This window comes from Negativicutes bacterium, assembly GCA_018052945.1.
Lineage (GTDB): Bacteria > Bacillota > Negativicutes > JAGPMH01 > JAGPMH01 > JAGPMH01.
The window spans coordinates 1-57,671 of sequence record JAGPMH010000003.1; the positions used below are offsets into that span (position 1 = coordinate 1).

Below are 57,671 nucleotides of genomic sequence, written 5' to 3' on the forward strand. Positions count from 1 at the left end.
TCAAAGGTTCCGCCCATTATCCCTATTCTTCTTTGCTGTGCTGACATCTGTTTTCTCCTAGTTAAATTTACTTAGTATCTTTAGCATAATGTTAACTATAACCAAGACTGTAGCAATAGTTAACATTATAATGACACTGGCTTTAAAATAATCCCAAAAATCGTGATTTCCCTTAGGACTATTATAATATTTATAAAGATTATTGAAAAATTTTATTAATTTCATATTTAACGATAAATGCCCATACCAAGTATGAGCATTTACACCTTTATCTTATTTGACCGGAGCCTAAAATAACATATTTTGTGCTTGTTAATTCCGTTAAGCCCATTGGCCCTCTGGCATGAAGTTTTTGAGTACTAATGCCAATTTCCGCACCATAGCCGAATTCAAAACCATCAGTAAACCGTGTTGAAGCATTTACATACACCGCCGCGGCATCAACTTCATTTTGAAATTTTCGAGAATTATTATAGTCATTAGTGATAATTGCTTCAGAATGTCTCGTACTATATTGTCCGATATGAGCAATTGCTTCATTAATGTCAGTCAAAATCTTAATATTTAAGATTAAATCACCATATTCTTTAGCCCAATCTTCCGGACTGGCCATTTTAATATTAGAATCTAGAGCACAAGTTTTTTCACAACCACGAACTTCCACTTTATGTTCTGCTAAACTTTTTAACACTGCTGGCATAAAAGTTTTTGCAACAGCTTCATGTATCAATAAAGTTTCCATTGAGTTGCAAACTGCCGGTCTTGAAACTTTTGCATTAATCGCAATGGCCAATGCCATATTTAAATCAGCACTCTCATCAATAAAAGTATGACATACCCCAGTTCCGGTTTCAATAACTGGCACTGTACTATTTTCTACTACAGTTTTAATCAATCCAGCACCGCCACGAGGAATTATAACATCTAAATATTGATTCAGTTTCAACATCTCGTTAACAACTTGACGATCAGTATTTTCAATAAAGGCAATCGCCCCCGCTGGAATTCCAGCTTTCTCTGCAGCAGTCGTTAAAACTTTGATAATTGCAATATTGGAATTAATAGCTTCAGACCCACCACGCAAAATTACAGCGTTGCCGGATTTTAAGCACAATCCTACAGCATCAGCTGTTACATTTGGTCTTGCTTCATAAATAATACCAATAACACCCAACGGCACTCTTACTTTGCGGATTTCTAAGCCGTTTGGTCTAACGGTAGCACCAAGACCTTCCCCTACCGGATCAGGTAATGATACCGTTTGTCGTAAGCCTTCTGCCATCGCTGTGATACGTTCTTTGGTTAATAACAATCGATCTAGCAACGATGCCCGCAAACCTTTTTGTGTGCCATTTTCAATGTCCTTATGGTTTTCTGTTAAAATAAACTCAGCTTCAAATTCCAACGCATCAGCCATTTTTAATAAAGCTTCATTTTTTATATTAGTTGGCAAAACAGCCAAGCTAGTAGCCGCTTGCTTTGCTTGTTGAGCTTTTTTCTCAAGTTCTATATTATTACTTAGCATTTTAACTCCCCCTATTAGAATTTATACCATTATTACCATATTATCACGGTGAATAACTTCATCATATAGTTTTGAGCCTAAAATTTTCGAGATATTATTAGTATTTTTACCACAGATTTTTTTTATTTCTTCGGAGTTGTAATTTGCTAAGCCGCGTGCAATTTCACGACCTTGCTTTGATAAAATCCTCACACTATTACCTTGATCAAAAGTTCCTTTGACCTCTACAATGCCAACTGATAATAGACTTGACCCTTCAGTAATAAGTGCTTTTTCACACCCCTCATCAACAACCAATTCACCTTTAATCATTGCCCCAAATGCCAACCAGCTTTTTCGAACTTGCAGATGTTGCTCTTTCGCTGGGAAAATAGTGCCGATTTTTTCACCACTTAAAATATTTCTTACCACACCTTCAAGGGCACCAGAAGCAATGACCATCGTAACACCAGCATTAACAGCAATTTTGGCAGCTTGAATTTTAGTGTACATACCACCTGTACCAAGTTTAGACCCTGCACCACCAGCTAATTCTTCAATTTCCGGGGTAATATCAGTGATTTCCTCAATCAACTGTGCGGTAGGATCATTTTGCGGGTTAGCAGTAAATACACCTTCAATATCAGATAAGATAATTAGTAAATCAGCATCAACAATTGTCGCAACAGTCGCCGACAAAGTATCATTATCACCAATTTTAAGTTCGTCAATCGCAATCGCATCATTTTCATTGATTACCGGAATAACACCCATCTTTAACAATGTTAATAAGGTATTGCGTGAATTTATATATAGTTTATGTTTTACTGAATTTTCTCTGGTTAATAATACTTGAGCAACGATTTGTCCATATTCAGCAAACAATTTTTCATACATATGCATTAAAATTCCTTGACCGATGGCTGCTACTGCTTGCTTTTCTGGAATTGTTTTAGGTCGTTCGGTACTACCTAACCGATCTAAGCCAGCTCCCACCGCGCCACTGGTAACAAGAATTATCTCTTTACCCTGATTAGCTAAGTCAGCTAGCTCACGAACTAATTTTTCAATACGAAATAAATTAAGTTTTCCATTATTATAAGTCAAGGTACTTGTACCAATTTTTACAACTACTCTTACTGCATTTTTTATTTCATTTCGCTTAAACATATTTTCACTCCCTAGTTTATTTTACGGAAGCTCAATTTTAGGTTCATCAGGGTTTTCTTTATAAAGCAACCCATTTCTACCAATAACCTGTACCAGGTGAGAGTTAGATTTTTCCGCTAACTCTGCAATAACATCTTTAGGATGTTCTAAGCAATTTTGCAATACTTTAATTTTAATTAATTCTCGACTTTTAATAGCTTGTTCCAAGCTTTCTACTAAGGTCTCGCTTACGCCACCTTTACCTACTTGCACTATCGGATCCATAGTTGACCCCATCGCCCTTAAAAATCTTTTTTGTTTACCAGTTAAACTTTCTAACAAATATCTCGCCTCTATTCTTTGAATTCAAATTCCATTTCACCGACATGCACTGTGTCGCCTTCTTTTATTCCTCTAGCTTTAAGAGCTTCATCCACACCTTTTAAGCGCCAAATATTTTGGAACCTTCTTAAAGCTTCATCATTTTCAAATTTAGTCATTGCCACTAATTTTTCTAGTGATTTACTTACAACAACAAAATCTCCGACTTCATCACGTTTAATGACAAAATCTGCTTCAGCTGAATCTTCATATACCTTAACTTCAGCAACAGCTTCCGGTTCTTCCACATAATCATCTAAGGCTTTAGAAACTCTAATCATTAATTCTTTTAAGCCTTCATTAGTAGCTGCAGAGATTGGGAAAATTTCTTTGCCTTCACTCTCAATAAACTCCTTGAAGCGTTGATAATTTTCTTGTGCTTCTGGTAAATCCATTTTATTAGCCGCCACAATTTGCGGTCGATTAGCTAAACGCTCATTGTAAAGTTTCAACTCTTTATTAATTCTTTGATAATCTTCAATTGGATCACGACCTTCAATGCCCGATACATCTACTACATGTACAATGATTTTTGTTCTTTCTACATGACGTAAGAAATCATGGCCAAGTCCAACCCCTTCGTGAGCACCTTCAATTAACCCTGGTATATCAGCAATAACAAAACTATGTTCCGGTCCTAAACTTACTACTCCCAATACTGGTACTAATGTTGTAAAGTGATATTCGGCAATTTCCGGTCTTGCTGCTGAAACCATTGAAACCAAGCTTGATTTACCAACACTTGGATAACCAACTAAGCCAACATCAGCCAGTAATTTAAGTTCCAAAACCAAACTTCTGCCCTCGCCCGGCTCACCTTTTTCCGAAAAAGTAGGCGAACGATTTATACTACTAACAAATCTCGCATTGCCTCTGCCACCGCGACCACCTCTAACAATAACTGTTTCTTGGCCTACTTCTGTAAGATCTGCTAAAACTTCGCCACTTTCTTCATCTTTAATAATTGTTCCTGGTGGAACCTTAATATATAATGGTTCAGCTTTTTGTCCATAACAATTTTTAGTCTGACCATTATCACCATTTTTAGCAACGAATTTTCTTTTATAACGAAAATCTAGTAAAGTATTAACATTATTATCAACAATAAATACTACATCTCCACCGCGGCCACCATCACCGCCACTTGGTCCACCTTTAGGTACAAATTTTTCGCGACGAAAACTGGACATACCATCTCCACCATCACCGGCTTTTACTTGTATCCTTGCTCTATCTATAAACATTTTTTTCTCCTTATTTATAAGTCTTTTGCTTTAGCTAACAGCTTTTCAATATCCCTAACATCTTCTATAATATCTTCCATATAACGAAAAGCCCTATCTGTTTTACCCAACTGTAAAAAACCCTGAATCACTTGAAGATGATTTAAAAAATCATGTCGTTGTAACTTGAGTAAGGTTTTACATTCTTCTGAGATATTGTTTAGCGCAAAATTATCACCATTAGACATAAGCTCATCACCCTTCTATCCATTTATTAATAGAAGGTTCGGGATTTTTTGTTAAAATCCTGTTACATTTTTAAAAAGCTAGTATTAGATTTCTAAAATTTCTAGTAAAAATCTAATACTAGCTTTTTATTAATAATACTGCCATATAAAAACAATACCTGCGGTTAGATACCGCAGGTAATTAGTTTTAGATAGCTTCTTCAGTGTATACGCTAACTTGTCTGTTAACACGGCCTTTACGTTCAAAAGCTACGCGTCCTGCAACTTTAGCATATAAGGTATCATCTTTACCAATACCTACATTGTTTCCTGGATGGAAGTGAGTACCTCTTTGGCGAACTAATATACTGCCAGCAGTAACAACTTCACCTGCATGACGTTTTACGCCTAGACGTTTTGATTCGCTATCACGTCCATTACGAGTACTACCAACACCCTTTTTATGTGCGAACAATTGTAAATTAAAATTAAACATACTCATTTCACCTCCCGTGCTCTGAGATTTTTATGTTTTTAGAATTTATTTTTTCGATTTCAACCAAGCCTAATAGCATGGTTTCAAAAATAGCATCTGTTAATTCATCAGGTTCACTCAATAAATTTAGTATTAAATTACCACTCTTTACAACATACTCTACTTCTCGTCGCAAATGCTTTGCTACGCCCAGTATCGCCGTCTGCGTTAACGCTGAAACTCCAGCACAAACGATATCTTGTCCGTGCGGTGCCATGTCAGCATGACCGGTAACCTTAAAGCCATTGATTTTTCCTGTTGAATTACGAAAAATTTTAACCTTAATCATTATTAAGCTTCAATTTTTTCGATTACTACTTTAGTAAATGGTTGACGATGACCTTGACGTTTACGATAGTTTGATTTAGCTTTGTATTTGAAAACTAAAATCTTTTTCGCTTTGCCTTGAGCCTCAACTTTTGCAGTTACTTTTGCACCTGCAACAAGTGGTTTACCAAAAACAGCATTGCCTTCTTTTACAACACTAAGAACTTTGTCAAATTCAACAGTGTCACCTTCGTTAGCATTAAGTTTTTCGATAACTACTACATCGCCTTCGCTTACACGGTATTGTTTACCGCCTGTTTCGATAATTGCGTACATCATTACACCTCCCTATTAATTCCTCGCCAAATACGGTACAGCTAGGCTGTTTTAAAAAACCTCTTCGTGCGGTGGGGAAAGCAACTTAGTTGCTTACATCGTAAAATTTTATCATACTTATTTTTTTTTGTCAATTAACTGTTTTATCCTTGTAATAAATAATAAGATTGCGGATTTAAACCCTTAATGATTTCAATAACAAACTTACCTTTAAGCTCCGCCCCTAAAGTATTTAGTAACTCATCACCCTTTAAAATAGCAGCAACCTCAGCACTGACTTGAATGATAATTTTATCAGCCACAAATCCTTTTTTTAAAATTTTTCCGATATCCCTCAAAATATTAATACAAATTGATTCTGCTGATAAAATTCTACCACTACCACTACAATGTTGGCACTCTGTATATAAAACACTTTCAATACTTTTGCGCGATTTTTTTCGGGTTATTTCAACCAGACCTAATCCTGTAATACCAACAATATTAGTTTTAACTTTATCTTGTTTAAACTTTTCTTCCAGTAACTTTAATAAATACTCTTTTTCCGCAGTGCTTTCCATATCAATAAAGTCAATAATAATAATGCCACTTATATCTCGTAGTCTAATCTGTTTTACAATTTCAGCAGCAGCTTCTTTATTGGTATAAAACACCGTATCGGCAAGATTAGTTTTGCCGACAAACTTACCAGTATTTACATCAATCACAGTCAAAGCTTCTGCTTTATCAATAACAATATGTCCCCCCGATTTTAACTCAACCTTACGCTTACAGAGTTTTTCAATTTCCCCTTCAATCTTATAAAAACTAAAGATCGGTTCATGACCTCGATAGTATTCAACTTCAGTCTTAATATCAGGCATATATTTTAGTAATTCTACTACTCTATTATAAGCATCATAATCATCAATAATCAATTTATCAATAGTACCATCCAAATAGTCCCTTACTATTCTAATAACTAAATCGGCATCACGATATAATAGCGTTGGTGGCTTTGAGACCTTAGCTCTTGCATTGACAGCATTCCAAGTATTTAGTAAATATTTTATATCCTTTTTTAATAAATCTTCACTTTTACCTTCAGCGACAGTTCTAATAATAAGCCCCATATTACCTGGACAAACATTTTGTGCAATATTTTTCAAACGCTCTCGTTCGGTCTCATCTTCAATTCTTCGCGAGATGCCAATATATTCAGCATTAGGCATTAAAACCACATATCGTCCCGGTATTGTCAAGTTAGTAGTAGCCCTTGGACCTTTGGTATCAGTAGTATCTTTAACAATTTGCGTCAATACTTGTTGCCCCACAAAAAACCCCTGATGCGCTGAAATATATTGAGCAATATTATTTTGAAAAACATCACCAATATATAAAAATGCATTTTTCTTATAGCCAATATCAACAAAGGCCGCTTGCATTCCCGGTAAAACATTTTTAACTTGTCCTTGATAAATATTACCCACTATTGTTGTCGCTTTATTTCGTTCAATTGCTAACTCCATTAATTCGTTTTCTTCAAGTATTGCCATTCTTGTTTCTGCTGAAATAACATTAACCACAATTGTTTTCACAAACATCTCTCCAAAATTAAATTAAATCAATTGGGCTTTTACCATTAGCATATAACCCCGTTCGATGGATCAAGGCATCGTCAGATTTAATGTTTAATGCAAAATTTTCAGTAATAGCAGTTAAAACATCCGTCGGTTTAACACTGCCTCCCGGTGTTATAATAATTGCCATTGTAATCTTCATAATACTGTTATGAAACTCAGCTTTAATCGATTCTTTAAGATATTGCTTAATTTCAATTTCCTTACTTTGTTTTGGTGTAATCTTTAAATATTTAAGCTCTGCTACTTTATTAAAGTTTTCAAGAGCCTCGATAGCAGCTTCAACACTGCCCAATAACGGCACTTCAATGCAATATGTTGCTAAATCAACAATAGCCATTAAAGCTTTTTCTTTCTTCATTAAATATTTAGCTTGAAGAACCTTAATTCCTCTTGGCAGCTGTTTTTCAAACTTGGCAATAAATTCTTTTATATCAATTTGCTCTTTTAATTCTAGTTCCATATATTCAGTAGCACTTGTTAACCCCACTGCTAATGCTGAAGCAAAAGCAAGTTTCATGTGCGGATTAAAACCTTCAGAATATGCCACTGGTATTTCGGCACGCTTTAAAGCTTTTTCAATTGCCCCTGCATAGTCTAAATGTGATATATAACGAATTTCTTCATCTTTACTTATTTCAACACGCAATTTAATCACGGGCATTTCTCCAATCTATAACTTTAACATCAAGGTTCTGACAAACACCACAAATGCTACAAGTATCTCTCCGGCAATCTACCGTATATTGTTCATTAACAGCCTGTTCATATTCTGTTATTAAAAACTTTTTAGTTGCCCCTGTCCCGATATGATCCCACGGTAAAACTTCAGTCATATTTCGTTCTCTAGTAACATAGAAATCAGGCTCAAGATTACATTTAGCTAATGCTTCTAGCCAATTGTCATAATTGAAAAAGTCTGACCATCCATCAAATTTAGCACCTTGTTTCCAAGCTTCCATTATAACTTTTGATAAGCGACGATCACCTCTAGCAAAAACGCCTTCCATATAGCTTGTTCTGGCATCATGGTATTTAAAGGAAATAGACTTGTCTTTTATGTTTTCTTTTAACAGTTGTTGCTTACGATTAATTTCTGCCGTTGTATTTTGAGCATACCACTGAAATGGAGTATGTGGCTTTGGCACAAAGGAAGAAACACTAACTGTAACTCTTGCTCCTCTTTTACCAGTAACTTCTTTATAACAATTAACAACTTTTTGTGCTAATGTGGCAATACCAATAATATCTTCATCACTCTCAGTCGGCAACCCAATCATAAAGTAAAGTTTCACACCACTCCAACCTTTAGCAAAGGCTGCACTAACCGCAGTTATTAAATGTTCTTCCGTTACACCTTTATTTATCACATCGCGTAGTCGTTGCGTCCCTGCTTCTGGAGCAAAAGTTAAGCCACTTTTTCTTACTTCTTGTACTTTTTGTGCTAAGTCAACCGAAAAGCTATCAATTCGCAATGATGGCAAAGAAATACTGACCTTGTCTTTTTTGAATTTATCCATTAAACAATCTACTAATTCACTAAGTTTAGAATAATCAGCTGAACTTAGTGATGTTAACGAAATCTCATCATAACCCGTATTTTTTATCAAATCTTCCGCCAATTTAATTAAGGTTTCCATTTTTCTCTCACGAACCGGTCGATAAATCACTCCGGCTTGACAAAAACGGCAACCTCTAGTGCAACCTCTAAATAATTCTAACATAATACGATCGTGCACAATGTCAATAAATGGAATGACCGGTTTCGTTGGAAACTTAGCATTATCAAGATCGGCAACGATTCTTTTATTAATAATACTTGGAGCTGTTTGTTCTAAAGCAATTATTTCTTTAATGGTATTATCAGAATTGTAGTTTACAGCGTAAAAGCTCGGAACATAAATACCTTGAATTTGTGCTACTCTTCTTAATAAACCCTTTCGTCCGTCTGTTTTGTTACTATGTTTCCATGAAATAATAACATCCATTACTTCTAATATTATTTCTTCACCTTCACCAATAATGAAAAAATCAAAAAAATCGGCAACCGGTTCCGGATTAAACGCACAGGGACCACCGCCAATAACAAATGGGTCTTCCAGATTCCGTTCACTTGATAGCAACGGAATATTAGATAAATGAAGCATATTAATAACATTGCTATAAATAAGCTCATATTGTAATGAAAAACCTAAAACATCAAAGTTTTTAAGAGGGGTATATGTTTCTAATGAATATAGACTAATTTTATTGCAAGAAAGCTCATTTTCCATATCAACCCATGGTGCATAAACACGCTCTGCCGCAAGGTCAGCTCTATCATTTAAAACTTCATATAAAATCTTTAATCCTAAGTTGGACATTCCAACTTCATAAACATCAGGTAATGCTAAGGCAATAGTAGCTTCAACTTTATTATGATCCTTTATAACACTATTAAGTTCTCCACCGGTATATCTGGCCGGTTTTAGAACTGAATTAAGTATCGATGGGGAAATTTTAATCATGATAATCCTCCAAAAACTAAACTTTCTCTACTGACTATTTAATAAAAGTCTACACCAGATTGTGTAGACTTTTATTAAAATAATATCTTTTGTCTGCGCATATGAATATTAAGTAAAATACCAATTGCTAATAAATTAGTGGTTAATGCACTAACCCCATAACTCATAAATGGTAGTGGTATGCCTGTTACCGGCATAATGCCAGCAGTCATTCCAACATTAACTAAAACATGAAAAGTTAACATTGAAGTTATTCCTGCGGCTAATAATGTCCCAAAATCATCCTTGGAATCATTAGCTATTTTCGCTCCGCGATATAAAATCACTAAATATAGTAATAAAATTACCAAGGCTCCAATAAATCCTGTTTCTTCACCAATAACTGCAAAAATAAAATCAGTATGATTTTCCGGTAAAAAATTCAATTGGCTTTGCGTTCCACCAAACAACCCTTTGCCAAATAGCATCCCTGAGCCAATAGCAATTTTAGATTGTATTATATGATAGCCTGAACCTAAGGGATCTACATTCGGATTTATAAAAACTGTAATTCTCATTTTTTGATAATCTTTTAAGAAATGCCAAAAGATTGGCAATAAAGCCAGTCCTGCACCAAATAAAATCATTAATATCCTTAAACTAATTCCGGCAACAAAAGTCATGCCTAACAAAATTGCCAAAAATACTAGCGACGTTCCTAAGTCAGGTTGCTTCATTACTAAGAGGAACGGGAAACCAACATATAAAAATACAGGTAAAATATCTTTAAAAGTATTAAGTTTACCAATTCTTTTTTCTAGCAACGCTGCTAACGATATAATCATAATTATTTTCGAAAATTCTGACGGCTGTAAAGTAATCGGTCCAATTTGAATCCAACGTTGTGCTCCTAACGCACTATGTCCAAACACCATTACAGCAATTAACATAATAATATTAAAAGCGTATAAATGATTACCATATTTTTGTAGGCTTTTATAATCAAAAGTCAGCATAAAATAAACTAAGCAACAGTTCAACACCGCAAAAATACCTTGCCGTTGTACATACCAATAGCGATCGTCAGAAGGAGTATTAATATGCGTTGCACTGCCGATAATTATCAAACTAATTCCAATTAAACCCAAAACAACAGTAATCAAAGTAAAATCAAGTTTTTTTAACATTCTGTTATTTAACATTTTTTTACCTTTCTTACATAACCAGAAATTCCTTAACACTAAGGACAACCCTAGGTATTTTTAATTATACCCTAGAAGATAAAGAAAAGCACACTTTCGTGTGCTAACTTATTTATTATACTACATTAGCTAACTTATTTGTAAAGATTATTCCTCAAACCCAGTTCCACGTTTCATCCTATGGACTGGTATATTGGCAACCAACGCCACTGATGAATTATTACTGGTAAGGGTAACTTCCATCTCACGTTCATTTATTTCCATATAGTTAGAGATAACTCTGAACATATCATCCTTTAAAATTTCCATGAATTGTGGAGAGACATTGGCACGATCGTGTACTAACACCAAACGTAATCGTTCTCTTGCTATATCTTTAGATGCTGTAGTCTCTTTTCCAAACATCTTCATTATCATACCTAGCATAACTTACTCTCCTCCTAAATTTTTAGTAGCTTTTTAATTTTCCCAAAAAAGCCTTGATTTATTTCAATTTTCATTAACGGCACATCTTCGCCCATCAAACGTTTAATAATATTGCGATAAGCCGTACTTGCTAAGGACAAATTATTAGTTATTGCCGGCTCACCTCTATTGGTAGAAATTACAATATACTCATCTTCTGGAATAATTCCTAATAATTTAATTGATAAAATCTCAATAATATCATCAATATCCATCATATCGCCTTTTTTAACCATATGTGGTCTAATACGATTTATGACAAGCTGCGGATTATTCTTACCTTCAGCTTCAAGTAAACCAATAATTCGATCCGCATCTCGCACCGCTGATACTTCAGGAGTTGTAACAATTATCGCTTTGTCTGCTCCTGCAATAGCATTTTTAAAACCTTGCTCAATGCCGGCCGGACAATCAATAATAACATAATCAAAATCTTTTACAAGTTCAGCACAAACTTCTTTCATTTGCTCAGGATTTACGGCATTTTTATCTCTAGTCTGAGCTGCTGGCAACAGGTATAAATTTTCATATCTTTTATCTCTGATTAAAGCTTGCTTTAATCGACAAACCCCTTCAGTCACATCAACTAAATCATAAACGATACGATTTTCTAACCCCATTACTACATCTAGATTTCTCAATCCTATATCGGCATCAATTAAAACAACCTTTTTGCCTTCTAATGCAAATCCCGTCCCTAAATTAGCACTTGTTGTAGTTTTACCTACGCCACCTTTTCCGGATGTTACAACTATAACCTCACCCATCAAAGTCCTCCTAACTATTAATTACATTAATAACGATATTTCCATCTTTTATGCTTGCCATTTCCGCACCCTGTACTTGTTCTAAAACATCCGGTGCTCGTGCAATAAGATCCGATATTCTAATTTGACTAGCTAACAGTTTTTCTGCAATTATTGTTGCTGAACTGTCACCAAAAGCTCCCGCATGAACAATACCTCGGCAAGCTCCTTTTATTTCAATATTACCACCGGCAATTATTTTTGCACCAGGGTTAACATCACCATTTATTAAAATTGAACCAAAATTAACAATTTCCTGACCACCACGCACTGTTTTATCAACAACTAATAACTCATGCTGAACTGTCGCATCTTCAATATCATCATTCAGTATGTGGTTTTCGGGAATTTGTTCTTCTTCAACAATTTTTAAACTTAAACCATGATTATCAAAAATATTGTTCAGTTCCATCAGTTGTTCATTGGTAATACCTTTAGGTAAAAAATTAACCACTGTTCCTTTACCAAAAAACTCAATGGAAGCATCCAATTTTGCAATAAGTTTATCAGTTAAACTTTTGAAATCATTATCTTCATTTAAAAATAATTGCAAGCCAATTTTGCTACCTTTAAATACAACATCTTCTCGCATAATTTCTCCTAAACCTTGCTTTCATTGTATCATTAGTTACAATTCGCGATATTTTATAATAATCCTGCTTTAAAATATAGTTAATTTGTCTTAACTATATTATTTACAGGTTTAGTAGTCGCTGGTGGATTGGTGTTGATATTAAAAACAGCTTCTAATATTTTTTTACCAATTGGGACTGCTGAACTGGCACCAAAACCACCCTGCTCAACAATTACAACAACTACAACTTCCGGCTTTTCATAAGGAGCATAAGCAACAAACCATCCATGGTCACTACCATGCGGATTTTCTGAGGTTCCAGTTTTTCCGGCAATATTTACTGGAAAATCTTTAAATAACAATCCAGCCGTTCCACCTTCTAGTGCTACATTACGTAGCGACTCCCTAATAATATCCATCGTCTTTTTTGATATTGGCAGTTCGCCCAGCTTTTCAGGTTTAAAATCCTGAACCAAACTTCCATTACTATCAACAATTTTATTCACTAAATATGGTCGATAAGAAATACCACCATTAGCAACCTGACTTAAAACCATCGCCATTTGTAGTGGCGTAGTCAATTGAAATCCTTGTCCAATCGCTGCATCAAAAGTTTCCGATAAATACCAGTCATCATCATAAACTTTCTTTTTATATTGTTTGTTTGCAACTAACCCTTCCATTTCATAAGGTAAGTTAATCCCAGTAGTTTTACCCAAGCCAAATAACCGTGCATACTTCTCCAGTAAATCGATCCCTAAACGATTTCCCATTTCATAAAAATATACGTTGTCAGATTTTGCTAACGCTTCTCGAAAATCAAGCCAACCTAAAGCTTCTCCCATTGCATTACCTTTAGGAATAATCCAATGTTTACCTGTATCAAGAATTTTTTCCTCCGGTGTAACTTTTTTTTCTTCTAAGGCTGCGGCACCGGTAATAATTTTAAAAGTAGAGCCCGGTGGATATTCTCCAGAAATAGCTTTATTATCTAACGGGTGATTAGGGTTATCATTTATTTCTTTCCAATCTTTTGAAGAAATCCCTCCCGCAAATAAATTCGGATTAAAAGCCGGTCTACTAGCCATCGCTAAAACTTGTCCTGTTTGCGGATTGACCGCTACTGCAGCTGCAGCTTTGGCATTAGGATAACCACCTTTACTTTGCAAATATTGTAATTGTTCATCAACAGCTTGTTCTAATGCTTTTTGAACTTTATCGTCGATTGTCAGGTATAAGTTATGTCCAGGAATCGGTTCTTTTTTTCCAAGAATTTGCACTGGCTTACCAGTAACGTCAACCTCAACTTGACCGCCACCATCAACACCGCGTAATTCTTTATCATAAACCTTCTCTAAGCCAAATTTTCCGACTATATCACCAGATTTATACCCTTCAGCTTTTTTCTTTTCTAATTCTGCATCATTTATTTCACTAACATAGCCAAAGATATGCGAAGCCAAATTATTATTAACATAATTTCTAATAGGCTGAGTTTCTACCACTACTCCAGGAAAATCATCTTTACGCTCTTCCAATATCGTTATAATATCAGGACCAACATCATTTTTTAAATGAATAGGATCAAATCCCGTATGTTTCTTTATTTTTTCATATATTTCATCTTTATTCATCTTTAACACATCAGCTAACCTGACAATTACACTGTCATCAATCGGTCCACTTAATGTTAATAAAGATACTGTAAACCCGGGCCGATTAGATACCATAATAACGCCATTACGATCATAAAAAATGCCCCGCGGAGCCATCGCCGGAATTAACCTTATTCTATTACCATCAGCTAATTTACTATAATAATCACCATCAATAATTTGCAAGTATACTAATCTTGTAATTAAAGCTAAGATAACTAAAAAAGCGATTAGAATTAAAACTTCAATTCTTTTTTTATAAGGTTTATCATTCACAACATTATCTCCTTAAAAGACTTTAAGGCATCTTAACAGATGCCTAATTTTACAAATATCAGTTAATACACACATAAAATATAACAAAAAAATCAAACTGACTCAAGTACTATTTCTTTTTTAAATTCAAACTTAATTTGTATAATAACTTATGCACAAAGAGGGCAATAACGACATTGTAAGCTAATACCAACAATAAATTATAAAGCATGGCAATATTAACATTAATGTTTACACCTAATAACAACAAAAACAACAAGCTCAAAATATAATTAAGGACTGTCGCTATCGACATTGCAATCAATGGCAACAATTTATGTTCCTTAAAAACCTGCTGCTCAATGCTCCCAAAGATAAAACCAATAAACATTTTGACCAAGGTATTTAGTCCAAAAAATGTTCCTGATAATAAGTCTTCCAATAACCCTGAAAAAAAACCAATGGTTACACCATGATGCTTGCCTAAAATAATACTAGTTAAAACTACAATAATCAATAATAAATCTGGCTTTAAGCCATTAACAAAAAAATCAACTAAAATTGTAGTTTGAATTATTATCGCACTAATAACTAGGGCAGACCAAACAAAGATTGGATTCATTATTTAGCTACTCCTTTGTTAGCACTCGGTGGTATTACTGCATTAAGTGGAGCCGGTGCGGTCTCCCTTGAGTTAACAATAACTAGGACTTCTTCAATGCGATAAAAATCAACGGCCGTTTTTACGGTTGCATATTTCAACAATCCACCAGCCTCATTAGTTACTTCAACAACCTCCCCAATAACAATCCCTTTCGGATATAAACCACCATATCCCGAAGTTAAGACATTGTCGCCCACAACAACATCAGCATCACGAGGAATATTAAGCATTTTTGCTAGCGTTTGTACACCGACACTACCTTGCATAATACCAATAACTCTCGATTCAGGGCGTTGAATAATTGCGCCAACCGCCGAACGGGGATCTAATATTAATTGAACCTTGGCAGAATGCTCATAAACAGCAACAATAGTCCCTACTAACCCTTGTGGAGTAATTACCGGCATATTTTTTTGCATACCATCTTTAGCACCCAAATTAATAGTAATACTATTAGTTAAGTTACTAGAATCATAGCTGATAATTTTAGCCACCGCAGTATCAAACTGTTTCACTGCATTTTTATAATTTAAGATGTTAGTAAGTCGGGTATTTTCCGCCATAATTTCATTAACATTTACATCACGCTGCCGTAATTGTTCAACTTCTGACCTTAACATTTTATTTTGTTCATATACCGTAACCATTTCCCAAGAAATAACGCCAATCTTTTTAGTTACATTGCTAATACTAGTTATTGCCGATTGAAAAGGCGATAATATCGTATTAACTACATTTTCACTTATTTTTAAATCATATTTTCCTTTGACTGTAGTAAACGCCAATAATCCAACAATAAAAACCGCCACCCAGAGTATTATTGTTCTTCTATTGGAGGCATCAACTCTTACTCTTCGTCTCATGTTCTTCTAGATGACATCGCTATTTTTTTCAAAAATTCAATACTTTCGAGTGACTTTCCGGTGCCTTCTCCAACACAACTTAATGCATCTTCGGCAATATAAACCGGCATACCTGTTTCTTTGCTGATTAAGGTATCAAGATCACGTAATAATGATCCACCACCAGCCATAACAATTCCTCGGTCCATAATATCAGCCGCTAATTCCGGCGGTGTTTTCTCTAACGTAATTTTTACAGCCTCAATAATGCTGGAAATAGGTTCGCTCAACGCAACTTGGACTTCACTTGCTTTTAATGAAAGTGTTTTTGGTAAACCTGACACCAAATCGCGCCCTCTAATATCCATCGTTTCATTATAAGTTGGCTCAATCGCAGTCCCAATTGTCATTTTAATTTCTTCGGCTGTTCTCTCACCAATCATTAAATTATAGGTTTTTTTAACATATTGAATAATTGCTTCATCCATTTCGTCACCACCAACTCTAATGGAGCGACTTGTTACAATACCGCCAAGCGATATTACCGCAACTTCCGTTGTCCCACCACCAATATCAACAATCATATTGCCAGTTGGCTCATGAACCGGTAACCCAGCACCAATAGCCGCCGCCATCGGCTCTTCAATTAAATAAGCTTCTCTGGCTCCAGCTTGAATAGCAGCATCAATTACTGCTCTTTTTTCAACTTCTGTTACACCTGATGGAACACCAATAACAACTCTTGGTCTAATAAACGATTTTTTATCTAAAGCTTTACTGATAAAATGTTTTAACATCGCTTGCGTAACATCATAATCAGCAATAACACCATCTTTTAATGGTCTTATTGCAATAACATTTCCTGGTGTCCGGCCGATCATTTGCTTCGCTTCTTCACCTACTGCTAAAACTTCATTAGTATCTCTTTGAATTGCAACAACAGAGGGCTCACTTAAAACTATTCCTCTACCCTTTACATGCACTAATGTATTTGCAGTACCTAAATCGATACCCATATCTCTATTCCCAAAAAAATTAAACATTATTTTCCCCTCTCAATTTCCCTAAGTCAAAAAAATCCTTGTTCCTTTAAACTTATATATTTATCATTGCCAATAATTAGATGATCTAAAACTTTAATATCAAGAATATTACCAGCTTCAGCAATTTTATTGGTTACATTTATATCTTCTGTACTAGGCGTTGGATCACCACTAGGATGATTATGCACCATAATCAATGCTGCCGCTGAATAATTTATTGCTACTTTGAAAATTTCTCTAGCATCAACAATAGCAGAATTTAAGCTCCCTACTGATATTACCGGATTAGCAATAATATGATTTTTCATATTAAGTAATACTACCATAAACTGCTCTTTTTGCTCAAAGCGTAATCTTGGCATTAAAAATTCTGCTAATGTTGCTGGCGAATTTATAATTTTTTCATTTTCTACAGTTTGTTGAAGCATTCTTTTGCCTAATTCCAAGGCTGCACAAATCGTTACTGCTTTAACAATACCAATCCCTTTAACTTTACTCATTTCCTGAGGGCTAAGATTAACCAACGAACAGACCCCATTATACATCTTCTGTTGAGTCAAAAGTTTTTCTGCCACTCTTAACACTGAATCTTCTTTCGTGCCGGTTCGCAATAAAATAGCTAACAATTCAGCATTGCTCAAATTATTAGCTCCAGCACTCAGTAATTTTTCTCGAGGACGCTCACCCGTTGGTAAATCTCTAACCATTAAAGGTTTATCTTTGTTCATAGCAATTTAATCCCTGCCTCATGACAAATTTTATACAACTTGCTTAATGGCAATCCTACTACATTACTATAACAACCACATATTTTTTCTACAAAAATCGCACCAATTCCTTGTATCCCATAAGCTCCAGCTTTGTCAAGCGGTTCTTCTGTTTCAACATATTTTATAATTTCATCTTCTGTCAATGTTCTAAATGTAACAATAGTTTCTTCATAATCAACAATACATTCATCCGCTGTGATAATGGCTATTCCTGTTATCACTTTATGTTCTTTACCTGATAAAATTTTTAAAAATTCTATTGCTTCAAGTTTGTTTTTCGGTTTTCCATAAATATTATCTGATACTACCACTACGGTATCAGCACCAATAATAGTACTTTCAACTTCATTTTCAGTTGAGGCAATTTCCTTTGCCTTTAGTGAAGCGTTAAGCATTGCAATTTCATAAGGATTTAAATCTGCAGAAATTACTTCTGCCGTCGAACTTACTTTAACAATAAACTCACAACCGATTTGTTGTAATAATTCACTTCTCCGAGGCGAAGCCGAAGCTAAAATAATCATAAAAACACCTCAATTAAAACCTTTTAAATAAAAATATTGCAAGTATTATTCCAAAAATACTTATTAAATTAGGTTGCAGTGTAAATCCTAATGCTATCTTTATAACATATAAATTTATACTAACCGGAGCTAAATCAATTATTGGATAAGTTTGCACTAAATAATGTGCTATTCCGGAAAACGCAGCTGTGCTAGATATTATTTCACCTAAAATACCACCTAATATCGCTCCAGTAATAACAAATAAAGCTAAAATACCATAACCTCTACCAGTATTTCCCCGCAAAATAACACCTCCACTACTAAGTTAAATAATACACATTACTTTTGCTATTATATCACATTTTATATCTTACTAGAAGAGTAAAAAAAGATAAGAATTATTTTAAAATAATTCTTATCTTTTTGAAGTTTAATTTAAAAATCTAAGATAAACATAGCTTGTTGATATTAAAATTGTTAATAACATTACAGGAAACCCAACTTTTAAGTATTTTACAAAAGAAATATTATGTCCTTTTTCTGCCGCCATTGCCGCTACAATTAAATTAGCACTAGCACCAATAATTGTACCATTACCACCTAAGCAGGCTCCTAAGGCTAAACTCCACCAGATTGGCTCTAAATTAACAATTCCCATATTCCCCATATCAAAAATTAACGGAATCATTGTTGCTACAAATGGTATATTATCAAGAAAGGCAGAAATTATTGCACTCAGCCACAATACTAATAATGAGGTTTCTAAAACTTCACCTTTTGTTATTTCAAAACAATATAAAGCAATTTGCTTAATAATACCTGTTTCAATCAAAGCACCCACTGCAATAAATAAACCGATGAAAAAAAAGATCGTTCCCCACTCAATTTTTTCTAAAACACTTTCAATAAAATTATGTTTTTTTCCGACAGTAGCTAATAATAAAAAACCACCAGTTAAAGCAATAGTCGAAGACTCTAAGTTCAAGCTTTGATGCATAAAAAATCCTAATAATGTTAACATTAAGATTCCTAGTGATTTTTTTAATAATCTTCGATCTTTTATTTCTGCTTCAGGCTCTAACTTCATTATTTCAGCTTTCAAAGAATCTTGTGCCATTAATTTTTTACGATAAAGAAAACTTAAAATACCCACCACCACAATTAAATTAATGACCGCAATTGGTGCTAAGTTTTGGATAAATGCCAAAAATGTCAACTCTTTAACTGCACTACCGATCATAATATTGGGCGGATCACCAATTAAAGTGGCGGTTCCCCCAATATTAGAAGCAATAATTTGAGTTATCAAGAAAGGAATCGGATCTACTTTCAGTTTTTTAGTAATACTAATAGTTACAGGTACAATCAACAAAACTGTTGTTACATTATCAAGAAAAGCTGAACAAACTGCAGTTATCAAGGCTAATATAATTAAAATTCTTTTAGGCTCACCTTTTGCTACCTTGGCAGCATAAATTGCAATATAATTAAAAACTCCGGTTTGTCCTGTTATTGCAACAATAATCATCATACCAATCAATAATCCTAAAGTATTAAAATCAATATGGTGGATAGCTTTTTCTTGTGTTATTATACCTGTTAAAACCATTAAGAGTGACCCTAACATTGCCACTACAGTTCTATTAATTTTTTCACTAGCAATAAAAACATACATTATAATAAAAATTATACCTGCTAATAAACCAGAATTAATCAAATTTTTCACCTCAAAAAAAAATAGAAGAAGCCTGTGTGAACAGACTCCTCCTATTTTGATATCACTATCATCAAATATTTTATTAACCGATAACTGCTAACACGTCACCAGGTTTAACACTTTGACCAGCTGCAACATTAACTGATTTTAATTTACCATCAGCAGGTGCAGTGATTTCATTTTGCATTTTCATAGCTTCAAGAATTAATACAACATCACCTTTTTTAACTGCTTTACCAGCTTCAGCTACGATTTTAACGATTTTACCAGGCATTGGTGCATTAACAGGAGTATCACCATCAGCAACAACTGCTGGAGCAGGTGCAGCAGCCGGTGCCGGTGCAGCAGCTGGTTTCGCAGCCGGTGCCGGTGCAGCAGCAGCTTTAACAACCGGAGCAGCTTTTACTTCTTCAACTTCAACTTCAAATGCAGTACCATTTACTTTAATGTTAAATTTTTTCACGTTAGATTCCTCCATAAAATTAAATTATTTTTAGTGTGAGTTCATTAATTTTTGACGACCAGCAGCAGCCCAAACTTCGCTTGTTTTAATGCGAATTGCCACAATTTTATTACCAGTCATTTCAGCTACCGCAGCAGCTATTGCAGCCACAATTTCAGGGCTAACATTTTTTGCATCTATTTTCATAATAATCACCTTTCCTCTTATAATGGTATATTACCATGTTTTTTAGCCGGACGAGCTTCGCGTTTGCTCGCTAGCATATTCAAGGCAGTGATAATACGAGGTCTTGTTTCTCTTGGTTCAATAACCATGTCTACAACACCGCGTTCAGCAGCTTTGTAAGGAGTTGCAAATTCTTCGATATATTTATCAGTTTTTTCTGCAACGTTAGGATCTTTACGGAAAATAATATTAGCCGCACCAGCAGGTCCCATAACCGCAATCTCAGCCGTTGGCCAAGCCATAACTTGGTCAGCACCTAAATCTTGTGAACACATTGCTAAATAAGATCCACCGTATGCTTTACGAGTAATAACTGTAATTTTTGGTACAGTTGCTTCCGAATATGCATAAAGCATTTTAGCACCATGACGAATAATACCGCCATATTCTTGATCTGTTCCAGGTAAGAAACCAGGCACGTCAACAAGATTTACAATTGGAATATTGAAAGCATCACAGAAACGAATAAATCTTGATGATTTATCAGAAGCATTTACATCTAAGCAACCTGCCATAACTGAAGGTTGGTTAGCAATAATACCAACAGATCTACCATCAAAACGAGCAAAGCAAGTGATGATGTTTTTTGCATAATGTTCATGAACTTCATAGAATTCACCGTTATCAACGATAGTTGTAATAACATCTTTCATGTCATAAGGCATGTTAGGGTTATCCGGTAATAATGTATTTAAGCTTTCATCAGCACGGCTAGGATCATCTCCGGTTTCAACAACTGGAGCTTCTTCTAAGTTATTGCTTGGTAAATAGCTTAATAAATAACGGATTTGTTCAATACAATCCACTTCGTTTTCAGCTGCAAAATGTGCTACACCGGAAACGCTATTATGAGTCATTGCTCCACCAAGTTCTTCTGCTGTAACTTCTTCTGCTGTAACAGATTTAATAACGGCAGGACCAGTGATAAACATTTGACTTGTATTTTTAACCATGTAAATAAAATCAGTTATTGCTGGGGAGTACACTGCACCACCGGCACAAGGACCCATTATTACTGAAATTTGTGGTACCACGCCAGAAGCTAATGTATTGCGGAAGAATATTTTACCATATCCACCTAATGCATCAATTGCTTCTTGAATACGAGCTCCACCTGAATCATTAATACCAATTACAGGCGCACCCATTTTAATTGATAAGTCTAAAACTTTGCAAATTTTGGCAGCATGCATTTCACCAAGAGAACCACCTTCAACAGTGAAATCTTGTGCAAAAGCATACACTAAACGACCATTAACTGTACCATAACCGGTTACAACACCTTCTGCCGGTAAAGTTTTCTTTTCCATGCCGAAGTTTGTGCAACGATGTGTAACAAACTGGTCAAGTTCTACAAACGTTCCTTCGTCAAAGAATAACTCGATACGCTCGCGCGCAGTCATTTTACCTTGGGCGTGTTGCTTTGCAATTCTAGCTTCGCCGCCACCAAGCATAATTTTTTCGCGCTTAGCTTTCATAATTTCAATTCTTTCTTGAACAGTAGCCATTTTCTACCTCCTACCAGATTCATCTACAGATATTATTGACGTTCTGAAATTTCTAATAAAATACCACCAGTTGATTTTGGATGTACGAAAGCAATTTTCGCTCCGCCGGCACCGTAACGTGGTTTTTCATCAATCATACGAACGCCTTTTGCCATTAAATCAGCAATAGCTGCTTCAATGTTATCCACTCTTAATGCAATGTGTTGAATTCCTTCGCCTTTTTTCTCGATGTGTTTAGCAATTGGACCATCTGGAGAAGTTGACTCCAATAATTCAATTTCACTATCGCCACAAGGTATGAAACAAACTTTTACTTTTTGTTCTTCAACAACTTCTTCACCTAAAGCTTTCATCCCTAAAAACTCAGTATAAAACTTTTTAGCTTGTTCTATATCTTTTACCGCAATACCGATATGATCAACTCTACCTACATTAAACATATCTATACCCCCTTAAAATTTTTAAATTTTGTAGAGAAGTTCTCTACATTTCATTTTAACATACTTTGTAATGTTTTTTCTACTATTGTATAAGGATCGTTACGACGAGCTTGTATATCAGCTACAAATTTGTCTAACTCACCATTTTCGTCAATTTTACGCAAAACATAATTTCCAAGTTCAGTTTTTAATATCGATAATAACTCATTTCTCGTTCTTTCATTACGACGAGTAACAAGTTTCCCAGATTCTTTTAAATAATTAAAATGTTCTTCTAAAGCCTCAAAAAGTTCTTTTACCCCTTTATCTTGGCTAGCAATTGTTTGTTTTATTGTTGGTCGCCAATCCATCTTTTCAGTATTGAGATCCAACATCATATTCAATTCAATATTGAGTTTATCTGCGCCATCGCGATCAGCTTTATTAATGGCAAAAACATCACCGATTTCTAAAATACCGGCTTTGATAGCTTGAATATCATCACCCAAGCCCGGAACCAATACTACCAAAGTAGTATCCGCCGCACTAACAATATCAACCTCTGATTGGCCTACGCCAACTGTTTCAACTAAGATAACATCTTTTCCTGAGGCGTCCATTATCTTAACTGCTTCTGCAGTTTTTCTTGATAATCCACCTAAGCGACCTCTAGTACCCATACTACGAATAAACACGCCTTCATCTAAGGTTAACTCATTCATTCTAATACGGTCACCTAAAATTGCCCCACCAGAAAAAGGACTAGTTGGATCTACAGCAATAATTCCAACAGTTTTACCTTGACGGCGACATTCTTTGGCAAGTTTATCAGTCAAAGTACTTTTACCTGCTCCAGGAGGACCAGTTATGCCAATTACAAGAGCTCTACCGGTATGCGGATACAAATCACGCATAATGCTAATAGCTTCATCATATTCGTTTTCAACAGCTGTAATAGCTCTTGAAAGTGCCAGCCTATTTCCTTCTAATACTTTTTTTGCTATATCCATCTAGTCACACCACCTTATTAAACGTGTTGCTCTCTGCTATAAGTTAGAGAGCAACACGCAAATCAATCAATTATTTTACGTTAGTATTTATAAAATCAACGATTGCACTTGTAGGTGTACCTGGTGTAAATACTTCTGCTACACCAGCTTCTTTTAATGCAGGAATGTCAGCATCAGGAATAACTCCACCACCAACAACTAATACATCTTCCATGCCTTTTTCTTTAAGTAACCCTACAACTTTAGGGAATAAATGGCCATGAGCACCAGATAAAATACTCATTGCAACTACATTAACGTCTTCTTGAAGTGCAGCCTCAGCAATTTGCTCAGGTGTTTGACGAAGACCTGTATATACTACTTCAAAACCAGCATCACGAAGAGCACGTGCTACAACTTTAGCACCACGGTCATGACCATCAAGACCTGGTTTTGCTACTAATACTCTAATACGTTTTTCCATATGTCGTCCCTCCAACTCTTGCTATTATAGATTTACATGCGATTCGTATTCACCGAATACTTTACGCATAACTCCACAAATTTCACCTAATGTAGCATATGTTTTTACTGCATTTAAAATTAGTGGCATTAAGTTTACAGACTCATCGTTACAGCCTGCTTCAAGTGCTGTAAGACTAGCAGTAACTGCTGCATTGTCACGTTCAGCTCTTAATTTAGCAAGTTTTTGTTTTTGAAGTTCGCCAACGGAAGCATCTACACGTAATAAACCTTCAACCGGTTTTTCTTCAACTTGGAATTTATTAACCCCAACAATAACTTTATTGCCTTTTTCAACATCCATTTGCCATTTATAAGCACTGTCTTGAATTTCTTTTTGGATGTAACCTTTTTCAATTGCAGTAACAGCGCCACCAATTTCATCAATTTTCTTGATGTATTCCCAAGCTTCTGCTTCGATTTGATTAGTAAGTGCTTCTACATAGTAAGAACCTGCTAATGGATCGATTACATCAGCTAAACCACTTTCATACGCAACGATTTGTTGTGTACGAAGTGCAATCATTACTGACTCTTCAGTTGGTAATGCTAATGCTTCATCTTTGGAATTAGTGTGAAGTGATTGTGTACCACCCATAACAGCAGCTGCAGTTTGAAGCGCAACACGGATGATATTGTTGTTAGGTTGTTGAGCTGTAAGCATTGAACCAGCAGTTTGAGTATGAACACGAAGCATCCATGATTTAGGATTTTTCGCACCAAAACGCTCTTTCATTACTTTTGCCCATACACGACGTGATGCACGGAATTTAGCAACCTCTTCTAATACATTGTTATGTGCATTCCAGAAGAATGATAAACGACCTGCAAACGCGTCAACGTCTAAACCAGCTTTAATCGCTGCTTCTGCATAAGCAATACCATCAGCAATTGTAAATGCGATTTCTTGTGATGCAGTTGAACCAGCTTCACGAATATGGTAACCGGAAATAGAAATTGTATTCCAGTTAGGCACATTTTTTGAGCAATATTCAAAGATATTAGTAATTAAACGCATTGAAGGTTTTGGAGGGAAAATATAAGTTCCACGAGCCGCATATTCCTTCAAAATATCATTTTGAATAGTTCCTTTTAATAAATCAGCTGAAACACCTTGTTTTTCAGCAACTGCAATATACATTGCAAGTAATACTGATGCCGGTGCATTAATTGTCATGGAAGTTGAAACTTTTCCTAAATCGATTTGATCGAAAAGAATTTCCATATCAGATAAAGAGTCAATCGCAACCCCTACTTTACCAACCTCACCAGTTGAGATTTCATCATCTGAATCATAACCAATTTGTGTTGGTAAGTCGAATGCACAAGATAATCCTGTAGCACCGGACTCAATTAAGTAACGATAACGTTTATTGGACTCCTCCGCAGTTGAGAACCCTGCATACATACGCATAGTCCAGAAACGACCACGGTACATTGTTGGTTGAACACCACGGGTGAATGGAAACTCACCTGGGAAACCAATTTCACTCAAGTAGTCAGTACCCTCAACATCAAGTGGAGTATAAATACGTTTTTCGGAAAGATTATTACGTTCTGGGAATTTCGCTATAGCTTTTTGAACTTTGGCATCATATTCCGCCAATTTAGCTTTTAAATTTTCATTGCTCATTAAATATGCCTCCTTACTTTTGTTTTTTCATTGTGCCTGTTTCCATAAATCTATTATGCCATGACAAAGCTTCACTCATTAAATGTGGAGTGTGTGCTTTTTTTGTAGCTTTTTCAGCTCTCTCTAAATAATCAAGCAACATAGGTCTATAGTCAGGATGAGCACAATTATTAATAATAACACGAGCACGCTCTTTTGGACTTAAGCCACGAACGTCTGCTAGCCCAATTTCTGTTACAAAAACGTCAGTGTCATGCTCAGTGTGATCAACGTGTGATACCATTGGAACGATTGACGAAATACTGCCGTTTTTCGCAGTGGATGGTGTGAAGAAACATGTTAAAGATGCATTACGTGCAAAATCACCTGCACCACCAATACCATTCATCATTTTCGAACCCATAATATGAGTTGAATTAACATTGCCATATATATCAAATTCAATCGCTGTATTCATCGCAATAACACCAAGGCGACGAACAACTTCAGGATTGTTGGAAATTTCTTGAGGACGAAGGAACATTTTAGTGCGATAGTCACTTATATTTTGATAAAAACGCACTAATCCATCCGGTGATGGTGAGAAGGACGCTCCTGATGCGCATTTAAGTTTGCCGGCATCAGCAAGGTCAAACATCCCGTCTTGGATTACTTCCGTATAAACTTCTAGACCAGTAAAGTCTGAATTTACAAAGCCACTAATTACAGCATTAGCAACCGAACCAACGCCGGATTGTAATGGTAATAAATTTTTAGGCATACGGCCAGCTTTAATTTCGTTTTTAAAGAATTCAATTGTCAATTCTGACATTCGTCTTGAATCATCATCAATATCGCCAAATGGACGAACATCATCTTTAATATCGCAAGGAACGATATATTTGATTTTGTCCATACCACAAGGAATATAAGTTGTACCAATTCTATCCCCTACACTTACAATTGGAATTGGCAAACGATGTGGTGGATCCATTGGAATATATACATCATGCATACCTTCTAATTCTAGTGGTTGCGATGTATTAACTTCAACAATAACAACATCTGCGCTTTGTACATATGAAGCAGTGTTACCCATCGAAGTTGTTGGGATAATGTGTCCCTCTTCAGTAATTGCACATGCTTCAACAATAGCGATGTCGATATTGCCGCCCATGTAACCATAACGTGCAAATTGTGCTGATTCGCTTAAATGAAGATCACAATAATCAACTGTTCCATCATTTACTTGTTTGCGTAAAGCACCATTAGTTTGGTATGGCATACGTTTTTTGATACCATTTACTCTCGCTAGTGAACCATCTAGTTCATCACCAACAGATGCTCCACTCCAAATATTAACTTGGAAAGGTGTTTGTTCCATTCTCTTTGCTAAAGCCATTGGCACAGCTTTTGGATAGCCCGCAGGGGTAAATCCGCTTACGCCAATATTCATGCCAGGTTTTATGAACGCAGCTGCTTCTTCTGCTGAAACAATTTTCGCATGAAGCTCGGTATTACGCACGCGATCACGAATGTCAATCATTTAAAACTTCCTCCTTGGTAGGTCAACGAAAAAAATTGGCCATTTCTTACTTAATTTTATAGTTAATTAAAAACACACTTGATAACTTTATACTATCTTAGCATATATTTTAATTATCCCACTGATTAGCATACCACTACACAGCAATACCGTCAAGTAGACATTACTGACCATTGACGGTATTTTTACTCATATTTTTTCTATAAGTAATAGCATTTTGTGAAATTTTGTTCAAACTTATTATAATTAAATATATTTCGCTCTTTTGTCAAAAAATCCTGCCATTTAACAATTATTTTTTCCTCGATAAATGAAATGATAAACTACTAAGGCCCACTGACAAATCTTCATTAACAATACAGATATGTTCTGGAACTCTAATTTTAATTGGGGCAAAATTCCAAATTCCAATTACGCCCGCTTTTACAAGCCTATCAGCTACCTCTTGGGCAAATTGTGACGGCACTGAAATCACACCAATATGAACTTCTCGTTCTTTTATTACCTTTTCCAAGTTATCAAACGAAGAAATTTCAATTCCATTTATATTATGACCGATAACCAATTCGTCTTTATCTAGTAACGCTACCAAGTTAAAACCTAGCGAAAAGAAGTTTTGATAATTGGCTAACGCTGTCCCTAAATGACCAATCCCTACCACCGCTATATTCCAATTGTTATTTAAGCCTAAGATTTCACCAATATTACGCATTAACTCTTGCACGTAATAACCGACACCTTTTTTACCAAACTGCCCAAAAGAAGTTAAGTCTTTTCTAATCTGTTCAGGCGTTATCCCCAATCTAAACCCCAGCTCTTCTGAAGATATAATTTCAATGCCTTCTTCTTTTGCTAATCTTAGCGTTCTAAAATATAACGGCAACCGATCAATCGTTGCCTTTGAAATAACAACTTGTTCTTTCAATTGCCACACTCCTTATCTCATTTTCTGTAATATCATCGTCAATGCACTAAATAACCAAAAAAACATGCTTAGTTCTATATTAAATAAGACATAATCGGTAAAGCCATTTAATAAGGTAATTACCAAAATAAAAACTAGTCCTAAATTTAATCCTTGCAAAAAATCATCGCTATGCTTATTATTGGTAATTCCTATTTTTAAGTGACTAAAGCTAAAGCCTAAAAAACTTAACAAACCAAAAATCCCAATTTCCGCGGCAAAATTCAAATACATATTGTGGGCATGAACTACTTTTACACTACTATCTTGAATAAAGTAATCATATTGTGGATAAACCAGCCAATATGTCCCCCAACCAATTCCGGTAAAGATATTATCTCTAATCATATATAACGTACTTTCCCACAACGCTAACCGCATCATCGAAGAAGTATCGTTAGCATTAAAAACCGACAATAATCTAGCTGTAAAATCTACATTAAAAAATAAAAATAAAGCAATAACAGTTATTCCCGCAACTAAAATTTTCTTATTTTGCTTACCACAATAAAGTAGCAATACTATTCCCAAGCTCAACCATGCTCCTCGGCAGTATGTAAATAATAAGCAAATAGTTGAGAATAAAAAGATAAAACCAAACAACCCTTTCCAAAAAAGTTCTTTAATTTTCCACAACAGCCCAAAACATAGTGCAGAAACCATTAATAAATAGCCCGCCAGAATGTTCGGATTTTGTAATGTTGAAAAAACCCTTGTTTTAAGTTCCGGAAATTGTTGATCATCAACCCAACGAAATTGCGTAACATCAATCCCATGAAAATATTGATAAAAGCCATAAGAAATAACACCTACTGCCGATAATAAAATTGCTGCAATGACTTTTTTTACTTGATGAATATTTTCAATATTTTGAACTAATAAATAATACGTAAGAACATACCGTCCCAATAAATTATAACAATTGTAAAAACTAAAAAATTTATCAACCGATACTAGAATTGATATTGCTGAAAAAACAACTAATAATGCTATCGGAAGATCAACAATACTATATTTAAACTTCACATCTTTAAAGCAACTTAACTTTATAAGATAAGCTAATGTTCCTGTTAATAAAAAACCACTAGCAATATCTTGATTTAATGCTAAGAAAAAAGCTAACCCCAAAATGCTATATTCAATAATATAGTTTAATAATGAAAAGTATTTATTATTTTTAAAATATTTATTCACAAATTCACCTTATATTTTCTTAATAAATTTATTAATTCATGAATTAGCTTTCAACAGACTTCTGATTTTTCCAATTAAATATAATGAACCGGCCACACATAGAATACTGTTTTCTTGCTTTAAGGCTAAGGCTGTTTTTAAAGCCAATTCACTATCGCTAATCGCCGTAACAAATTTTGCCGATACTTTTTCCGCTACAATCTCAGCACTCGCAGCACGCTCTGAATCAGGCTCTGTTACCACAACCAGATCATCCGGCAAAACCAAGGTTTGGATAATCCCCTCAACATCTTTATCTTTTAATATCCCCAACAACAATACTCTTTGTTTGTTCGGGAAATATCGCTTAAGATTTTCCGCCAAAGCTTTCGCACCAGCTAAATTATGTGCTCCATCAATAACAACCAGCGGATTATTACTGATAATCTCAAATCGTCCCGGCCACACTGCCTTTGATAAACCACTACTGATCTTATCAATATTAATTGCCGGATTTGTTTCACTCAACAATAATGCCACTTGACAAGCTAGCGCACTGTTTTTAATCTGATGTTCACCCAATAAGTTTATATTATAATAAAACTCTTTGGCTCCATTACTGAATCTTAAAACTTGTTGCTCTGCCACTATTTTTTCGAAAGAGCTGTTAAAATCCTTTTGCAATCTATAAACCGGTGCTTTTTTTCTTGAAGCAATTTTTTCAACAATCTCAATAGTATCATTTTCTATCCCTACTACCAACGGTATGTTGTCTTTGATAATACCAGCCTTATTCTCTGCAATTGATTCAATGCTACCACCACAACGATCAGCATGATCCATTTCTATATTAGTGATTACTGAAACTTCCGGCATAATAATATTAGTTGAATCTAATAATCCACCCAGCCCAACCTCAATCACCGCATATTCTACTTTTTGCTGTGCAAAATAATAAAAAGCTGCTGCCGTCAAAACTTCAAATTGCGTCGGGCTTTCATCTCCACCTTCAAGCATCTTTGTTACAGCTTTTGAAACCACAGTGATAGTTTCAGCAAAATCAGTAGTACTAATTTCGGTATCACCGATTTTCATTCGTTCAGTATATGATATCAAATGCGGAGAGCTATACATCCCCGCTTTAATACCGCTTTCCATCAAAATTTTAGCAAGCATCGCTGTCGTTGAACCTTTACCATTAGTACCGGTAATATGAATAGTTTTATATTGGTCTTGTGGATTACCTAATAATTGCACTAAATTTTTTATTCGTTCTAACCCCAATTTAATGCCGAAAGAATTTAAGTTTTCTAAATATAACAAAGCTTCTTCGTAATTCATCTTGGTCAGTCCTTTAAACTAGCTAAGTAACTTAATCTTTCATTAATAGCTTTTACTTTTTCCTCAAACTCTTGTTGCTTTGCTTTTTCTTTTTCAATAACATCAGGCGGTGCTTTTGCCACAAAGCCCTCATTCGATAACTTTCCGCTAACTCGTGCTAACTCTTTATCTAAAGTTAGCAACTCTTTATTTAAACGTGCTGTTTCTTTGTCTACATCAATTAACCCCTTTAACGGCATATATATTTCCACACCGCTAACCACTGCTGCCATAGCATTTTCTGGTTTTTCCGGTGTTGTTAATGAAACATTTAATGGTTCTACCGCCGCTAAAGTTTTAACATAACTTGCATTAAGCTCAAAGAGCTCTACTAATTCGGCACTGGCTAATTGTAAGATTGCTTCACTTTTACGACCGGGTGCTACATTAACTTCCGCTCTCATATTACGAATTGCCTTAATTGTTTCCATAACTATTTCCATGTTTAGTTCAGCTTTTTTATCAGTTAATGTAGTTTGTTCTACCGGCCAACTTGCCACAATAATACTATCGCCCTCATGCGGAATATGTTGCCATATTTCTTCAGTAATAAATGGCATGAACGGGTGCAATAATTTTAAAGTATTTTCTAAAACATAGCACAACACGGATTGTGCAGTTTGACGAGCTCTACTATCTTCTTTGTTATATAAACGGGCTTTGCTAAGCTCAATATACCAATCACAAAATTCATTCCAAATAAATTCATAAATCGCTCTACCAGCTTCCCCTAACTCAAATCGCTCTAAGTTGCGCGTTACATCGCTCACTGTTTGATTATAACGGCTCAAAATCCACTTATCAGCTAAAGTATAGTCGCTTGCTTGTGGATCAAAGTTTTCATCATAGTCAGTTAAATTCATCAACACAAATCGTGAAGCATTCCATAACTTATTAGCAAAATTACGCGTCGACTCTACTCTTTCCCAATAAAATCTCATATCATTTCCCGGCGTATTACCAGTAATCAGCATAAAGCGCAAGGTATCGGCACCGTATTTCTCAACAACTTCCAACGGATCAATACCATTGCCTAAAGATTTACTCATCTTGCGTCCTTGAGAGTCACGAACTAAACCATGAATAAAGACATGCTTAAATGGTATTTCTTGCTGAAACTCTAAGCCCATCATAATCATTCTAGCAACCCAAAAGAAAATAATATCATAACCGGTAACCAACACACTAGTAGGGTAAAACTGCTTTAACTCTGGTGTTTGTTCCGGCCAACCCATTGTCGAAAACGGCCATAACGCCGAACTAAACCAAGTGTCAAGAACATCTTCATCCTGCTTTACATTAGCACTACCACATTTTGGACAACTATTCACACTATCTCTAGCAACAATAGTTTCACCACATTCACAATACCACGCTGGAATACGATGTCCCCACCAAATTTGTCGTGAAATACACCAATCCCTAATACCATCCAACCAATTTAAATAAATTTTAGTAAAGCGTTCTGGAACAAATTTAATTTTTTCTGTTTCAACCGCCGCGATAGCAGGTTGTGCTAACGACTCCATTTTAACAAACCATTGTTTTGACACCATTGGCTCAACAATAGTGCTACAACGTTGGCATTGTCCCACCGCATGATTATGTTCTTCTATTTTTACTAAAGCGCCAATTGCTTCTAAATCCTGCAATAAAGCTTTGCGACAAGCATAACGATCCAAACCTTGATATTTACCGGTATTTTCCGCCATCGTTGCATTGGAATTTAAAATAACAATTTGCTCTAAATTATGACGCTGTCCCATTTCAAAATCATTAGGGTCATGAGCCGGAGTAACTTTTACCGCTCCAGTTCCAAACGAAGGATCAACATAATCATCGGCAAATATTGGAATTTTCCGTTCCACTATCGGCAAAATTAAATTTTTACCAATTAAATGACAATAGCGTTCATCTTCCGGATGCACTGCCACACCACTATCACCCAACATTGTTTCCGGTCTGGTGGTCGCTACAATTATATATTCATCGCTATTTTCCACTTGGTAACGTAAGTGATATAAATTCCCCGGTTTATCTTCATGTTCTACCTCAATATCACTCAGCGCCGTATTACAACGCGGACACCAATTAGTAATGCGATACCCTTGATAAATAAGACCCTTTTCATATAAACTAACAAAAACTTCTCGCACGGCTTTAGAGCAACCCTCATCCATCGTAAAGCGCTCTCGCTCCCAATCACACGAAGCCCCTAAACTTTTTAATTGGGTTATAATTCTATCACCATATTGTTCTTTCCATTCCCATACTTTTTCAATGAATTTATCACGGCCTAAATCATAGCGTGAAATATTATCTTGTGCCAACATTTCTTCAACTTTTATTTGGGTTGCAATCCCCGCATGATCTGCTCCCGGCATCCATAAAGTATTATACCCTTGCATTCTGCGCCATCTAATTTGAATATCTTGTAGTGTATTATCAAGAGCATGTCCCATATGCAATTGACCCGTAACATTTGGTGGCGGAATAACAATGCTAAAAGGCTGTTTATCCATCTTTACTTCAGCATGAAATAACTTATTATCTTCCCAATACTTATACCATTTTTTCTCAAAACTTTGCGGATCATAAACCGTCGGAATATTTTTTTCTTCCATGTTAAACCTCCTGATTTCTACTCAAAAAAATATAAAAGCCCTTCATCCCAAAGGACGAAAGGGCTTACTTTCGTGGTACCACCTTAATTTTCCATAGCACTTTTACTATGAACTCAACGCCAATAACGAGGCGAACCGATTACACCTACTATAAATTTCAGCATAACAGCTCCAAAGCTACCTTCCATTATGTTTTATGAAAGACCTCTCAGCCTAGGGTCTTCTCTCTTGCCATAAAATTATAATGTACTCTCTTCTTCATTGCCTTTTTTATATAATATCAATAATAACTTTTTCGTTTTTTATTGTCAAGTTAGTCTTCTTGTATTAATCTAACCAGCAACTCTTCGGTCAATTCTTCTTCCGAATATACAGCAACCCCTGCTAAAGTTAACATCTGCGCCGTCAATCCTTGCCCCTTAACCTTTTTGTTTTGAAAAGTACCATCATAAACTAGCTTATTTCCGCACGAAGGACTATTAGCTTTTAAAATTGCAGTCTTTATGCCCTGTTTTTTAGCTAATTTCATGGTTAGATAAGCACCATTGATAAAGTAATTTGTAACATCTTCACCCTTATTAGTCAAAACTTTATTAGCGGTAATCTCCGCTGGATTTCTTGGAATGCTTAGTCCTGCTAAAACCTCTGGGCAGACCACCTGAAATTTAGCTAAATGTTTATATTTATTTAATATTTCATTATTATAACCACTGCCATCATATCTAACCTTCTCGCCTAATAAACACGCACTTACTAATATCATCATCTGCTCCTTAAAATTTATTATCTTTTAAATTTAACTTCGTTATTAATTGAGCAAAATTCTTACTGTTTAATTTTCTGGTTGCTAAAACAGCCACCATTGCACAAACTTTAGAATCATGCAATGCATTATGGTGTTTAAAGTTAATATTAAAATAACTCGCCAAAGTATTTAATTTATGATTTTCTAGCTCCGGCCATACTTTTTTCGCTAAGCTTACTGTACAGTAGTATTTAAAATTAGGCTTTTCTAAATTATAAGTATTAAGTATACTTTTTAATACGCTCATATCAAAACTGGCATTATGCGCTAACACAATGTTGTTATTTAAGTAGCCTTTTAGTTCAGCCCAAATGCTAGGAAAGGTCGGCATATTTTTTACGTCAGTTGCTGTAATGCCATGAATTTGTGTATTATAATAACTAAAATCCATCACTGGCGGTTGCACTAAAGAATAAAACATTTCATACATCTTATTATCCTTAACGCCAACTACCGCCACACTGCAAACACTGTCTCTACTACTATTAGCTGTTTCAAAATCAATTGCCACAAATTCCATTTTACTACCTCTCTAACTTTAAAACTGCTTTCATTATACTGTAAATAATCTTAAATAAAAAGCAGCCCTAAGCAAAGCAATTATAAAATCGGTAGCTAATTTCACTCTATATTTTTCAGCCATAAATTCTGAAACAACTCAGCTTGTGCTGTAATCGCTTTAATAACATCTTTTAAAAAGTCGAAATTACTGGCCAAAACAGCATTAATATACTCATTTTTAATGATAATAATATTGGCCTTTTTGGAAATAACCTTGGCACTAATAGAACTTTCTTTAGCTTCAAATAAATTATTATATGAAATAATATTACCGAAACTCAAATCTCCAAGCTTACGATTCCACCCATCATTACTACTTCTAATAACCTCTACTAAGCCCTCGTAAATAAGATAGATATTATCTTGCAATTCACCTTCCGCTAAAATAATATCACCTTTAATATATTTTTTTACCATGATATTTTTTGTTAATGTTTGCCATTCCTTATCAGTTAAATTACCAAACAATTCTTTTTTTCTAAGCTCTGCTAAGCCCAACTTGAAAATACGCTCTTCCTCAGCGGTATCAACAATATCTTCAGGTTCTTCGATTAGCTTTAGCTCTGAAATTTTAGCATTAGGTTTTGTTACCATCTGCGTTAACACGCCAAGAAAATTAATTAATAAGTTTTCAATATTGTTTTTGCTAAATACTATTTTATTGTAAACAAATTCAATCTGAATTATTTCGTCAATTTTTCGAAAATAAATTATGAGGTCATTTTCATTATCATCATAAGAATTAATCGCTACAATTTTTACCCCCAACGAAAAATCAACTTCAGTAAATCTTTTGCTATTATAAAAATCATAAAAGTTTAAAACATGATTAAAGAGATTCTTGCAGTTCGGCCAAAGGAGTTCTAATTCTTTTTGACTACAACCACTATAGCTTTTTGCAATAAATAAATGAACTTGTTGGCGTTTAAACGCATAGCCAATTCTATCTTCCTGATTTTCTCTTAATCGCACCGGTAAAATATTAATCACATTTGAAAAATCGGCATTATCAATATCATCATTGTGGTTAGATAAGACTATCCCAAAAGTAGCATCATTTTCTTTACTATATTTTTGTAACATCAATCCCCAAGCTGTTTCAAATAAAGCTATTAATCGACCATTAGTATTAGCAAATTCAGTAGTAAGATTTGTCAAATTTTCATCTAGTTCTGTCACAAACGAATCTCGTTCATATAACCCTAAATCATTTTGACTCATCGGTAATTCCGGAGCCTTTGCATCAAATAGTATTTTCTTCCAATATGCAAAGGTTTTAATAATATCTTCCTTACTGCGATTTTCTAAATACTGCGTAAAAGAATATTGCCGCGAACTCGGCATTTGCGCAATTAAGTCTAATCCTTCTTGATCCTGAAAAATACCATTGAAAATATTTTTCATATCCCAATTATCTTCAATTAATTGTGGGAAAACAATCAACATCGCATAGGTATCGGCTGCAAATCTTATCACTCTAACCCGCAGTAGCCGATCTTTTTTTAAATCAAACCCTCGCCGTTGTCCCACCAACAATAATTCATCCAAAAAATAATCAATATTGTCTACTTTCATTTTTATATAATCTAAAAAAATTATTTCCGGTGCTCGCTCCGGTAAAATTACTTGTAAGCTTCTCTCATTATTAATAAAAAAAGCTGTCCGCAAAATTGGATTATTCTTTGCCATTTTTACCAAATTATCTTTTATTATTTTTATATCAATAATGCCTTTTAATTTAAACAATACTTGATTGCAACAATTAGGTGAAAGAAACGACTTATTATCTAGCACCCACTGTTGACTTTTGTTGAGCGGCTTAACATCTTCAATACTGTAAAAATAATAACTTCTGATTTCTTTTAACTCTTCTTCTGTTAATTGAGCAATAGAAAAATCAGTTTCAACATACTTTTGGTTTTTTTCTGTTACTATTGGCATAAAATTCACGCCCTCTTTAAGTATTTACAATATCTCAGTTTTTATTATCAACCCATAATTGTTGAAATTTATCAACTTGTGCTGTAATAGATTGAATTACTGCCTTAGCAAAGTCATAATTATTTTTTATAATTTCAGTAGCAGTTTCGTTACGCACTGCAATAATAGTAGCTTCTTGCGATACAACTCGTGCCCTTAAGCTACTTTCTTTATTGTCAAAAATACCGTCATAAGAAATAAATTCACCTTTTTCGATTGTTGCAATTTTCATCGTCCAACCACTTTCTATCGTTCTGCGCAATTCCACCGCACCATCGTAAATAAGATATAGATATTCTTGTTTTTCACCTTCCGCTAAAATAATATCACCATAAATATAGTTCTTGACCACAATTCCTCTTATTAGCAAGCCTAATTCAACATCAGATAATGCCCTAAATATTTCTTTACTACGTAATAATTGAGTAATATTTAACTTTAAGTTTTCTTCATGCTTCACCGGATTTAAAACATCTTGTGGCAAATTAATTTCACCAAGGGGCAGCCCTTGATCTTTTAAGATTTGATTAATAATATAAAAATAATCTTCCTTGATTTTTTTTATATGAACTTCACTAAAAGCTTCGCGATTATAAATAAACTCAATTTGAATCTTCTTAGTTAACCGAAAAACAACTACTAAATCTAAATTATAACAATCATAAGATGATAATTTAACTACATTAACACCTAACGCCACCTCTGCTTGGGTGTATTTTTCTTGCTTATAAAAACTATGAAAATTAAGCATGTGATTAAAGAGAGTTTTCCCACTGAATAAATTCTCCAGTTCTCTTATATTACAGCCACTATAAGCCCGTGCTAAAATTAAGTTTGCTTGCTGCCGTTTAACCACATCACTAACCTTTGCAGTTTCACTTTCATTTATACGTACCGGCACCAAATTTATAATATTAACAAAATCAAGATTATCTTCTTTTCCATCGCGATAATTCGATAACAATAGCGGAAAGACCGCATCATTTACTTTGTTATATTTTTGGAGCATTATCCCCCATGCAGTTTGTAATAAAACAATCGCATTGGTATTATTTTCTAAATGCTTTTTTATATAAGAAAACATTTTATCATCAATTTCAAATAATAATGAATTCATAACATAAGTGTTGCAAGCTTTATGCCCCGGCAACTTTGTTTCAGTAAAGTTATATAGTTTCTTTTGCCAATATTCTAAAGTTTTACTAATATCAATGTCCTTGCGTCGCTCTAAATGCTGCGCAAAAGAATATCGTTTAGGAGCAATCATTTTTGCCAAAACATCATCGGTTTCTTGTTCACTAAAAATTCCATCAAATAAATGTCTAACATCCCAGCCATCAGCTATTATTTGCGGTTGTTGGATGGTAATAGCATAATCCGCATACCCAAAACGCAGTACTCTTATTCTAAGCAATCTGTCTTTTTTTAAATCAAAAAAGCGTCGCCGATCTGCAGCCAAAATATTTTCAACAATTTCATCAATTTCAAATTCCGTCAGTTTATCTTTCGTAAAATCTATAAAGGTCATTTCCGGACTTCGATCTTGAAGGATGATTTGTAAGGCACGCTCTTGTTGCTTTAAGATGAACGCACTGCGTAATAATTCATTGTTTTTTACTAATCCATTAATATTATTTTTGATTTTATTAATGTCAATTAAACCCCTAATTTTAAATAGAATTTGAATACAAAAATTAGGTGAAATAATCCCTTGATTATCTAGCACCCACGCCTGACTTTTTGATATCAATTTAACATCTTCGACACTAGCAGAATATTCTTTATTGATAAATTCTTCTTCAGTACTTGTTAATAGTCCTACACTATATTCTTTCGGCGGATAATATTGTTTTATTTTTTCTTCAAAAGTCATTGTATCCACACTCCATTTAAGATAACTTAGTTAAATTATACCATTATGATTTTTTACAAACAATAAATTCCATTCTTACAATCTTGTTTTTTCTTCGCCTTTTTATAACAAAAAGCAACAAAATAGCTCTTATGTAAGAGGCTATCTTGTTGCTTTTTGCTTCTTTTTATTTATTTTGTGGTTTCGCCTTACGACGGCTACGATTATTAGTACCACTATGTTTTTTCTTTTTATTGTCAGCCAAACTATTTTTTTTAATAAATGGTTTAGGTTTAGCAGTATTTTTTTTGCTTTCTTCAATAATTTTTGCTTCTTTAACTTTATGTTGCTCAATTATTGCTTTTTTTTGCGAAGCTTTTTCGCGAGCAATTTTAGCTTTAATACCTCTTTCAATTAATGCTAAATAGTCGTGCTGCCGTGGATTTACAAAAGTAACCGCAACACCGGTTTGACCAGCTCGCCCCGTTCTACCAATTCGGTGAATATAGCTTTCTACATCATGTGGAATATCATAATTAAAAACATGGGTTACCCCTTCAACATCAAGCCCTCTGGCTGCAATATCAGTTGCTACTAAAATTTGCAATTTAGCGGTGCTAAACTTTCTCATAACTTGATTGCGTTTTGCTTGTGATAAATCTCCATGTAATTCATCAACCAAATACCCGCGTTGTGCCAATTCTGCCACTAAATTACTGACCCGTTGTTTTGTATGACAAAAAATCATCGCCAAATAGGGCTGATATTGGTTAATCAGACCACAAAGCTTATCAAGTTTGAATTCTTCTTTAGTTTCAACAATAATTTGATTAATTTCATCTAATGTTACACTATTACTCATAACCTTTAAATCTTTTGGCTTTTTCATGTAATTAACCGATAACGCTTTTATTTTTGCCGGAATAGTCGCCGAAAAAAACATCGTTTGGCGCTCCGGAGCAGTATTAACGATTAATTCTTCAACTTCATCTAAAAATCCCATGTGTAAAAGTTGATCGGCTTCATCTAATACTAATTTATTAACATGATTTATTGTCAAAGTTTTGCGACGCAAATGATCTAAAATTCTTCCCGGTGTCCCAATAACAATGTGCGGAGCAGCATTTAATTTCTTAAGTTGACGATCAATATCTTGACCGCCATAAATCGTAAGAACTCTAACACCATTAACCTTTCCGATTTTTTCAGCAACCTTTGTTATTTGTAATGCTAATTCGCGCGTTGGCGTAATTATTAAACCTTGCACTGCCGGTGAGCTTATTTTAATATTTTGTAGCATCGGTAATAAAAATGCTAAAGTTTTTCCGGTACCGGTTTGTGCTTGCACTAATACATCACGACCAGTTAAAATAACCGGAATAGCCAGTTCTTGAACCGGTGTCGGCTCATTAATCCCATTTTGTTTCATTAAATTATCTATATCTTGTTTTATTCCTAACGATAAAAAACTCATCTTACACCTCTTTATACGATTTTATAACCTTACTAATATAGCATAGTACTTTCTGAAAAGCCAGTAAATATTATTAATTAAAACACCAAGTCTCTCTTAACGAAAAACTTGGTGTTTTAATTATTTTGACATTAATTTTGCTATTTTATTGGCAAATTCAATTGGATCCTCTGGCATAATACCTTCAATTAACAACGCTTGATCATATAACATATTACAATAATCTTTAAAATCAGATGATTTAAGATCTTGTTGATGTAAATTCTTTAATTTAGAAAATAATTCATGATGAGGATTTATTTCTAAAATCCTTTTCGCTTTAAACATCATATTATTAGCATCAGCTAACACTTGCTCCATCGCTAAGCTTATACCATTATTATCACTTACTAAACAAACAGCACTTGATTTTAAACGAGTACTAATTTTTACATCAGCAATTTTATCGCTTAATTTTTCTTTAATATCTTTAATTAAAGCTTCATTATCTTTAGTAATAGTCTCAGTTTCTTTTTTAACTTGCTCCGCTTCCACATCATCAAGTTCTAAATCACCACGACTAATTGATTGGAATTTTTTATCATTATATTCTCTTAACGCTTCAATAGCAAACTCATCGACATTATCAAATAAGCATAATACTTCTAGCCCTTTTTCTTTAATCGCTTCCATTTGCGGTAATTTTTCAATAGTTGCTAAATCCTTACCGGTTGCATAATAAATGACCTTCTGTTTTTCCGGCATTCTTTCAACATATTCTTTTAAACTCACTAAACCTTTTTCTGCTTTAGAAGAATTAAATAATAGTAAATCTTTTAATTTATCATGTGTCTGTGGATCAGTATAAATACCGATTTTTAATGCTCTACCAAATTCACTCCAGAAATTTTCATACTTTGTTCGATCTTTAGCCATAATTTTTTCTAGTGATTTTAAAACATTTTTTTCTAAGTTTTTACCAATTAATTTTAACTCCCGACTTTGTTGTAACAACTCACGGGAAATATTAAGCGAAAAATCAGGTGAATCAACTAAACCGCGGACAAATCTTAAATAGTCCGGCAATAAATCTGCACATTTATCCATGATAAAGACATTACGGCAATATAACTGGATACCGGCATTAAATTCGGGATGATATAAGTTGAATGGAGCTTTCTTCGGAATATACAATAATGTTGTATATTCCACTGTCCCTTCAGCTTTAGTGTGAATTATTTCTAGCGGATCTTCCCAATCATGGAATAATTCTTTATAAAAATCATTATACTCTTCCGCTGTTATCTCACTTTTATTTTTTGTCCATAATGGTTTCATGCTGTTTAATGTTCTAATTTCTTCTTTTTTAATCAGTTCAGCCTCTGGTATTTCTTTGCCTTCAGCATCAACCGGCTTTTCCTCTATTTCAAACTTCATTTTAATAGGGAAGCGAACATAATCCGAATATTTTTTTATTAAGCTTTCAATAACATAATTGCTGGTAAAATTTTCTTCCGGGTTTATTCCGCAGAATTCATCATTTAACTCTAAAATAATTGTAGTCCCACGTTTTTCTTTATCAACTTTTTCAATGCTATAAGTACCATCACCGGTTGACTCCCATTTCACTGCTTCAGTTGAGCCCGCCTTTCTGGTTATCAAAGTAACTTTTTTAGCAACCATAAACGCAGAATAAAAGCCTACACCAAATTGACCAATTAACTCTTTATCACCGCTTTGTTCTTTTTCTTTTAATTTTTCTAAAAAAGCTTTTGTTCCCGATTTCGCAATAGTACCAACATTCTCAATAACCTCATCAAAAGTCATCCCAATACCATTATCAGAAATCGTTAAGGTTTTTGTTGCTTCATCCGGAATTAAAAATATTTCATAATCGCTATCATTTTCTAATAGCGCCTTATCACTAATTGCTTCAAAACGAATTTTATCAATAGCATCAGAAGCATTTGAGACTAATTCACGCAAAAATATCTCACGATTAGTATAAATTGAATGAATCATTAAATCTAATAATTGTTTTGTTTCCGCCTGGAACTCTCTCATTTCTTTTGCCATATTTAAACCCCTTTTCCTTTTTTGTTAGCACTCTAATAAGTCGAGTGCTAAGTACATTAATTATAATAACGCTATTTTGTAATAAAATCAATATTTTATATAAATATTTCAGTAAAAAAAATACACATTGACTATGAAATAGTCAATGTGTATTTTTATAATTTTTAAGATTTTTTCTTAAACATATTATTAATTCTTGCGGTTATTTTTTCAATGATAATGAATAGTACCGGTATCAAAAATACTCCCATTACCGTTGCAACAAGCATTCCGCCAACTACCGCATTACCCATTGCCGTTCTAGCTCCAGCTCCAGCTCCGGAAGCAATTGCTAATGGTACACAACCAATAATAAAGGCTAATGAAGTCATAATAATCGGTCTAAGTCTAAGTTTAGAAGCCTCAATAGCTGCTTTCACCGGATCCATGCCATCATCAACCCTGACTTTAGCAAATTCCACAATTAAAATTGCATTTTTTGCCGCCAAGCCCACTAGCATGATTAAACCAATCTGCATATAAATACTATTTTGGAAATCTCTCAGATATTGCGCTAGTAATGCTCCAAATATCCCCGTCGGTACACATAACAAGACCGCATAAGGAATACTCCAGCTTTCATATAACGCTGCCAAGCACAAGAATACAAAGACTAAGGCCAAGGCAAAAACCACTAAGGTTCTATTGCCAGCTTTTTGCTCTTCACGACTTTGCCCCGACCATTCATATTTAAACCCAGTAGGCATCACTTCATTAGCAACCTCTTGCATTGCCGCCAACGCTTGCCCTGAACTATAACCAGGCGCAGGGGAACCATTAACTTGAATACTACGGGCAGCATTAAAGCGATTAATAATTGCCGGTGCAGTATTTTTCTTCGGTTTAATTAAAGTATCAAGTGGAACCATCGTACCAGTTTCACTTTTTACAAATAAAAATCTAGTTAAATCAGCTTCATTACGATAATGACTATCAGCTTGCATTACGACTTTATAAGTTCTACCAAAACGATTAAAATCATTTACTTGTAAGCCCCCAAAGTTTACTTGTAATGCATTAAACACGTCATTTAGATTAACCCCTAAGTTTTTAACTTTTTCTCTGTCAACTTCAAATTCATAACCAGGTGAGTTAATTTTAAAAGTTGAATACGCTCTTGATATTTCAGGTCGTTTATTAGCAGCTGCCACAATTTTCTTTGTAACTTCATCTAATTCTTGGTCAGTATGACCTGTCATATCTTGAACCATCATCGTAAAGCCACCAACCATCCCTAACCCCGGTAACGCCGGTAAGTTAAAGGCCATAACATTAGCTTCGGTAACTTTAGCAGAGTTCATCATTGTTTGCATTACTAAGGATTGAATTTGTGTTTCCTTAGTCTTTCTTGCACTCCATGGCTCAAGCCCAACGAAAATACTACCGGCACTTGATTTAGTGCTACCGGATAATATATCGTACCCGGAAATAGCAAGAGTTCTGGCCACTCCCGGTTGTTCGCCAATTTGTGCTGCAATTTTATCCACTGTTTCTTCGGTTCTATTTAAACTAGTTCCTTCCGGTAAAGACACTGAAGTAACATAGTACCCTTGATCTTCTTCCGGGACAAAAGTTGTCGGAACCATTTTATATAGCGCCCCGGTTAAAATTATTAAAATTATTAAAAACAATACCCCAAGTTTAGCCTTGCCAATTAAATTAGCCACAGTTTCACCATAAGATTCTGTTTTCGCTTCAAACCAAGTATTGAATTTATCAAAAAATCTCCCAAGGAAACCTTGATGAGCATTAGGATCATGTGGTTTTAACATCATTGCACATAATGCTGGAGTCAAAGACAATGCCACAAAGGCCGATAAGCCCATTGATACAGCAATAGTTAATGCAAATTGTTTGTACAAAATCCCCATCATTCCGCCGAAAAAGGCTACTGGAATAAATACCGATGCCAAAACAAAGGCAATCGCCACAACCGGACCGGCAACTTCTTCCATTGCCTTCGCCGTAGCAGCTTTAGGGCTTAAACCATTGTAGCGCATATGATGTTCAACTGCTTCAATAACAACAATCGCATCATCAACAACCAAACCAATCGCTAATACCATGGCAAATAAAGTCAAAGTATTAATCGAAAAGCCCATTATAATAAATGCACCAAAGGTACCAATTAGTGATACCGGAATTGCTAACATTGGAATTAAAGTCGCTCGCCAACTTTGTAAGAATAAAAATACTACTAATAATACCAATAGCAATGCTTCAAATAAAGTCTTGATAACTTCGGCTACTGATTCTCTGATATATTCAGTGTTATCAACAATTTCTTTATATTCCATACCGCTTGGGAAACTTTTCGCTGCTTCTTCTACAACTTTTCGTGCTTCCGTTACAGTGTCAAGCGCATTAGCATCACTAGTTAATTGAATCCCAAAACCAATTGAAGGCTTACCATTCATTTTACTGATAAAATCAATTGATTTTGCACCGGTTTCAATTCTCGCTACATCTTTTAAGTAAACAAACGAACCATTCGGTTTGGCCTTTACAATAACATTTTCAAAGTCTTGCACTGTCGCCAATCGACCTTGAATTTTACCGGTATACTGAAATTCCTGCCCGGTTGGTGCCGGTAATTGCCCAATCGTGCCCGCCGGCGCTTGAACGTTTTGTTCTTTTAAAGCTTTAGAAACATCCGCAACCGTTAAGTTTAATTCTGCCAATTTATCAGGATTAAGCCAAACCCTCATTGAAAAATCAGCACCAAATACCATAATATCGCCAACGCCTTTAACTCGTTTTAACGAGTCAAACAAATATACATCGGCATAATTTTTTAAAAATACATCATCAAAGGTATTGTCCGGTGAATATAACGCTACCATATACGCCATATCTGCTGAAGCTTTTTTGGTTGTTATTCCAACTTGTTGAACTTCACTTGGTAAGCTGGCATTAGCTTGCGCCACTCTATTTTGTGTTTGCACCGAGGCAATATCACCATTAACCCCAGACTCAAACTGAATTGTCAAACTGTAGCGCCCACTATCAGCACTACTTGAACTCATATAGTTCATACCTTCAATGCCATTAATTTGTTGTTCAATAACTTGTGCTACTGTTTTGTTAACAACATCAGAGTTCGCACCAACATAAGTAGTTCCAACAGTTACTGTCGGTGGTTGTATTTGTGGATATTGTGCAATCGGTAAATTCAAACCGGCGATTGTTCCCGCTAGAACAATCATAATCGATAGAACTATTGCAAATATCGGCCTTTCAATAAAAAACTTAGCCACTAATAACGCCCCCTTAAATGTTGGTTGACAGTTGTAGTTGTTCTGCTGTCACCATTTCCACGGCCAAAGGAGCTCCATTTTGAACCTTATTTAAGCCTTCAACAACAATCACATCATTTGCTGTTATACCGGACTCCACAATAAAGAAGCTTCCAACTCTACTACCAATTTTAACTTCTTTCATTTCCGCTTTATTTTCCGCTCCTACAATTACGACAAAAGTTTTTTCTAAAACTTGTTGAACTGCGCGTTGCGGAATCAACAATGCCCCTTGTTTCATTTCACCGGTCATCTTAATTCTCGCAAACATCCCCGGAATTAAAATTTTATTAGGATTGCCAAACAACGCTTTTAATGTTAATGTACCTGAATTATTTGCTAGAGTACTGTCAACTTGTTCTACAGCCCCTTTTAACGGATATTCAGTACCATCACTTAGAGTAATAGTGACATTATTGCCCCATTTTTCGGTAAAACCATTTTGGTGGTTTTTCGCCAATGATAAATATTCATTTTCACTCATGCTAAATTGTATAAAAACAGGATCCGTAGAGGAAATTGTAGCTAAAGTAGTAGTGCCACTTTGCACGTAATTTCCAACGCTCAATTCATTAACATCCAGTCTTCCGTCAACTGGCGCTACTATTAGCGTATCATTTAAGTCATCTGTTGCTTTTTGCACATTTGCTCTATTATATTCCACAACTGCCGCATGTTGACTTTCCACCGACTGTTGCGTGTCAAGTTTTTGCTTATCAATAGCTTCTTGTGCTGCTAACGCAAGGTATCTTTGAGTATCTAACCTTGAATTGCTAAGATTAGCCTCCGCTTGTGCTAATTGAGCTTTAGCTGATAATACAACACTTTCATATTGACGCGAATCGATTCTAAATAAAGGTTGTCCTTTACGAACCATTTCACCACCGGAAACATATTTTTCTACAATATTTCCTGATACTCTAGCTTGTACCTTTACTTCATTCTTTGCTTTAACCTGACCAGCATATTCATATACCAGTGGAGTATCTTTTTGCATGACATTCATAGCCTTAACAGGAACTGCTTGTCCTGGTTTAGCACCTTGTTGGTTTCCGCAGCCAAAAAAAGCCGCTGTTGCTAACACTACTATCAATGCTAAACTAATCACTTTTACCTTCTTGTTTACAATCACTATTTACCCTCCTTGTGTCTAAATAAAAAAATTATTCGACTTCAAACTAATTCAATTTTACACCAATAATTTTATTTTGAATAGGTTTATTTTTGGTAGAAATACATATTTAGCATCTATTTACTGCAATTGGTTGCTACGTAACTGTCCGCAAGCAGCTTCAATATCACTACCATATTCCAAGCGAATACTAACATTAATACAGTTTTTCTTAAGCTCGTCATAAAATTTTAAAACCGTTTCTTTGAGGCTACGCTGATATTGTGAAAATTCATCAACTTCATTATATGGTATTAAATTTACACTGATCTTTTTGGTTCTAGAGCCAATTAGTTTTGCTAATTCTCGCGCACATTCTAAATTATCATTAATATTTTTAAATAAAATATATTCAAAGGTAATTCTTTTATTACTTCTTTCTAGATAATAATCTACAGCACCCATTAAATTTTTTATGTCATACACCTTATTTACTTTCATAATTTTGCTACGCATTTCATCATTGGGTGAATGTAGTGATATCGCTAAATTTATATTAATATTATCATTGGCAAAGTTTATTATTTGGGGGCTTAAGCCACTTGTCGATACTGTAATTTTGCGACTAGCAATAGCTAACCCGTTTTCTTCCTTTAAAATAGTTACCGCTTTTTTAAAATTTTCATAGTTATCAAACGGTTCACCAATCCCCATTATGACAACATTTGTAACAACTTTAGCACTAGCTATATTTTTTTTAATATATTGATTAGCCACCATAATTTGACTGATAAATTCACCGACCATTAAATCACGTTTTTTCCCTAGCAAACCACTAGCACAAAAACTACACCCCATATTACAACCAACCTGTGAAGTTATACAAAGTGACATTCCGTACTTGTTGTGCATTAGTACGCTTTCTATTAAATTACCATCTGACAATTCTAATAAAAACTTAACTGTTTTATCAGTTGCAATTCTTTTTATCTTAACTTGTGGTAATTGTAAAGAGTACTGCTTTTTAATAGCCGTTAGATATTTTTCATTGACATTAACGCATTCTGCCCAGCTTTCAACTTTATTACGGTAAAGATTTTTCCAAAGTGCTAGTGCATTCCCCTTGGTATAGCCCTCTTTTTCTGAAAATATGATTAAGTCAGGTAAAGTTAAATTGTAAATATATTCTTGTTTCATAACACACCTCTTATTTTGTCCTTAAATTATATTTTATAATAAATTTGTGAAAAATATAATAATCTCTAAAAATTAACATAGAAGATTATTGACAATGATGTTAAAATGGTAATGGAGTTTTTATATCAATATGTAACTATGCTTTACATAGATTATTTTATAGTGAGAGAGGGATATATTTTTATGACAATTAAAGCTTTAACTTCGCTTGATGGACGTTATGGTGCCATAACACAACCATTAGGTGATTATTTTTCTGAATGGGCCTTGTTAAAATACCGCACTCATGTTGAGGTTGAATGGTTAATTACCATGGCACAAAATCCACAAATTAAAGAGGTGCGTTCTTTTAGCGCCGAAGAAATCACATTCTTAAGAAATATCGTTATAAATTTCGATTTAACTTCTGCGGAAAAGATTAAAGATATCGAAAAAACTACTAATCATGACGTTAAAGCTGTTGAATATTTCTTACGCAATACTTTATCAGAAACATCATTAGTTGATGTTATTGAATTTTTACATTTTGCTTGTACTTCCGAAGATATTAATAATTTATCTTATGCTTTAATGATTAAAGAAGGTGTGCAAAAAGTATGGGTACCAGCAGCAGAAAAATTAGTAGCTGATGTTGCCACTAGAGCCGAAAGTTTAAAAGATGTTGCAATGTTAGCTCATACTCACGGCCAACCGGCATCACCAACAACTTTAGGTAAAGAATTAGCAGTATTTGTTTATCGCTGGAATAGACAATTAAAACAAATTGCCAACCTAGAATTTTTAGGAAAATTCAACGGCGCTGTTGGTAACTTTAATGCTCATAGCATCTCTTATCCAGAAATTAACTGGCAAGAATTATCCTGTAATTTTGTTCAAGGTTTAGGCTTACAATATAATCCTCTAACAACACAAATTGAGTCACATGATTATATGGCTGAATGTTTCCACGCTATCAGTCGTTTCAATAACATCTTATTAGATTTTAACCGCGATATGTGGCTATATATTTCACTAAACTACTTTAAACAAAAAGCAATCAAAGGTGAAGTTGGTTCTTCAACAATGCCACATAAGGTTAACCCTATTGACTTTGAAAACTCAGAAGCTAACTTAGGATTAAGCAACGCCTTACTTGACCATTTAGCTAATAAATTGCCAATCTCTCGGTTACAACGTGATTTAAGTGATTCTTCAGCACAACGCAATATTGGTGCCGGTATTGGTCATTCATATTTAGCACTAGTTTATGCAACTAAAGGTTTTGCTAAAACTTTAGAAAATCAAGCAGCACTAGATGCTCACTTAACAAATGCTTGGGAAGTTATTTCTGAAGCTGTGCAAACAGTTATGAGAAAACACGGTCATACTAATCCTTATGATAAGTTAAAAGAAATTACTCGCGGTAAAACAATCGGCGAGGTTGAAATTAAAGAATTTATTAATAGTATTGAATTACCACAAGCTGATAAAGACAGATTATTAGCATTAACACCAAGCACTTATGTTGGTATCGCTGGTAGCTTGCTAAAAAATATTTAATATTATATTTTAAAGGAATTAACCAAAAGTTAATTCCTTTTTTTATTAGCACTTTTTTAAATGAAATATAAAAAAGGACTATCGCTAGTCCTTAATTTCATATGGTGGGCGATGACAGGATCGAACTGCCGACATCCTGCTTGTAAGGCAGGCGCTCTCCCAGCTGAGCTAATCACCCATATTAAATTTGGTGACCCGTAGGGGAATCGAACCCCTGATACCGCCGTGAAAGGGCGGTGTCTTAACCGCTTGACCAACGGGCCATATTAATAACTATTTAAATGGTGGGCCCACCTGGGTTCGAACCAGGGACCAACCGGTTATGAGCCGGTTGCTCTACCACTGAGCTATAGGCCCAAATAAATGGCTCCTTGAGTAGGACTCGAACCTACGACCGATCGGTTAACAGCCGATTGCTCTACCAACTGAGCTATCAAGGAACGTTATCAACGATTAATATTATATAGTATTATTATCGTTTCGTCAATACATTTATCTGAATTATTCTAAGAAATCTTTGAGTTTTTTACTACGACTTGGATGACGTAATTTTCTTAAAGCTTTTGCTTCAATTTGTCTAATACGTTCTCTGGTAACACCAAAACTTTGACCAACCTCTTCTAAAGTTCTAGCTCTACCATCATCTAAGCCAAATCGCAATCTTAAAACTTTCTCTTCTCGTGGTGTTAATGTCTCTAAAACTTCTTCTAATTGTTCTTTTAACAACATAAATGAAGCCGCTTCTGCTGGTGCCGGAGCATCTTGGTCTTCAATAAAATCGCCTAAATGGGAATCTTCTTCCTCACCAATCGGAGTTTCCAGTGACACTGGTTCTTGCGCTATTTTCATGATCTCGCGAACCCGTTCAACTGTTATCTCCATTTCTTTCGCTATTTCTTCCGGTGCCGGTTCTCTACCAAGTTCTTGTAATAATTGACGTGAAACTCTAATTAATTTATTGATAGTTTCAACCATATGTACGGGAATTCTGATAGTTCGAGCCTGATCAGCAATTGCTCTAGTAATAGCTTGTCTAATCCACCAAGTTGCATAAGTACTAAACTTGTAACCTTTATTATAGTCAAATTTTTCTACCGCTTTTATCAGTCCTAAATTACCTTCTTGTATTAAATCTAAAAATAACATTCCACGACCAACATAACGCTTCGCAATACTTACAACAAGACGCAAATTAGCTTCTGCCAAACGACGTTTAGCTTCCTCATCGCCTTCTTCCATTCTTTTTGCCAAACAAATTTCCTCATCAGCCGTTAATAGAGGCACTCTGCCAATCTCTTTAAGATACATTCGCACCGGGTCATCAATGCTGATACCTTCAGGGATTGATAAATCTATATCAATTTCTTCAGAATTATTTTCATCAATTTCACTGTCTTCTAACGGATCATTTTCATTTATTTCATCAACTAGCTCAATACCTTTGCTAGTAAAAACTTCATATATATCATCAATTTCATCAGGTGATAACTCTTCACTTTGTAATACATCCATTATTTCAGCATAAGTTAATACGCCACCACGTTTTTTACCTTTTTTGATTAACTTTTCAATTATCTCCATTGTATTGGAATTGGGAGTAACTTTTTTCTCTGACATGTGCACCCCTCCTTTCTACATTTAACCTTGTTTAAATATTATTTCATTCATTATATATTTTTTTAATCTCATTCTTTATTCGCTGACTTTCTGCTAATTCCTGCAAAAAAGAGCTTTCCCCCATACGTTCTAATTCATCAGCTTTTAACCGATGTTGTTCATACTGATAATTCAAATAGGCTAAGTGAATAGTTTTGAGACAATCATCAATAAATTTCATATCATCAGCTACTTGAAGTTCCGTCATTAAACTACAAGATAGTTCTGCATTAGCTTTTTCCGACAACTGCTGACCAATATTAATTTCATTGAAAGCAAGTTTTTCGGTGGCATAATGGAAAATTATTTTTAAAATTTCTTGATGCTGTTCATTATTTAATTCCGACAAATTTAATTTATCTTTAACATAATCTATTTTGGAATTGTCGTTCCAAAGCACTTGGATTAAGTTGCGTCCTGCCATAATAACAGCATTATCAACAGTTACCATTGAGCGCGTTATAGTGCTAACCCTATTGCCTAAATTCTTATTATTTTTTTGTAAATATTTCTGCAATTCGCTACGGATAGACGCTTCATCAATTCCTAGTTTTTGCGAAATTGCAGCAATGTGCAAATTAACTTCTACTGCATTATCAGTTTCCGCTAAGATTGGCACTAATTTTACTACAACCGCCACTTTTCCTTCTAGTCCAGTAAAATCTATTTCAGACAACGTTTTATCAACTTGATATTCCAATAGCGGTTTAGCACTGTCGATTAATCCTTGAAAAGCTTCAGTACCATATTTTTTTATATAATCATCAGGATCTTTACCATCAGGAATACTTAAAACCTTAACCTTAGCACCAATTTTTTTTACAATAGCAAGCGCTCGTAAGGTAGCATTTTGTCCGGCATTATCACTATCATAAGCAAAAATAAAATTATCAGTATACTTCAGTAATTTCTTGCCGTGTTCTACTGTAAAAGATGTTCCTAACGATGCGATAACATTCTTTATCCCCGCATTATAAGCTGAGATAACATCCATATAGCCTTCAACAATTAACGCCTGATTCTTTTCTTTGATATATTTACCAGCTTTAGCTAAACCAAATAAAGTTTGTCGTTTATTAAAAACGACAGTTTCCGGTGAATTTAAATACTTCGGTAAACTGTCATCCAGAACCCTTCCCCCAAAACCGATTACTCTATTTTTTTCATCTGTAATCGGGAAAATAACTCTATTACGAAAACGGTCATAAATACCGCCTTGTTTTCGCTCCAACACCAATCCAGCCTGCAATAAATCAGTTTCGGTAAAGCCTCTTTTAACAAAAGCTTGCGATAACTTATCCCAATAGTTCGGAGCAAAGCCCAGCTGGAATTCATTAATCACTTCATCTGACAGTCCACGTTTTTTTAAATATGCTGTAGCACTTTTTCCATAATTAGTTTTCGTTAAACACGCAAAGAAAAAGTCCTTGGCAGTCGCATTTATTTTATACAATAAAGATATTTGCTTATCTCTTAATAGCTCTTCTTTGGTTTTCTCTTTTTGCGGTAACGGAAGATTTATTTTTTGCGCCAACATTCTTGTCGCTTCAAAGAAAGTAATATTTTCAATTTTCATTATAAAATTAAAAACATTCCCTCCGGCTTGACAACCAAAACAGTAAAAAAAGCCTTTGTCCGGCGTAACTGAAAAAGATGCCGTCTTTTCACTGTGAAACGGACAGCAACCCCAATAATTTTTACCATTTTTTTTCAATGAAACATATTCAGAAATTATTGCAACAATATCACTTTCTTCGCGCAAACGTTCTATAAACTCTTCGTACGCTATATCTTTCATGTTTTCATCCTTTGTGAACCATTAGAAAACTACCTATCATACTTCTTTTCGATAAAGTTTTACATTTTCCTTCTTTTTTCTCCATTAATATTTTGTTATTTTTTCTTATATTATGAGTATTCAATACAAATTCAAAATATCCTTTTTCAGTATTGACATTATTAACATTTTTTGTTTATACTAGTTATTTTTCTTATGACCTTATTTTGCAACACCTTTTGCCGGAATAAAAATATTTTCAAATAAATTTATGGCATACAAATCAGTTAGTCCCGCAATATAATCTACCACAGTTGTCTTTAAACCATAGCGTTCTTCTCGCTCCAAAAATTCTGCCGGTAACTTTTCTGGTCTTTTCATAAAATAATGATATAAAGTTTCTACTATAAATTGTGCTTTCATTCGGTCTTCTTCTAAATTGATAGAATGATAAATTTTTTCAAACATAAACTGTCTAAATTCAGCCATTGCTAAGGTTATTTCTTCAGACATGGTGATATAGCTTTTATTGGCAGATTGATTAATCATATCTGCTACCATGATTGTAATCATCTGTGAGGTTGTTTTGCCAAATATTTTTCGCACGGTTCTCGGCAACATGGCTTCAGTGATAAGTCCCGCCCGACAGCCATCATCATAATCATGACATAAATAAGCAATTCGGTCCGCCGTCTTAACAATATTACCTTCCAAACAAACCGCATTATCAGCGCCAGTATGATTTAAAATACCCTCCAACACTGCTTTTGTTAAATTAAGTCCTTTACCATTACGTTCCAAACACTCAACAACTCTGATACTTTGTTCATTGTGTTTAAAATGTCCAAGCACTTGTTGCAACGCTTCTTCACCGGAATGTCCAAAGGGTGTATGTCCAACATCATGACCGAGCGAAATCGCCTCTGTTAAATCTTCATTCAATAATAACGCTCTCGCAATCGTCCGCGAAATTTGTGAAACCTCTAAGCTATGTGTCATTCTCGTACGATAATGATCACCGGGAGCAATATAAACTTGAGTCTTATGCTTTAAACGTCGAAAAGCCTTACTATGAATAATCCGGTCTCGATCTCGTTGATACGCCGTTCGATAACAACAATTTTCTTCCGGTATATTTCTTACGGCAGCACTACTTTTCGCGGCATATGCTGATAAAATGTTATGTTCACGTTCTTCTAAAAACTCTCTGACAGTCATAGCACCAACCTCCTTTTTTTAATATTACACATAAAATAAAAAAAGCCTGCCCACAAATAACTTTAATTACTTTTATAAATTATTTTGTTATAATGAGCGTAGAAAGGACTGATGAATTTTGAAAAAAAATATTTTTTTATTATTAACCTTCCTAATTATATTGACAGTAAGCACTTCCTGCTTTGCCGCAAAACCGAAAATAACTGCCGACAATACTTATTTTGACATTAACAATGCCGCCTATATCTTAACCGGTAATGTTTATATTGAAACCGGTGATCGAATAATTACTGCTGATAAAGCCAAAGTTAGTATGTTATCAATGGAAGTTTGGGCTGATGGATCTATCAAGTTAACGCAAAATGATGTTACTTTAACCGGCGACAGCGTCTATGCTAATAACGCTGAAAAAAGCGCCACAATAAGCGGAAATGTTTGTTTAGAACGTAGCAACCTAAAGATAACAGCTGAAACCGCGATATATAATTGGCAAACTAAAATTGCTGTTTTTAAAAACAATGTTGTTGTCGAAAAAGATGGGGCAAGCTCAAGTAGCAATGAACTAAATTATAACTTTACGACAAATAGTATTTTATAAAGATAAGGGTATGATTTTCATCATACCCTTATCTTTATATCACTAACCCCAAACATACATTTATAAGAGGTTAAAATATATGGTTAAGCCATTACAGCTTAACCATATATTTTTATTTAATTTTACTAAAGTCAATTACTTGCATTGTCATCATTGTTATTTTATTTAATAATGCCAAGCGATTATTGCGGATAGCTTCATTTTCATCCATTACCATTACATTAGCAAAAAACTCATCTATCGGTTGAGTTAAATTTACCATTTCATTAATCGCCGCAACATAGTCAAACTCAGCGATCAAAGTTTCAACTTTATCACTAACAACCTGATAGGCCTTGTGAAGTGTTTTTTCAGCATCATTTTGCAGTAAATCAATACTAACGTCTGCACACTCTGCTTTTTTCGCTAAATTACCCACCCTCACAAACGCCTGGATCGCTTTTGGCATTTCATTATTGTCAATAGTTTTCACCAACGCTTGTGCCTTTAAATATGCTAAATACACATCATCAATATTATTTAACGTTGCTTCAATAATATCATAACGAACATTTTCATCAGATAGTACATTTTTGATTCTTAACGCAAAAAACTCTTCAAGACTGGTCAATAAAGTATTTTTTTGTACAGTATCCGTAATGTTAAGTAGTTCCATCGCTTTTTCAGCAATTACTTTAATCGATACATTAAATTTAGCAGCTATCAGAATATTAACAATTCCCAGCGCTTGGCGTCTTAATGCATAAGGGTCTTGTGAACCCGTTGGAATAAGACCACGACTAAACGTAGCAACAATATTATCTATTTTGTCAGCAATACTCAGCATTTTTCCAGCAACAGACTCAGGTAATTCATCCCCAGCAAAGCGTGGTAAGTAGTGTTCAAAAATAGCGTTAGCCACTTCCGGTGTTTCGCCATTAAGCAATGCATATTCTTTACCCATCAAACCTTGAAGCTCGGTAAATTCACAAACCATCCCTGTAACCAAGTCGGTTTTAGCAAGAATTGCGCCTCTTTCTACTGTAACAAGCTCAGTCATATTAGCATCAACTTCACCTAAAATAAAAGCAGCTAATTCTTTTATTCTCATAACTTTATCATAAATAGTGCCTAAGCCTTCTTGGAACACTATCGTTTTAAGTTTATCTAATCTATCAATTAATGGAACCTTACAATCTTCTTCAAAGAAAAATTGTGCGTCAGCCAATCTAGCTCTTAAGACTCTTTCATTACCATGTTGCACAATATTTAAATGCTCAGCCCCCCCATTGCGGACTGTAATAAACATCGGCATTAATGAACCATTAGCATCTTTAACTGGGAAATAGCGTTGATGTTCTCGCATCGGTGTAACAACAGTTTCCGGTGGCAGTTTTAAATATTTTTCTTCAAAGACACCACATAAAGCGGTAGGATATTCTACTAAATATACTACTTCTTCTAGCAAATCTTCAGTAATATCAGCTCTACCATTTTTACTAGCAGCTAGCTCTTCAATTTGCTGTAAAATCATTGAACGGCGAAGTTCTTGATTTACAATAACAAAGTTTTCTGCCATTTTTTCAACATATTCAGTGGCATTATTTATTGTTATTGCACCGGAACTTAAAAATCTATGTCCACGACTAACATTCCCACTTTTCACACCGGCAATTTCAAAGTCAATTACAACATTGTCGAGCAAGCCAATTAACCACTTAATCGGACGAACAAATTTCATTTCTAAATCAGCCCAACGCATATTTTTAGGGAAATTTAAGCTGTTTATTATTTCAACTAATAATTCTGGTAATATTTCCTCAACGTTTTTGCCAGTTTCATTAATTTTTGCATAAACATAATCATCTTTTACAAACAGCTCTTCCACTGCTACATTTTGCCCTCTGGCAAAACCTTGTGCCGCTTTCGTAGCTTTTCCTTCACCATCAAAGGCCACTTTTATCGATGGACCTTTACTCTCAGTCGAAATATCAGCTTGTTTCTCTGCAAGACCTTCAACCATTAGGGCCATTCTTCTTGGCGTTCCATAAACCTTTACAACCTTAAATTGAATTCGTAGTTGCTTTAATTTATCTGTCGCTAAACTTTCTAACTGTTTTAAAACATTCGGCATAAATCTAGCCGGTATTTCTTCCGTTCCAATTTCCAGTAATAAGTTTTTACTCATCTTTTTTACCTCCTTTTAACAGCGGATATCCTAATTCTTCTCGTTGCTTAAGATAACCTTGCGCGCATAGTCTGGCCATATTCCGTACACGACCGATAAAACCCGTGCGTTCACTAACACTAATTGCGCCTCTAGCATCTAGTAAGTTAAAAGTGTGTGAGCATTTTAATACATAATCGTAAGCTGGTAAAACAAAGCCTTGCTCAATTATTCTTACCGCTTCTTTTTCATACATATCAAATAAATTAAATAACAGTTCAGTATCAGCTAACTCAAAATTATAATGTGATTGTTCTACTTCATTTTGATGGAATACATCACCATAAGTAACACCATTAACCCATTCTAAATCATAAACATTTTCTTTTCCTTGAATATACATTGCTAAACGTTCTAAACCATATGTTATCTCTACTGAAACAGGTTTTACGTCAACACTACCAACTTGTTGAAAATAAGTAAATTGGGTGATTTCCATCCCATCCAGCCATACTTCCCAACCTAAGCCCCAAGCCCCCAAAGTCGGTGATTCCCAGTTATCTTCAACAAAACGGATATCATGTTCTTCCGGTTTAATCCCCAATTTTTTCAAACTTTCTAAATAAAGCTCTTGAATATTATCAGGCGATGGTTTCATAATAACTTGAAATTGATGATGTTGAAATAATCTATTAGGATTTTCACCATAACGCCCA

The 57,671-nt window shown here is 34.7% G+C and carries 51 protein-coding genes, 4 tRNA genes and 1 other annotated feature (1 of these 56 running past the window's edge); of the genes, 2 read left to right on the forward strand and 53 right to left on the reverse strand.

All coding sequences use genetic code 11. The annotated features are described in order from the left end of the window. Positions 1-268: 268 nt before the first annotated feature. From KBI38_00815 to rlmN, 44 genes are all read right to left on the reverse strand, one after another. Positions 269-1,525 (reverse strand): glutamate-5-semialdehyde dehydrogenase, encoded by a 1,257-nt coding sequence (locus KBI38_00815; GenBank protein ID MBP8628609.1) that lies wholly within the window; start codon positions 1,523-1,525, stop codon positions 269-271. Between the two features lie 21 nt (positions 1,526-1,546). Next, positions 1,547-2,674 (reverse strand): glutamate 5-kinase, encoded by a 1,128-nt coding sequence (proB, locus tag KBI38_00820; GenBank protein MBP8628610.1) that lies wholly within the window; start codon positions 2,672-2,674, stop codon positions 1,547-1,549. Positions 2,675-2,695: 21 nt separating this feature from the next. Next, entirely contained in the window at positions 2,696-2,950 is a 255-nt protein-coding gene (locus tag KBI38_00825) for a YhbY family RNA-binding protein (GenBank protein ID MBP8628611.1), read from the reverse strand. A 56-nt stretch (positions 2,951-3,006) separates the two neighbouring features. Further along, positions 3,007-4,278, reverse strand: coding sequence for a GTPase ObgE (obgE, locus tag KBI38_00830; GenBank protein ID MBP8628612.1), 1,272 nt, complete (start codon positions 4,276-4,278; stop codon positions 3,007-3,009). Positions 4,279-4,292: 14 nt separating this feature from the next. Beyond that, on the reverse strand, positions 4,293-4,505 hold the full coding sequence (locus KBI38_00835) for a Spo0B domain-containing protein (GenBank protein MBP8628613.1): 213 nt from the start codon (positions 4,503-4,505) through the stop codon (positions 4,293-4,295). Positions 4,506-4,692: 187 nt separating this feature from the next. Continuing rightward, a complete protein-coding gene (rpmA, locus tag KBI38_00840) occupies positions 4,693-4,980 on the reverse strand; it encodes a 50S ribosomal protein L27 (protein ID MBP8628614.1) in 288 nt (95 codons plus the stop codon). Positions 4,981-4,987: 7 nt separating this feature from the next. Next, positions 4,988-5,308, reverse strand: a complete 321-nt coding sequence (locus KBI38_00845; GenBank protein MBP8628615.1) for a ribosomal-processing cysteine protease Prp — start codon at positions 5,306-5,308, stop codon at positions 4,988-4,990. A 2-nt stretch (positions 5,309-5,310) separates the two neighbouring features. Then, positions 5,311-5,622, reverse strand: coding sequence for a 50S ribosomal protein L21 (rplU, locus tag KBI38_00850; protein ID MBP8628616.1), 312 nt, complete (start codon positions 5,620-5,622; stop codon positions 5,311-5,313). A gap of 143 nt (positions 5,623-5,765) precedes the next feature. After that, on the reverse strand, positions 5,766-7,199 hold the full coding sequence (locus tag KBI38_00855) for an Rne/Rng family ribonuclease (protein ID MBP8628617.1): 1,434 nt from the start codon (positions 7,197-7,199) through the stop codon (positions 5,766-5,768). A gap of 16 nt (positions 7,200-7,215) precedes the next feature. Next, entirely contained in the window at positions 7,216-7,899 is a 684-nt protein-coding gene (locus KBI38_00860) for a TIGR03936 family radical SAM-associated protein (protein MBP8628618.1), read from the reverse strand. After that, positions 7,892-9,748: a TIGR03960 family B12-binding radical SAM protein gene (locus tag KBI38_00865; GenBank protein MBP8628619.1), complete on the reverse strand. Its 1,857-nt coding sequence runs from the start codon at positions 9,746-9,748 to the stop codon at positions 7,892-7,894. The genes KBI38_00860 and KBI38_00865 overlap by 8 nt, the downstream gene beginning before the upstream one ends. A gap of 74 nt (positions 9,749-9,822) precedes the next feature. Next, complete coding sequence (rodA, locus tag KBI38_00870) at positions 9,823-10,929, reverse strand: rod shape-determining protein RodA (protein ID MBP8628620.1); 1,107 nt, start codon at positions 10,927-10,929, stop codon at positions 9,823-9,825. 147 nt (positions 10,930-11,076) lie between these two features. Continuing rightward, the gene (gene minE, locus KBI38_00875; GenBank protein MBP8628621.1) at positions 11,077-11,355 is read right to left on the reverse strand and encodes a cell division topological specificity factor MinE; all 279 of its coding nucleotides are present in this window, start codon (positions 11,353-11,355) and stop codon (positions 11,077-11,079) included. Between the two features lie 14 nt (positions 11,356-11,369). Further along, positions 11,370-12,161: a septum site-determining protein MinD gene (gene minD / locus KBI38_00880; GenBank protein MBP8628622.1), complete on the reverse strand. Its 792-nt coding sequence runs from the start codon at positions 12,159-12,161 to the stop codon at positions 11,370-11,372. Positions 12,162-12,171: 10 nt separating this feature from the next. Further along, positions 12,172-12,792 (reverse strand): septum site-determining protein MinC, encoded by a 621-nt coding sequence (gene minC, locus KBI38_00885; GenBank protein MBP8628623.1) that lies wholly within the window; start codon positions 12,790-12,792, stop codon positions 12,172-12,174. An 80-nt stretch (positions 12,793-12,872) separates the two neighbouring features. Continuing rightward, entirely contained in the window at positions 12,873-14,678 is a 1,806-nt protein-coding gene (mrdA, locus tag KBI38_00890) for a penicillin-binding protein 2 (GenBank protein MBP8628624.1), read from the reverse strand. Positions 14,679-14,814: 136 nt separating this feature from the next. Next, positions 14,815-15,306 carry a rod shape-determining protein MreD gene (mreD, locus tag KBI38_00895; GenBank protein MBP8628625.1) on the reverse strand — a complete coding sequence of 164 codons (492 nt, stop codon included), beginning with the start codon at positions 15,304-15,306 and terminating at the stop codon, positions 14,815-14,817. After that, entirely contained in the window at positions 15,306-16,211 is a 906-nt protein-coding gene (mreC, locus tag KBI38_00900) for a rod shape-determining protein MreC (GenBank protein MBP8628626.1), read from the reverse strand. Before mreC ends, mreD begins: the two co-directional genes overlap by 1 nt. Next, positions 16,208-17,233 carry a rod shape-determining protein gene (locus KBI38_00905; GenBank protein ID MBP8628627.1) on the reverse strand — a complete coding sequence of 342 codons (1,026 nt, stop codon included), beginning with the start codon at positions 17,231-17,233 and terminating at the stop codon, positions 16,208-16,210. The genes mreC and KBI38_00905 overlap by 4 nt, the downstream gene beginning before the upstream one ends. A 26-nt stretch (positions 17,234-17,259) precedes the next feature. Next, complete coding sequence (radC, locus tag KBI38_00910) at positions 17,260-17,961, reverse strand: DNA repair protein RadC (protein MBP8628628.1); 702 nt, start codon at positions 17,959-17,961, stop codon at positions 17,260-17,262. Continuing rightward, a complete protein-coding gene (gene maf, locus KBI38_00915; protein ID MBP8628629.1) occupies positions 17,958-18,527 on the reverse strand; it encodes a septum formation protein Maf in 570 nt (189 codons plus the stop codon). Before maf ends, radC begins: the two co-directional genes overlap by 4 nt. Before the next feature lie 13 nt (positions 18,528-18,540). Further along, a complete protein-coding gene (locus KBI38_00920) occupies positions 18,541-18,813 on the reverse strand; it encodes a DUF4321 domain-containing protein (GenBank protein MBP8628630.1) in 273 nt (90 codons plus the stop codon). A gap of 126 nt (positions 18,814-18,939) precedes the next feature. After that, positions 18,940-20,226 (reverse strand): ArsB/NhaD family transporter, encoded by a 1,287-nt coding sequence (locus tag KBI38_00925; protein MBP8628631.1) that lies wholly within the window; start codon positions 20,224-20,226, stop codon positions 18,940-18,942. 82 nt (positions 20,227-20,308) lie between these two features. Next, complete coding sequence (locus KBI38_00930) at positions 20,309-20,689, reverse strand: biotin/lipoyl-binding protein (GenBank protein ID MBP8628632.1); 381 nt, start codon at positions 20,687-20,689, stop codon at positions 20,309-20,311. 30 nt (positions 20,690-20,719) lie between these two features. Continuing rightward, positions 20,720-20,875, reverse strand: coding sequence for a hypothetical protein (locus KBI38_00935; GenBank protein MBP8628633.1), 156 nt, complete (start codon positions 20,873-20,875; stop codon positions 20,720-20,722). A gap of 17 nt (positions 20,876-20,892) precedes the next feature. Then, the gene (locus KBI38_00940; GenBank protein ID MBP8628634.1) at positions 20,893-22,422 is read right to left on the reverse strand and encodes a methylmalonyl-CoA carboxyltransferase; all 1,530 of its coding nucleotides are present in this window, start codon (positions 22,420-22,422) and stop codon (positions 20,893-20,895) included. A gap of 32 nt (positions 22,423-22,454) precedes the next feature. Then, positions 22,455-22,862, reverse strand: coding sequence for a methylmalonyl-CoA epimerase (gene mce / locus KBI38_00945; protein MBP8628635.1), 408 nt, complete (start codon positions 22,860-22,862; stop codon positions 22,455-22,457). A 50-nt stretch (positions 22,863-22,912) separates the two neighbouring features. Beyond that, a complete protein-coding gene (gene meaB, locus KBI38_00950) occupies positions 22,913-23,851 on the reverse strand; it encodes a methylmalonyl Co-A mutase-associated GTPase MeaB (GenBank protein ID MBP8628636.1) in 939 nt (312 codons plus the stop codon). Positions 23,852-23,921: 70 nt separating this feature from the next. After that, positions 23,922-24,314: a cobalamin B12-binding domain-containing protein gene (locus KBI38_00955; GenBank protein ID MBP8628637.1), complete on the reverse strand. Its 393-nt coding sequence runs from the start codon at positions 24,312-24,314 to the stop codon at positions 23,922-23,924. A gap of 24 nt (positions 24,315-24,338) precedes the next feature. Continuing rightward, positions 24,339-25,985: a methylmalonyl-CoA mutase family protein gene (locus tag KBI38_00960; protein MBP8628638.1), complete on the reverse strand. Its 1,647-nt coding sequence runs from the start codon at positions 25,983-25,985 to the stop codon at positions 24,339-24,341. Between the two features lie 13 nt (positions 25,986-25,998). Beyond that, positions 25,999-27,510 carry an acetyl-CoA hydrolase/transferase family protein gene (locus KBI38_00965; GenBank protein MBP8628639.1) on the reverse strand — a complete coding sequence of 504 codons (1,512 nt, stop codon included), beginning with the start codon at positions 27,508-27,510 and terminating at the stop codon, positions 25,999-26,001. Between the two features lie 292 nt (positions 27,511-27,802). Further along, complete coding sequence (locus KBI38_00970) at positions 27,803-28,444, reverse strand: redox-sensing transcriptional repressor Rex (GenBank protein MBP8628640.1); 642 nt, start codon at positions 28,442-28,444, stop codon at positions 27,803-27,805. A 3-nt stretch (positions 28,445-28,447) separates the two neighbouring features. Continuing rightward, positions 28,448-29,668 carry an O-antigen ligase family protein gene (locus tag KBI38_00975; GenBank protein MBP8628641.1) on the reverse strand — a complete coding sequence of 407 codons (1,221 nt, stop codon included), beginning with the start codon at positions 29,666-29,668 and terminating at the stop codon, positions 28,448-28,450. Between the two features lie 36 nt (positions 29,669-29,704). Further along, positions 29,705-30,988, reverse strand: a complete 1,284-nt coding sequence (locus tag KBI38_00980; GenBank protein MBP8628642.1) for a bifunctional folylpolyglutamate synthase/dihydrofolate synthase — start codon at positions 30,986-30,988, stop codon at positions 29,705-29,707. A gap of 5 nt (positions 30,989-30,993) precedes the next feature. Then, positions 30,994-33,651, reverse strand: coding sequence for a valine--tRNA ligase (locus KBI38_00985; GenBank protein ID MBP8628643.1), 2,658 nt, complete (start codon positions 33,649-33,651; stop codon positions 30,994-30,996). A gap of 47 nt (positions 33,652-33,698) precedes the next feature. Further along, positions 33,699-33,922, reverse strand: a binding site (T-box leader). 42 nt (positions 33,923-33,964) lie between these two features. Further along, positions 33,965-34,414, reverse strand: a complete 450-nt coding sequence (locus tag KBI38_00990; protein MBP8628644.1) for a DUF523 domain-containing protein — start codon at positions 34,412-34,414, stop codon at positions 33,965-33,967. A 10-nt stretch (positions 34,415-34,424) separates the two neighbouring features. After that, entirely contained in the window at positions 34,425-34,976 is a 552-nt protein-coding gene (locus KBI38_00995; protein ID MBP8628645.1) for a 3'-5' exonuclease, read from the reverse strand. 101 nt (positions 34,977-35,077) lie between these two features. Then, positions 35,078-36,958: a cyclic nucleotide-binding domain-containing protein gene (locus KBI38_01000; GenBank protein ID MBP8628646.1), complete on the reverse strand. Its 1,881-nt coding sequence runs from the start codon at positions 36,956-36,958 to the stop codon at positions 35,078-35,080. A gap of 34 nt (positions 36,959-36,992) precedes the next feature. Then, positions 36,993-38,870 carry a cyclic nucleotide-binding domain-containing protein gene (locus KBI38_01005; protein ID MBP8628647.1) on the reverse strand — a complete coding sequence of 626 codons (1,878 nt, stop codon included), beginning with the start codon at positions 38,868-38,870 and terminating at the stop codon, positions 36,993-36,995. Between the two features lie 166 nt (positions 38,871-39,036). After that, a complete protein-coding gene (locus KBI38_01010) occupies positions 39,037-40,323 on the reverse strand; it encodes a DEAD/DEAH box helicase (GenBank protein MBP8628648.1) in 1,287 nt (428 codons plus the stop codon). A gap of 120 nt (positions 40,324-40,443) precedes the next feature. Then, the gene (gene htpG / locus KBI38_01015) at positions 40,444-42,378 is read right to left on the reverse strand and encodes a molecular chaperone HtpG (protein ID MBP8628649.1); all 1,935 of its coding nucleotides are present in this window, start codon (positions 42,376-42,378) and stop codon (positions 40,444-40,446) included. A gap of 164 nt (positions 42,379-42,542) precedes the next feature. Continuing rightward, a complete protein-coding gene (locus KBI38_01020) occupies positions 42,543-45,674 on the reverse strand; it encodes a multidrug efflux RND transporter permease subunit (GenBank protein MBP8628650.1) in 3,132 nt (1,043 codons plus the stop codon). Between the two features lie 13 nt (positions 45,675-45,687). After that, positions 45,688-46,848, reverse strand: a complete 1,161-nt coding sequence (locus tag KBI38_01025; GenBank protein MBP8628651.1) for an efflux RND transporter periplasmic adaptor subunit — start codon at positions 46,846-46,848, stop codon at positions 45,688-45,690. 117 nt (positions 46,849-46,965) lie between these two features. Then, positions 46,966-48,021, reverse strand: a complete 1,056-nt coding sequence (gene rlmN, locus KBI38_01030) for a 23S rRNA (adenine(2503)-C(2))-methyltransferase RlmN (protein ID MBP8628652.1) — start codon at positions 48,019-48,021, stop codon at positions 46,966-46,968. A 183-nt stretch (positions 48,022-48,204) separates the two neighbouring features. Here rlmN and purB point away from each other — a divergent pair, with 183 nt between their 5' ends. Next, positions 48,205-49,560 carry an adenylosuccinate lyase gene (gene purB / locus KBI38_01035; GenBank protein ID MBP8628653.1) on the forward strand — a complete coding sequence of 452 codons (1,356 nt, stop codon included), beginning with the start codon at positions 48,205-48,207 and terminating at the stop codon, positions 49,558-49,560. A gap of 102 nt (positions 49,561-49,662) precedes the next feature. Here purB and KBI38_01040 read toward each other — a convergent pair. The 7 genes from KBI38_01040 to KBI38_01070 all read right to left on the reverse strand — a co-directional run bounded on the left by KBI38_01040 (position 49,663) and on the right by KBI38_01070 (position 54,211). Beyond that, positions 49,663-49,738, reverse strand: a tRNA-Val gene (locus tag KBI38_01040). Between the two features lie 10 nt (positions 49,739-49,748). Continuing rightward, positions 49,749-49,823, reverse strand: a tRNA-Glu gene (locus tag KBI38_01045). Positions 49,824-49,842: 19 nt separating this feature from the next. Further along, a tRNA-Ile gene (locus KBI38_01050) sits at positions 49,843-49,917 on the reverse strand. 7 nt (positions 49,918-49,924) lie between these two features. Beyond that, positions 49,925-50,000 (reverse strand) — tRNA-Asn (locus KBI38_01055). Positions 50,001-50,061: 61 nt separating this feature from the next. Beyond that, positions 50,062-51,177: an RNA polymerase sigma factor RpoD gene (rpoD, locus tag KBI38_01060; protein ID MBP8628654.1), complete on the reverse strand. Its 1,116-nt coding sequence runs from the start codon at positions 51,175-51,177 to the stop codon at positions 50,062-50,064. Positions 51,178-51,220: 43 nt separating this feature from the next. Further along, complete coding sequence (locus tag KBI38_01065) at positions 51,221-53,014, reverse strand: DNA primase (GenBank protein ID MBP8628655.1); 1,794 nt, start codon at positions 53,012-53,014, stop codon at positions 51,221-51,223. Between the two features lie 201 nt (positions 53,015-53,215). Then, positions 53,216-54,211 (reverse strand): deoxyguanosinetriphosphate triphosphohydrolase, encoded by a 996-nt coding sequence (locus KBI38_01070; GenBank protein ID MBP8628656.1) that lies wholly within the window; start codon positions 54,209-54,211, stop codon positions 53,216-53,218. 118 nt (positions 54,212-54,329) lie between these two features. Here KBI38_01070 and KBI38_01075 point away from each other — a divergent pair, with 118 nt between their 5' ends. Beyond that, positions 54,330-54,809 (forward strand): organic solvent tolerance protein OstA, encoded by a 480-nt coding sequence (locus KBI38_01075; protein MBP8628657.1) that lies wholly within the window; start codon positions 54,330-54,332, stop codon positions 54,807-54,809. Positions 54,810-54,921: 112 nt separating this feature from the next. On the opposite strand, the gene KBI38_01080 is transcribed toward KBI38_01075, so the two are convergent. Together KBI38_01080 and glyQ are read right to left on the reverse strand one after the other, a co-directional pair. Next, positions 54,922-56,976, reverse strand: a complete 2,055-nt coding sequence (locus tag KBI38_01080; GenBank protein ID MBP8628658.1) for a glycine--tRNA ligase subunit beta — start codon at positions 56,974-56,976, stop codon at positions 54,922-54,924. After that, positions 56,969-57,671, reverse strand: the 3' portion of a protein-coding gene (glyQ, locus tag KBI38_01085; GenBank protein MBP8628659.1) for a glycine--tRNA ligase subunit alpha. 182 nt of this gene lie beyond the right edge of the window; 703 of the gene's 885 nt are visible here — the last part of the coding sequence; the start codon falls outside the window, past its right edge; its stop codon occupies positions 56,969-56,971. The genes KBI38_01080 and glyQ overlap by 8 nt, the downstream gene beginning before the upstream one ends.

Excerpts from the sequence above, each read along its gene's own strand:
- KBI38_00815 (MBP8628609.1), bottom strand. The coding sequence starts at position 1,525 with ATGCTAAGTAATAATATAGAACTTGAGAAAAAAGCTCAACAAGCAAAG.
- proB (MBP8628610.1), bottom strand. The coding sequence starts at position 2,674 with ATGTTTAAGCGAAATGAAATAAAAAATGCAGTAAGAGTAGTTGTAAAA.
- KBI38_00825 (MBP8628611.1), bottom strand. The coding sequence starts at position 2,950 with ATGGGGTCAACTATGGATCCGATAGTGCAAGTAGGTAAAGGTGGCGTA.
- obgE (MBP8628612.1), bottom strand. The coding sequence starts at position 4,278 with ATGTTTATAGATAGAGCAAGGATACAAGTAAAAGCCGGTGATGGTGGA.
- KBI38_00835 (MBP8628613.1), bottom strand. The coding sequence starts at position 4,505 with ATGTCTAATGGTGATAATTTTGCGCTAAACAATATCTCAGAAGAATGT.
- rpmA (MBP8628614.1), bottom strand. The coding sequence starts at position 4,980 with ATGTTTAATTTTAATTTACAATTGTTCGCACATAAAAAGGGTGTTGGT.
- KBI38_00845 (MBP8628615.1), bottom strand. The coding sequence starts at position 5,308 with ATGATTAAGGTTAAAATTTTTCGTAATTCAACAGGAAAAATCAATGGC.
- rplU (MBP8628616.1), bottom strand. The coding sequence starts at position 5,622 with ATGTACGCAATTATCGAAACAGGCGGTAAACAATACCGTGTAAGCGAA.
- KBI38_00865 (MBP8628619.1), bottom strand. The coding sequence starts at position 9,748 with ATGATTAAAATTTCCCCATCGATACTTAATTCAGTTCTAAAACCGGCC.
- rodA (MBP8628620.1), bottom strand. The coding sequence starts at position 10,929 with ATGTTAAATAACAGAATGTTAAAAAAACTTGATTTTACTTTGATTACT.
- minE (MBP8628621.1), bottom strand. The coding sequence starts at position 11,355 with ATGCTAGGTATGATAATGAAGATGTTTGGAAAAGAGACTACAGCATCT.
- minD (MBP8628622.1), bottom strand. The coding sequence starts at position 12,161 with ATGGGTGAGGTTATAGTTGTAACATCCGGAAAAGGTGGCGTAGGTAAA.
- minC (MBP8628623.1), bottom strand. The coding sequence starts at position 12,792 with ATGCGAGAAGATGTTGTATTTAAAGGTAGCAAAATTGGCTTGCAATTA.
- mreD (MBP8628625.1), bottom strand. The coding sequence starts at position 15,306 with ATGAATCCAATCTTTGTTTGGTCTGCCCTAGTTATTAGTGCGATAATA.
- mreC (MBP8628626.1), bottom strand. The coding sequence starts at position 16,211 with ATGAGACGAAGAGTAAGAGTTGATGCCTCCAATAGAAGAACAATAATA.
- KBI38_00905 (MBP8628627.1), bottom strand. The coding sequence starts at position 17,233 with ATGTTTAATTTTTTTGGGAATAGAGATATGGGTATCGATTTAGGTACT.
- radC (MBP8628628.1), bottom strand. The coding sequence starts at position 17,961 with ATGAACAAAGATAAACCTTTAATGGTTAGAGATTTACCAACGGGTGAG.
- maf (MBP8628629.1), bottom strand. The coding sequence starts at position 18,527 with ATGATTATTTTAGCTTCGGCTTCGCCTCGGAGAAGTGAATTATTACAA.
- KBI38_00935 (MBP8628633.1), bottom strand. The coding sequence starts at position 20,875 with ATGAAAATAGATGCAAAAAATGTTAGCCCTGAAATTGTGGCTGCAATA.
- KBI38_00940 (MBP8628634.1), bottom strand. The coding sequence starts at position 22,422 with ATGGCTACTGTTCAAGAAAGAATTGAAATTATGAAAGCTAAGCGCGAA.
- mce (MBP8628635.1), bottom strand. The coding sequence starts at position 22,862 with ATGTTTAATGTAGGTAGAGTTGATCATATCGGTATTGCGGTAAAAGAT.
- meaB (MBP8628636.1), bottom strand. The coding sequence starts at position 23,851 with ATGGATATAGCAAAAAAAGTATTAGAAGGAAATAGGCTGGCACTTTCA.
- KBI38_00955 (MBP8628637.1), bottom strand. The coding sequence starts at position 24,314 with ATGGAAAAACGTATTAGAGTATTAGTAGCAAAACCAGGTCTTGATGGT.
- KBI38_00960 (MBP8628638.1), bottom strand. The coding sequence starts at position 25,985 with ATGAGCAATGAAAATTTAAAAGCTAAATTGGCGGAATATGATGCCAAA.
- KBI38_00965 (MBP8628639.1), bottom strand. The coding sequence starts at position 27,510 with ATGATTGACATTCGTGATCGCGTGCGTAATACCGAGCTTCATGCGAAA.
- KBI38_00980 (MBP8628642.1), bottom strand. The coding sequence starts at position 30,988 with ATGAATTACGAAGAAGCTTTGTTATATTTAGAAAACTTAAATTCTTTC.
- KBI38_00985 (MBP8628643.1), bottom strand. The coding sequence starts at position 33,651 with ATGGAAGAAAAAAATATTCCGACGGTTTATGATCCGCAAAGTTTTGAG.
- KBI38_00990 (MBP8628644.1), bottom strand. The coding sequence starts at position 34,414 with ATGATATTAGTAAGTGCGTGTTTATTAGGCGAGAAGGTTAGATATGAT.
- KBI38_00995 (MBP8628645.1), bottom strand. The coding sequence starts at position 34,976 with ATGGAATTTGTGGCAATTGATTTTGAAACAGCTAATAGTAGTAGAGAC.
- KBI38_01000 (MBP8628646.1), bottom strand. The coding sequence starts at position 36,958 with ATGCCAATAGTAACAGAAAAAAACCAAAAGTATGTTGAAACTGATTTT.
- KBI38_01005 (MBP8628647.1), bottom strand. The coding sequence starts at position 38,870 with ATGACTTTTGAAGAAAAAATAAAACAATATTATCCGCCGAAAGAATAT.
- KBI38_01010 (MBP8628648.1), bottom strand. The coding sequence starts at position 40,323 with ATGAGTTTTTTATCGTTAGGAATAAAACAAGATATAGATAATTTAATG.
- htpG (MBP8628649.1), bottom strand. The coding sequence starts at position 42,378 with ATGGCAAAAGAAATGAGAGAGTTCCAGGCGGAAACAAAACAATTATTA.
- rlmN (MBP8628652.1), bottom strand. The coding sequence starts at position 48,021 with ATGAAACAAGAATATATTTACAATTTAACTTTACCTGACTTAATCATA.
- purB (MBP8628653.1), top strand. The coding sequence starts at position 48,205 with ATGACAATTAAAGCTTTAACTTCGCTTGATGGACGTTATGGTGCCATA.
- rpoD (MBP8628654.1), bottom strand. The coding sequence starts at position 51,177 with ATGTCAGAGAAAAAAGTTACTCCCAATTCCAATACAATGGAGATAATT.
- KBI38_01065 (MBP8628655.1), bottom strand. The coding sequence starts at position 53,014 with ATGAAAGATATAGCGTACGAAGAGTTTATAGAACGTTTGCGCGAAGAA.
- KBI38_01070 (MBP8628656.1), bottom strand. The coding sequence starts at position 54,211 with ATGACTGTCAGAGAGTTTTTAGAAGAACGTGAACATAACATTTTATCA.
- KBI38_01080 (MBP8628658.1), bottom strand. The coding sequence starts at position 56,976 with ATGAGTAAAAACTTATTACTGGAAATTGGAACGGAAGAAATACCGGCT.